Below are 57,671 nucleotides of genomic sequence, written 5' to 3'. Positions count from 1 at the left end.
TCGACCTCACTTTTCACTCCATTCCCCTCCATCCTAAAAATGAATAACAATTCATTATGATGTATTCGTGATGTTTTATGAAAATCCTTTTAAATCTCCTACTTTTTTATGAAAGGACTGTTTTTACTCTTTCATTATGAAAATTGAAGGCGTATAGTTTCCAAAAGATACAGAAAGACAATACGTTTTAAGGACTTAAAGGGGAATTTAATTTATGAAAACAGCTAAACAACAATCATTATTCCAAATTACTTGGCCACTATTCATTGAAATCGCGCTTCATATGAGCCTAGGAATCATCGCCACCCTGATTCTTAGTTACTATTCGGACAGTGCAGCTGCTGCCGTAGGTGTCTCCAATCAGGTACTCAATATTTTCATCATTTTATTTAACATTACGTCTGTTGGAGCTACGATTATCATCGGTCAATACCTGGGAGCTAGAAGAGTCCAGGATGCTCGTCAAACTGCACGATCTGCTTTTTCCATTAATTTATATATCGGCTTAATCATTTCTGTTCTCGTTGCCTTGTTCGGCAAACAATTACTTGGTTTCTTCTCATTAGAAGGAAAAACATTAGCTTACGGTGAAACCTTCTTAGAGATTGTTGGTCTCTTCTTGTTTTTAGAAGCTATCTCCTTAACGTTAGGTGCCATCTTAAGAAGTCATGGTTTTACGAAAAATGCTATGTATGTCACGTTGTTGATGAACTTTGTCAGTGCCTTCGGTAACGTCATCGCCGTCCTCGGACTGTTTGGTATTCCCGTACTCGGTGTTGCCGGTGTCGCTTGGTCAATCGTCATCGCTCGGACAGTCGCAGTCGTCCTTCTGTTTTTCGTCGTTTACCGCAAACTATCATTACGTTTCAAACTAAAAGATTTAATTCAAATTAATCGTCGTGATATCAAAAGTATCATGAATATCGGCATTCCCTCTGCTGGCGAAGGCGTCTCGTACCAATTTTCTCAACTCATCATTACCGGGTTCATTGCGACGATTGGCGAGTCCGCCCTATCTGCACGTGTTTACGTCTCAAACATTACGATGCTTTGTTTCTTATTCACTTTAGCGATTGCACAAGGAACACAATTGCTTGTCGCCCGCCAAGTGGGGGCACAACAATTTGAAGCAGCACACAAACGTGCTGTAAAAACATTAAAAATCGCGGTGTTTGCTAGTTTTGTTTCTGCTGTAGCTCTCGCTTCATTCGGAACATCGATTATGTCTTTATTTACCTCAAGTCCTGAAATCATCGCCATCGGCATTCCATTGCTTTGGGCAAGTGTCATCCTCGAACCGGGCCGTGCCATGAATATCGTACTCATGGGAACTTTGAAATCAGCCGGAGACGTCCGCTTCCCGGTAGCCATCGGTATCCTCTCGATGTGGGGAATCGCCGTTGTCCTCAGTTATACACTTGGACTTCAGTACGGACTTGGACTACTTGGTATTTGGATCGCCTTCTCTGCCGATGAATGGTTCCGCGGAATTTTCGCCATGAAACGTTGGAACAGCCGGAAATGGGCACAATATGCTGTCGTCAAAGGAGATCAACATGAGCAAAACGAACGTCGCAAGACTTCTGAAGCAATCTGATGTTCCATTTGATTTGCTTTCTTACACTGTCGATGAAAAGGATTTATCCGCTCAAAATGTGGCTAGGAAGATTAATTACCCGCTTTCATCTATTTTTAAAACTCTTGTTTTAGAAACAGACCAAAAACAACATGTTTTTGCCGTCATTTCTGGAGAAGAAGAGTTAGATTTGAAGGCGGTGGCGCTGGCGCTTTCCACAAAAAAAGTACAACTGGTGCCTATGAACGATTTAATGAGACTGACGGGGTACATCCGAGGAGGTGTCGCCCCGATTGGTGCTAAAAAAACATTTCCCGTCCTCTTATCGGATCGGGCAGTCGGTCAATCCTATATGATCATTTCCGCTGGTAAACGTGGCTGGCAGATTAAATTAGCTCCTGACGATTTTCTAACATTCACGAATGGGATTCTCTTCACGAACCGCTGATACGTACTGGAAATTTATGATATGATGGATAGTATCGAAGATGTGGCAGGAGGAATCATTTTGTGGAAAGAACGTGTACGTAACTCGATTCCGAATCTCTTTACATTCGGAAATTTATACTGTGGATTTCTTGCCATTGTCATGGCTGCTCGAGGAGACTTTCAAAATGCGACCTTACTGATTGTCATTGCGATGATGCTCGATAGTTTGGACGGTCGAATTGCCCGGATGCTTGGCGTCGCAGGCGACTTCGGAAAGGAATTGGATTCACTTGCTGATGTCGTGACGTTTGGTGTCGCCCCCGCTATGATGGCTTATTACACTTATTTTTATGATTTTGGAGAAATCGGTTTATTGATTGCAGCTTTGTTCCCTTTATTTGGAGCGTTTCGTTTAGCACGCTTCAACCTTTCAGCAACAAACGTAGCTTCTGCCTACTTTTCCGGTGTACCGATTACCGCTGCCGGAGGCATGTTGGCCGTTGTCACGCTGTTCAGTGGACGAATGAATGATTTGATGGTTCCGCTTGTGTTCACTGCACTCGCTTTCCTCATGGTCAGTCGTGTGAAGATTCCAAGCTTTAAAGACATTCCGGTTCCACGACATACCTTCGTCATCACTTTTACGCTACTTTACGTTACTTATGTCATGATTGCGAGAAGCAATGAGTGGTCGACGTTTTGGTTTGTCGCCGTTCCTCTCTATGTCGCGTTCCTGCTATTTTCTTTCATCAAGAAGAAAAAACAAAAAAATCATCAAATCGATTAAAAACAGACCGTATCCCGGTTTGTTTTTTTTTGATTATTGCAATCACACCTCATTTCTGGCTCGTTTCCCTTTTGTACAGGTATACTTACATCAGAATACTTGGATATGGAGGACAGACACTATGAATGTTTTTCAAAAACGTCTCTGGTTATTTTTTACGATTTGGTTTGTCATCGGTTTGATTTTAGTTGGTTTTTCGTTACTTCCTCCTTGGCTTGAATGGGCAAATGCGGTCTTTTTATTCGCCTCTGGTTTGTATGCCGCCCTTTACTTATGGGACGTCCTCCCAAAAGGTCGCTTCATCATTCCAGTCATCTTTTTTGGGTCCATCGGGATCGAGTCCATTGGTGTACACACCGGTTGGCCGTTTGGTACATATGCTTATGAAGCGGACTTTGGTGTTCAACTGCTTGGTGTACCCATCACGATCGGCGCCGCCTGGTTATCTGTCATGGGAGCTAGCCTTGCCTTCTCACGTCGGTTTCCGTTTCGTTATAACACAGTGATCTTAGTCCCGCTGTTTGCAGTCTGGTTGGATTTAGCGATCGACCCCGTTGCTGCAAACGTCAAATCGTATTGGCTTTGGCAAGACGGTGGTTTGTATTACGATATCCCGACCCAAAACTTCTTTGGTTGGTACGGGACGGCCCTGTTCTTCTCACTACTGCTTGCTCGGTTCGAACAAAAAGTCACCCTCGCGGAACTGGAACGAAACAATCAGTATCTATTCTTAATGCTCCATGCATTGTTCGGTTTGACGGCAGGTGTTGCGGGACTTTACGGCGTCACGCTGATTAGTCTCCTCGCCGGTCTCACGTATTGGCTCACACGAGGAGGTATTCTTTTTGCAAAAAGCAAACAAAAACAAATTAGCTGAGTACACTTTTCATCTCTATGTCAAACAACGTTTGATTCGAAAACAATTTCATCGTATCTTATACCGGGCGGATGATTTGCCGACACCGGGACTAATGCTTGCGACTCATGGTTCGTGGTGGGATGGAATGATTTTGTTCCACCTCGATCAGACAACTCTTCATCATGACCCTTACGTCATGATCGACCAACAAGGACTCGCACGGTTTCCTTTTTTCACACGGCTCGGTGGATTTTCAATCGATCGCAGCTCATATAAAGAAATTAAACAAAGCCTTCAATATGCGAAGGATCAACTGGCCAACGGCAGTAGCGTCTGGATGTTTCCACAAGGTGAAGAACGACATCAAGAAGAACGGCCACTCAAGTTGAGCAGTGGAGCGACCCATTTAGCAAAAAGTGCTCCGTCGATTTCCTTGTTTTCATTTTATTATTCGTTTGGGCATGAGCAACAACCGGATGTTTACATTCGAACGCGAAAGATTCAATTGCCTAATGATCGTTCATCCGTCCAAATGCAATACTTAACGGATGCGATGACTTCGCTCTATGACGATGTCCGCTCTGATGCGATTGAAGGACAGACAACCGCGTATCAACTTTTAACTGAACGAAAGGATCCACTGCCCGTCAAAACAGAACAGTGGTTACAGGCCATCCGAAAATGATTATAGGTATTTTTATCTTTTCTGTTTTAGTCTGTCTTTACACGTTCCTCAATCTAGCATTTTTACCAAAGCTAACAGGACCCGTTGCACCTCCAAGTCTTGCGGTCTGCATTCCACTTCGAAACGAAGAACGAAATGTCGAAAAATTAATGACATCACTGAAACAAGCACTCCACCCTAATGTACATGTGTATTTATATGAAGACCGTTCGACCGACCGGACACGCGATTTGTTGCTCGAGCAGATTGGTGCAGATGACCGTTTCACGATGATTGACGGGATTGACTTACCGACTGGTTGGGCCGGAAAAGTCCATGCCTGCCATCAACTCGCTTTGGCGTCAAAAGAAGAGTATCTGTTGTTTTTAGATGCCGACATCACGTTGACAAAAGAGACGATCCCTAAACTGTATGCGACGATGAAACAAGAACGAGCTGTCTTTTTATCCGGTTTTCCTTCGTTTCCTGTTCCAACTTTTTTAGGGAAATGTCTGATTCCGATGCAACATGTGTTAATCGCGCAACATCTTCCTATCCCCTTCCGGAAAGTCAAACATCCTGCGTTTGCCGCTGCAAACGGGATGGTCGTCTTAGTGGAACGTCAGGCCTATGAACAAGTTGGTGGTCATCAATCCATTCAAATGGCGCTCGTCGATGATTTAGAGCTGTGTCGGACCTTCAAACGAAACGGATTCACGACGACCCTCGTTCATGTTGCTCCATACGTCAGCTGTGATATGTATGCGACAAATCCTGATGTCTGGCAAGGTTTTCTGAAAAATGTCTTTCGGGGGATGAATGATTCGTACTTGATCGGCAGCTACTTTCTTCTGTTTTATCTCGCACAGGCCACCATCTTACCACTGGCCATTTTGTTCCCATCGTTCTTTACGATTGGCGCATTGTTCTTTCTCTTGTTAGCCCGTTACCGGATTGACCGGAATGCTCAAATTTCTCATGCCTGGTTTTGGCATCCGGTGGCGACGGTCCTTTATGTAGTACTACTCGCAACGGCAATGATTCGAAGACTCAAGAAAAGGGAAATCAGTTGGAAAGGTCGGACATATTCTTAAGGAGGCGTTACGTATGAAACATATTGCAGTCATTGGTGCGGGGTTAGGTGGCTTAAGTGCCGCGATTTCCCTCGCTTCAAAAGGATTTAAGGTCACTGTCATCGAACGAAACGAACATATTGGTGGAAAGATGATGCCCATTACCGCGGACGGTCATCGTTTTGACTTTGGTCCAAACACCATCACGATGCCTGAAATTTTTCAATCTGTCATCTTAGAGTCGGGTGCAGACCCAGATGATTATTTTACATTTGAAAAATTGGCACGTCATACCGTCAACCATTTTCCAGACGGCCGGACCTTGACGTTTGCGACCGGACGCGAAGCCATGCGAACCGAAGTCGACCGCTTCACGAACGGGCAGCTCGCTAAAAACGATATCACAGGTTATCAAGAAGAAGTCGCACACCTTTTCCAGATTGCTAAACAACAATTTTTCGTTAATATCGATTCTTATTTCAATTTTTCTTTGTTACGCGATATGACGAAAGTACACCCGTTAAAGACCTTACATGGGCTACACAAAAAATATTTTAAGGATCCCCAGCTGATCCAAGCACTTGACCGCTATGCGACTTATATCGGCAGTAGTCCGTTTCAGGCGCCGGCAACCTTCGGCTTGATTGCTCATCTCGAACTCAATGACGGTGTCTACTTCACGCACGGAGGAAACACTGCGATTGCCGAAGGATTTGCCCGTCGTGCACGCGAACTTGGTGTCGTCTTCCGATTAGGAGAAGAAGTGACACAAATCGAAGTCACGAACCAAATGGCAACAGAAATTGAACTGAATCATATCGATTATCTGTCCGTTGATTTCATCGTCTTAAACGGGGATCTCCTGACGCAATACCCTCGCTTGATTTCAGAAACGATCCGACCGGACTTTAAAAATCCGACCCCCTCCCAGATGGAACCGTCGATTTCTGCTTATGTCCGCTGTATCGGACTTTCACGTCGCATCGAAGGACTGGCACATCATAATGTCTTTTTCTCTTCCGACTACGAAGCAGAGTTCGAGGCACTGTTTAATCAACACCGTTACGCGGAGGAACCAACGATTTATATTTCCAACTCTTCGGTCACAGCATCGGAAATGGGGATTGCCGGCGATAATTTGTTTGTGCTCGTCAATGCCCCTGCTACCCATAAAGGATCAGTCATCGATTTTGACACGTATGACAAGATCATTGATCAGCGTCTGAAGCACTTCGGAATCGATATTACGTCTGATGTTCTGTTTGAGCAACGGATTACACCACAAGACATCGAACAGAAATTTTCAGCGTATCACGGCTCATTGTACGGCCTTTCGTCGAACGGAACACGTGGGGCTTTCATGCGTCCAAGCAACCGTTCAAAGAATGTTCACAATTTGTTTTTTGCCGGTGGATCGACACATCCCGGTGGTGGCAGTCCAATGGTGACGCTTTCAGGAAAACTGGCAAGCGAACGAATCGTGTCCGCCGTCGCTTCCACCCTGTGAACGTTATGTGAATTGCATATCAATTACTTGTACGGACAACTTAGATTTGATACGATTACTTCGAGTTCAAGAGGTAGTGATTGACCCCACATCCTCAATCAAGCGCATGGTGACTTCCCCGAGTCAAAAGCGTTTAGGAACTTAACATTTCTGTTGTGTCTTGATAGCTTGTTCAAGACCCACTTGTTCAAAAGATACACCACTGTAAACTACTCGGCATGACTTACGACGTTCCCCCTTAGATCGTCTCATCCTGACTAGTTTACAGGCAGCTCAATCATCAACAGATTCATCCCCGTGAATCGCTGACCTGCCTTGTTGGAAGTATGTATCCGATCATGTACACACAGATCAGGTTTAGACTCCCCGGTCTAAACTCAATAAAAAAAGACCTTGGTCCCCGCCAAGGTCTTTTTTTTATGGAGTTTTTAAGCAGTGACATCAAATCGTTGCGAGCAATTTCATTTTTTGCCAACGACTGACGTAGGCACGTTTCGTAAAAACATCATATTGATTATCACGTGCCGCGTCCAGGATTCCCCGGTAAAGTAAAGCCGCTACTTTTAATGCCCGGCGACTTTCTTTCGGATACTGTTCAAAAGACGGCGTCGCTGCATCATACAATTGTTCGGCTCGAAACGCCAATGCCTCCCAAAGACCGGCAAAGTCTCCGGATGGAGTTCCTGCTAGTAAGGAGTCTGTTGTGACACCATATTCGCTCATCCAATTTTCAGGAAGATAGACGCGACCTCGTTTCGCATCCTCACCGACATCACGTAGAATATTCGTCAGTTGCATCGCAATGCCTAACTGGATTGCTGAATCTCGTAACTCAGGTTGTCCTGGTGCGAGGATCGGGAGCAACATCAAACCGACCGTACTCGCGACATAATAACTATATTTTTCTGTTTCTTCAAGAGAATGATACCTGTTTTTTTCAATATCCCACCGCATACCTTCTGCTAATTCCAAAAATGGTGTTTCATCCATCTCATATCTAGTAAATACATCAGAAAGCGCAATCCACAGTGGTTTGTCAATGTGTTGACCCGATCGGAACTGACGAAATTCCTCCAAGAATTCGGCTAAGCTTTCTTTTGGCGTCGCTGACTCGTCTACCGTATCGTCAAGAAACCGACAAAACGTATAAATCGCATAGACGGCCATCCGATCTTGTTTCGGCAATAGGGAAAAGGCTTTATAAAAGGTTTTTGAACCATTTTGAATCGTCTGTTCACATACTACGTATGCGTTCGTCACTGTATCCATTTTTCCACCTCATCTCTTGTTCCATTCGATTGACAAGTAATGTCGCTCCCATCATGACGATCGGAACGCCTCCACACGGATGGACAGATGCGCCTACTGCATACAACCGTTCAATATCAGCATACGGTTTTGCTTGGGTTTTTAGAGCAGCTGATTGGCGAATCGTCGGAGCGATTCCAAAACTGCCACCTTCATATAATCCAAAATCCTGTGCATCTTGAGGTGTACGGATCTTCATTTCTGCAATTTGACTTTGGAAACCAGGAAGATGCTGTTCGATTTTTGCTAAGATTTGATCGATGAATCCATGTGCTTCATATTTTTTCTGATCAAATCCACGTGGTGAAGGAACTAACGCATACACAACGCTATCATCCGCTTCAGTTAACGAATCATCTACCTTACTTGGATTAAACAGATAAACAGCCGGATGTTCTGGCAACTCATCTTTCTTAAAAATCGATGTCATCATTGGTTTTAAGTCACTTGGCATCAAAAAACGATGCACCGGCAAATCGACTTTTCCGTTTATCTTGAAGTACAACAATAATGTACCACCAGACGGGACATATTTTTTAGGTTGTTTCCCTTCGACTAGATATTCCATCAGCGGAAATTCGCCATTCAATACGACGCTATCATAATGATATTCCCGTCCCTCGACAATAAACCCTTTTGCTTGTCCTTCTCTAATCATTACACGTTCGACGGATTGATTAAACTTGAACTGGACACCTCGTTCGACTAATGCCTCATACATTCGTTCCGCCAAGGAAAAATAACCGCCTTTGACGTACCAGACACCTTCCTCTTGCTCGCGGTAAGGAATCAGTCCATAAATCGATGGAGTCGTGTACGGATTCCCGCCGATATAAAAAGTCGGAAAACTGTAGGCCATTCTAAGATACTTACTCTTAAAGAAACGTTTCAAATGATCATGTGCCGTCTCCATCGCATGCATCTTCACTAATGGTGCTAGCATACTAGGGTGCAACAATTCACGCTTACGGAAATAACTCCGTTCTAAAAATTTCGATACGCTAACGTCATAATCCTTTGATTTTTGACTCATAAATTCTTGAAAACCACGGCCTTCTCCGAATTGACGTTCAATCGCAATCGCCTGATCGACGACATCTGCCTGTTTCGTGACCACTGTCCCATCATCAAAGTGTAGATCATATAGCGGATCAATCCGTTTTAGTTCTACACCTTCCAGACCTGCTTCCTTCAGTTGTTCCTGAAGTTTTCCGGGCATCAAGACGATTGTCGGGCCTTGATCGATTCGGCCACCTGACTCAAAATCAACTGACGCAAGTCGTCCACCCGCACGTGTTTCCTTCTCAAAAATAGTAATCTCAATTTCAGGGTATCGTTTCGTTAACAATAACGCTGCATGTAACGTTCCGACACCGGCTCCTACAAATCCGATTTTCATTTTCCAACACCTACTTCGTTTGTCAATAAGTCTGCTGTAATCCGGGCTGACTCAAAGATAGTCGGAAGCCCGCTTCCAGGATGTGTTCCGCCGCCGACTAAATAAACATGATCCAACTCTTCAAAACGGTTATGTGGTCTAAAATACATCATTTGTGTCAGTTGATGTCCCAGATTAAACGTAGCACCTTGATGGACGCCCATTGCTTCCCAGTCATCCGGTGTAAACATTTCTTCGACTTCGATCGCTGCTTCGACCCCTTTGTACGGAGAGCGCTCTTCTAGCGCATCAAGAACGCGGCGACGTAACTTCGGTCCTTCAATCGCCCAATCAAGTTCTGAATAGTTGTTTGGAACCGGAACTAACACGTAAAGAGCCGATTTCCCTTCCGGAGCCAATGTCGAATCGATCACAGATGGATTTTGGACATAAAATGAAAAATCTTCCGATAATTCTAATGTCTGTGTCATCTCACGAACATTTTTTTCGTAATCATTAGCAAAATAAATCGTATGGTGTGGGGCATCAAATGTTTGATTGACACCTAAGTACAACATGAACGTCGAACACGAGAATTTTTTTCGATCTATCTTCGGACGTGACCATTTTTTCAGTACACCTTCCGGGACAAGATGGTTCATCGCATGTGCAAAGTCTGCACCGACGACGACGTCATCATATAAGACATGTTCGCCCGACTCAAGTATCACGCCCGTCGCTGTTTTTCCGTCTAAAATCAGCTGGCTGATTCCTGTTTCAAGATGGACCGTTCCACCTAATTCTTCGATTGCCCGTTTCATCGCTTCCGGAATCTGATTCATTCCTCCAATCGGATGATGGACTCCGTAGGCATGCTCCATGTAAGATAAAATCGAAAAACCGCCTGGGCATTCCCATGCTGACATCCCTAAATATTTGGCTTGAAACGTAAAGGCATATTTTAATTCTTCACTCGTAAAATAGTCAGAGAGAACATCATATAGGGAACGTCCTAACGAGAGACGTGGCAGTGCCGTGATGACACGTGGCGACAGATAATCCGTTAGTTTATCGTGTTTTGTCTGTAAAATCGGCATCATTTTAGCAAGCTTCAATGCCTGTTCTGCCATGAAACGATCATATCCTTCCCCATTTCCCGGAAAGTGCTGTTCAATCGTCTGTTTCATCCGGTCACGGTCCGTCGTCATCGTAAAATGATCGTTGCCCCCGTTAAAGTACAGCGTATACATCGGATCAAGTGCCTTCAGCTCTAAATAATCACTCAGTTTTAGACCGATACTCGTAAAAAGATTTTCTAGAATATGCGGCATATTCAAAAATGTGGGCCCACGATCAAATTGATAGTCACCTACTTGTACACGAGATGTCCGTCCGCCAACAATCGGTTGTTTTTCGTACACGGTCACGTCTACTCCTCTGCCCGCAAGCAACATCGCACACGCGAGTCCTCCAGGTCCTGCTCCAATAACGGCTACACGCTGCTTCACACGAATCTCTCCTTTTTCTCTCTACTTGTTTTAACTATTATACTAATCACATACTACTCCCCACAAATTTGAACTGTCCTAAAACTGTAAAAACGCCAAGCTTCCCTTAGGAAGTGGCGTTTGCAGTCACGATATACCAAGCTCCTTCTTTCAAAAATGGTGAAATCGATACATTTTCGAAACCAGCAGCATGTAGTTGTTCCGTCAATTCTTGTTTACCGGGTAACGGATAAAGATTGTCATGTAGCGTCATGAACGCGTTAAATGCGGCAGAGAAAGGAGCCCCATACTCGCTGTCCCGCAGTGGAGTGACGAGGATGACCGTTCCCGCGTCTTTGACGAAACGCCGAACGCCTTCAAGAAGACGAAGTCGTTCTTCTTTCGGGAAGTAATACAGAATATTATTCATCATCACACCATCATATGTTTCTTTCACTTCAAAACTTTTGATATCTCCGACCACAAAATCAATTTCACCGGTCGTATCTCGCCGTTTTGCTTCCGCAATGACGGATTCCTCGATATCGATTCCTGCTAGTCGCAACTCTGGTAATGCTTCATGTATTTTACGTAAGTACCCTCCATAGGCACAGCCGATATCAAGCAAAGACGTCACATTTTGACTGCGGATAATGTGTCGTACAGCAGGAAAGGCAACGGTCTCCACCAAAGCAGACGTTTCAGCAACGATATCCCCGTGTTCTTCGCCATTAAATGTCTTTTGTTGACCGTCTTCTAAAAACTGTGGATAGGAAAATAGTGCAGGCAGATGTAATTCCATTAACTCGGATAACATAAAACCGATACTTCGATCATCTGATTTCGATAACTCCGGTAAGACATGGCGTGTCGCCGTGTAACGAAGATCTTTCTTTTTTAAGTGTCCGACGGCTAGACCGACCTCAAACCAACGCGACAAGGCTTCTGTCGTCAGCGGTTGTTTTAATCGGATCTGTGCCTCCGCTTGCGTTGCACCTGACCCTAATACGTCAAATAAACCATATTTGTATCCAATATATCCGTGCCATAACGGTAAGACTGGCTCTGCCCGTTTCATCCATTTTCTTGCCCGGAAAACTTTTGTCCATTCTTTCAACTGTGCCACAAGCGTTCCCCTCTCGACTGCGTAATATATCCCTTTTCCCAAATAACAACAGATTGTAACCCAAAAAAATACACGTTTCGTCGCAAATGGACAAAACGTGTATTTCAATCAATCAAACGATCCGTACCTCTTCATTCAACAGCCCAGTATCGTTTAAAAGAATTGCATACCGTACGGCAACGAATATCCAAGGAAAATCGTCACAAGAACGAGGACAGCAAACCCAAGCAAGAAACCAGAATAGGCTTTTCCTTTTTTCAGACGAACGAGTGTCAACTCACCCAAAACCAAAACAAGGATTCCTGCTGTAATCTTCGCATGGTACAAGCCGTCTGGATTAGCAGACATACCTATGATCGTGATATAGAGGTAAAGACCTGTCGCGAACGTCAACAGCAATAACAAACGAAACGCCATGTGTACACCCTTAGCAGCAGGCTTACCATTCTTATACATCGAAAACGCAACAAAAAATGTGACCAACAATAAAACCCATAATAAGACGTGTGTGTGTACAAATGCAGTAATCGGCATTTTTGTTCCCCCTTTTATCATTCCTTATTTATCGTAGCTGATTTTCAGCATGAGACATAGTGTTATTTTCCTGACATATCAATCATTTCCGAAACAGCTGAATGGGCAGTGACCATTTGTGGTAATTTCACGGTAAAGAGACTACCTTTCCGTTCAACCGAATCCACTAAGATTTCCCCATCATGTCCTTCGACGATTTCTTTACAGATGGCAAGTCCAAGACCGGTTCCTCCGATTTTTCGACTATCCGAATTATCGACCCGATAAAATTTTTCGAACAACTTCGCTAAAGCCGTTTTCGGAATACCGATTCCTTCATCACGTACGGTGAATTGGACATGGTGCTGATCGGCTGTTAACACGACTTCGATCGTCCCACCAAACGGTGAATATTTGACGGCATTGTTCAGTAAATTATTCGTCAGTTGTTTCATCTTCTCTTCATCCGCTTCAATCCATGGACCCGTCTCATTGAATGAACGGAACGTAATCGTATGCTTCGTCGTTGAGGCCGCATAGAATTGGGTCGTTTCCTCTAGCAAGGGACGTAAATCAAGCGGTTTCTTTTGATAAGACTGGGTTCCTGATTCCATCCGTTGTACATCCAAAAAGTCATTGACAAGATTCGCTAATCGTTCCGTCTCCGAATGAATCGTCTTTAAATACTTGTCTTGTTTTGATAAATCGATATCCCGGTTCAACATCAATTCGGTAAAACCATAAATCGACGATAACGGTGTCCGCAATTCATGCGATACTGTCGAGACCAACTCGGATTTGAGTCGATCCATCTCCGTTTCTTTCGTCACGTCACGTAATACAAGCATCGTCCCTTTTCGCATTCCATCAATTTCAATCGTTTCTACATAAAAATGAATGAATACGACTTGCTGGCGAATCGAAAACTGAAGACTATTTTTCGGAACTTCTCCTTGCAAGACCCCTTCCACATAACGCGAGAAGGTTTCCGGTTCATCGACAACTGCACGGATCGTATCCAGACATCCTTGAAGGGTTTCCGTTTTAGCCGTTCCGTGTTGGAGTTCCGGAAACAAATCGTACAATGGACGGTTCACGAACACTTCCTGTTTACCCGGTTCGATATAGATGACTGCTTCTCGAATCGAATCGAGGATTCGCTCCGTTTTGGTTTTTTCCCGATTCATTTCATCAAATAACCGCATCCGTAACAACGAAAGCGACAATTGACGTGAAAATGACATGACGTCACGCATCTGTTCGTTCGTAAACTGATCACGGTAACGGACAAGATAGATGAAGGCAATGATTTCTTCCGACGCCGGATCAAGAATCGGCACAGCCGTCTCATACATATAGTACGGATATGGTAACGGATGGTCACTCGCAACTTGTTTCGACGAATGAACCGCTTTTTTCAGTGATTCTGCTCGTTTTAATAAAGAAAAATCGCCACCTAATAACTGTTCGGATAATTCTTCCGTCATGCCATGCGTCACGATGGAATAGGCGGAACCTTCATCGACGAATACAAGCGCTCCAATTTCAGAATCAGTGATTGCGATCAATTTCTCGATGATTTCCGGATAAGCCGTCAACGCTTCCCGCGCTGCTAAGGTTTCCGTCAAATCATTTCGATATTGGAGATGTTGTTCATTTCGCATCGTCAGTTCCAGCGCCTCCTCAAGTTCTTGCTGCTGGGCCTGCAGTTCTTCCTGTTGCGCCTGCAACTCTTCTTGTTGCGCCTGCAATTCTTCATTTTTTGCTAACAAATGCTGTTTGTTATCTGAAATTGAACTCGCCATCTGGTTAAACGATACTGCCAAAATACCAATCTCATCTGTACGATCCGGTATTTTCACGCGCGATACATCTTCCCCGCTCGCAAGACGTTCGCTATTTTTTACGAGCGCTAGCAGTTCCGCCGTAATACGTCGAATAAACGGATAGATCAAGAAAATCAAGACACCGACCAGAACGACGATATTTGATAACCAGATCAATTGTGTCGTCTGAATTTCTCGTTCGAGTTGTTCACTCGTCGTTTCCGACCAATCTTCCAAAAACTCTCGGTAACCACCAAGCGCCAGCTCACTTTTATTGATTTCAGACAAAACATCGATGTTTCCAGCGCCATCTAGCTTAATTCGTCCGTTTGCTAACAACTCTTTCCCAAGCGGTAGCGACGTCAACGTCGTTCCGCGTAAAAAGGACTCATCTACGGTGCCTGTTTCCTTTGCTTTGACGTAGGATTCAATCAGCGGCAAAATCGATTCAAAATAATAGGCATACAGTTCACGGGAGGAACGTGCATAATCTTTGCCTTGTGTATAAATCGCATTTTCCTCGAACCAACGTGTTTGTTCATCAATCGTCGCTCGTTGATCTACCATCTTCTGATAAATTTCCCGATCACCGATAAGGGCATATCCCCGCATATTGAATTGCAAGTCTTGCCATTCTTCCCAAAGCGCACCGGCACGTGCGCTCCGGTCTCTGATATCTTCTAATTTTTGTCGTGTTTCTTGTAATTTCGTATCGGTATAATTATAAACAATCAGTGAAGAAATCATCAGTGTCGTTAACACGATATAAAAGGAAGCCATCAACTGGCGTCCGATTTTTCGATTAATCCACTGGATGATCACTCAATATTCCTCCTACGACATCAATTAATTCCAACGGACTGAACGGTTTAGAAAAGAAGTAATTGGCTCCGATTTCTTCTGCCCGCTCGCGGTCGGATTGTTGACTTTTTGCTGTTAACATCATGATTTTCAAGTGTTGTTTATCCGGATGACGGCGGACCTTTTCAATGACTTCGATCCCTGTCATTCCAGGCATCATGTAATCCAGTAAAACTAAGTCATAATGCTGACTCATGATTTTCTGATAGGCTTCGTCCCCATCCGTTGCCTCATCGATCGTGTATCCTTCATCTTCCAATGTATCTAATACCAGCATACGTAACACATCTTCGTCTTCTGCTAATAATATACGTGCCATCTATAAACCCTCCTATTAATATCACTGATCTTTTTGCATACCTTCTCATTTTACACAGTTCTTTCATATTTAGAAATGAAAATCGTCTAACGAATTAGCTCCGACCACTCGATAAGTGACAGAAACGATTCGTTAGACGCAGGTCCCTTAATGAATTTCAATCACTTCATGGAGTGCAAAAGCGTAAATCATTTTTTGGGAAATCGTGATCTTTAAAATCGATTCCAATGCTTCTTGGTACAGATTCAACTGCGTTGCATACCGTTCTCGTAACAAGTCATGCTGATCCTGACCATCAGTCGCCTCAAACACTTGATCGGATTTATAATCCAACAGGATATAAGTCTCACCGTCCTGAATCAAACAATCCACGATCCCTTGCATGACAGCCTGGTCACTCGGACCATGCCAGTCCTTGCGGAAGCGCGCCGAATCAATTTTATACGTAAACGGCAGTTCCCGGTAAACATCCCCTGTCGCCAAGCGTTGTTCAAACAGCTGTCCGATCGCTGAAGACAGGAACGTCTTGAGCTCCGGAATCGCTTCTCGCATCGTACCGGCTTCTAAAGCAGAAATCCGTTCTGTTTGTTCCCAGTCAACAATCTGATCTTCGATGGATCGACCAGCTTCATACAACTGCATCGCTAAGTGCAGGACGGTCCCACGTTCAGCGCCTGTCAATGTCGGACCTAAAAATTGGGGTGTCCGGTAATAGGTCGATTGACGGTATGTGGATTCAAATGCAGCCCGTTCTAACTGTTCCGTTCGCTTTAACTCTGTGACGGTTTGTTTGGCGGCCGTATCAGTAGCAACTTGATACGGATATTGATAGGCAAATGCCGCTTCGATTTGTTGCTTGAACGGCTCATTTCCGGCATGATCAATTTTTTCGAGCGCTCGGACATGCTCGAGTTGATCAATCATTTTCGTCAATTCTTGATGCGGTGCAATGTCATCTAACGTCATGATCCGGAGAGACCACTGTTGTTCCTGCTCGTCCAACATGAATTTTCGAAGGACGGCTGGTGCGACCCAGTCGGCATATGTTTTGGCGTTACGTCGATCGATTTCTGGTAAAAGCAACTCATCCAGCGGTTGATCTTGCCACTTCGCAAGTTGGTCTTCCAGTCCTTTGATTGCCCCTACTAAGATCAACTTTTCTTTAGCACGTGTCATCGCGACATATAACACTCGCATCTCTTCTGCCTTCATCTCACGGTCCATCTCGCGACGAATGACTTCTTTCAGCAAGGTTCCGGACCGAAGACGTTTAATTGGATCAATCGCATCCAGGGCAATCCCATACGTTTTGTGTAATTGGATTGCTTGCATCTGATCTTGTTTATTAAATTGTTTTCCGAGCTGGCTGACGATTGTCACGGGAAACTCCAACCCTTTTGACTGGTGAATCGTCATGATTCGGACCACGTCCTCATCTTCTCCTAAAGAACGGGCTTCTGAAAAATCTTCCCCTCGTTCCACTAGACGGTGGATCAAACGTAAAAATCGGTATAACCCCCGATACCCGGATGCTTCATACTGATTGGCCCGTTCATAGAGCGCATTTAAGTTCGCTTGCCGGCTTCGTCCACCGTTCAGACAACCGACATACTCGAAGTACCCTGTCTGATCGAACAAGGAACGAATCAGGCTCGCCAATGATTTGCCGCGTGCTTCCGTACGCCAGTGTTGTAATCGTGTGAGTGCTTCATCCACCCGTAACCCTAGCGGTGTCTCCTCTTGCGCCACCAACACTGCCGCTTCATAAAAAGTAGTCTCTTTCGATTTGGCACGGATGCGTCCTAAATCCCGATCCGTCAATCCAAAAATCGGCGACCGTAATACACCGGCTAGCGGGATGTCTTGTAACGGGTTATCAATCGTTTTTAATAACGCCATCATGATTTGGATTTCAGTTGCTTGGAAATAACCACCTGTCGTATCCGCATATACCGGAAGTTCATATTGTTCAAACACATCGACGAGTGCCTGAACCCGCTTTCCTCTCGAACGCACGAGGACAACGATATCCCGGTATTCGCATTTACGGAATCGCTTTTGTTTGGCATCAAATACAAGATACGGATTTTCATCGTTTACCATCTCAATGATTCGTGTAGCGATGACTTGTGCTTCGAGTTCTTCTTTATTCGTATCCGTCTGATCAACCAGCAACAATTCTGGCTCTACCTGGTTCGACTCGACATAACCAAGATTCCCCAATCGTAAATGAGCCGCTTCGTCGTAATCAATTTCCCCAACTGCTTCATCCATCACCTGACGGAAAATATGATTGGTTCCGTCCAACACTTCTAAACGGCTCCGGAAATTTTTCGTTAAATCAATTCGTGTCCCGACATCGGTTAGTCGGAATCGTTTAAACTTATTGAGAAATAACCCCGGTTCAGCATGACGGAATTTATAAATCGACTGTTTGACGTCACCGACCATAAACAGATTACCTGTCGCCTCATCCGATTTCGAAACGAGTTTTAAAATCCGTTCTTGTACTTCGTTTGTGTCTTGATATTCATCGACCAATACCTCAACGAAACGCTCTTGCAACAAACGGGCAACATCGGTCGCTTCCCCATCTTGTTCCAAAATCGCTAACGCAAAATGCTCGAGATCCGAAAAATCAACGATTCCGCGCTGTTGTTTCGCTTCTAGATAAGCGGTCGAAAAATGACGGACCAACATAACGATCATTTGGACATGCCCCAGCTGTGAACGCAAGTCTTCGAGATAGTCGACCCCGTCCTTTCCGACGAACAGTTCCCGCATTTTTTTCAAATCACTGACGAGTCGTGTCCGTTCTGCTTGAAACAGTTTCATCTCTTCATCTCCACGTACACCTTTCCAGCGTCCGAACTCAACCGCTTGGAAGGCAAGGGCAACGGTCGTCCACCGGTCAGTTTGTGGATTGATTTGTCGAATCGGTGCTATATCCTGCATCAACATCTCGGCCATCTCATCGTATCCCGATTGACGTAACCGGTAGGACAGTTCCAGATACCGGTTGACGACTGGCGCGACACGTTCCCACTCGAGTTCAAGCAATCGTGTTAATAACGAGGATTCATCCGGATCAATCGGTTGATCGTACTGGGCAATCAAATGATCATAAAAAGCTTCTGGATCCGGAAGTGAACGGGAAAAACGATACAGATTCGAAATCAATGTCAACATCGCTTGATCGTCTCGATCTGACGTATAGCTATCAATCAGTTCATAAAATGCGGGATCCGCCGTTGCGTAGAAGCTCTCAAACACTTCTTCTAGTACGTCATCTTGTAGCAATAACAACTCCGCTTCTTCAGCAATCCGAAAAGCAGGATCAAGACCAATCCGGTAATAGTTTTCTCGTAAGATGGACAAACAGAATGAATGAATCGTCGTAATTTGAGCCCGGTTCATCATTTGTCGTTGTTTTTTCAGGTAACTATCGTCCGGAGCTCGTTTGATCTTTGCTTCGATCGCTTCGATGACACGGGTCTTCATCTCTTTTGCTGCTGCATTTGTAAATGTTGCAACAAGCATCCGGTCTGCCGTCAATGGATCGTCTTGATTGATGACACGTTGTGTCAATCGTTCCACTAATACAGCTGTTTTTCCTGAACCGGCAGCGGCAGAGACTAAAATATGTCCTCCCCTCGCTTCAATCGCCTGTTGCTGTTCATCCGTCCATTGCACACTCATTCTGTCTCCTCCTTCAACCGTTCCAAGACTTCTTTTTCCGACAAAGCGTCCAGTTGGCGGTAGTCGTTTCCAAGCGACTCATCAAACTGACAGACGGAGCGATATTCACAAAACGTACAAGGTGTCCGTTCTTGATAATCAAACGGATCAATCGCAATATCTCCCTCATACATTGATTGGCTACTCGTTTTCAATTCATCCCAGGCATGATCCATCAAGGCATTCAACTCTTCTTCCTTGACGACACCTTTCGTATGGGATTTATGAAGACCCGTTTTCGTAAATGTCACTTTGACAAGCGGCGATTTTTTTCGTTCATCGTATGCAATCTGATCCATCGCACGCAACACCTCATCATTTTCGACGATGACACCTTGCATCTGATACGATTCGAGGAGTAATCGACTCCGCTCGGTTTCATCAGCAGACAAATCACCGCGTAACATCGGATTTTTCACATGGAAATACAAGGCACCAGCTGGTTTGGCCTGTCGATCAAATAAAACTTCTGACTGTTCAACGACGGTTTTTAGATACAAAAGCATCTGAATCGCCAATCCATAATAAATTTCAGCAAAGTCTAACTCTTTGGCACTCGACTTGTAATCAACGATCCGGACGTACAGCTGATCGCCGATCGTCGCTTGGTCCACTCGGTCAATTCGACCCGTAAATTCAATTTCTGTTCCATCCGGTAATGTGAACCGAAGTGGTGGAAACATCGCATTCCCAAAACTAATCTCAAATAAATCCGGTTCGAAATCCGACCGTTCCGCTTGTTTGACAAGCATTTTTGCCGTTTGTTCGACGACATCGGTTAACTTCTTCTTGATGTATCCGAATCGGTTCGAACTCATTAAAATCGCATTTTGAATTTCTGGTGTCACTTTTTCGACGGCCTCTTTTGCGAGAGTACTACACGACTCATCATCGAGCTCACGCCAGTGTTTCCCTGACGCCTTGATGTTCATCGATAGATCATTGAGTGCCCCGTGAAACAGGTTCCCGATGTCCGGCGCTTCGAATTTATACAATTTCCGCTCCTTTAACCGTAAGCCATAGCGGGCAAAGTGTTTATAGGAGCACGCATTGTATGTTTCAAACCGTGAAACACTTGCTTTGATCGTGTCCCCATACAAGGTTCGCGCTAAATCGTCCGGCAAGGGTTTTGCCTGATTCTGATAAAATAACGCACTCGAGAACAAGGCCATCCGTTCTCGCCCTCGTCCGTTCTCAAGCAACAGATTGTAGACATCAAACCACGATTGTTGAATCGGATAACGACGTTGCAATCGTCTTAACTCAATTGCCGTCGCAGCTGCTGCCCGGTCTGGACTCGTCACAAACTGTAGCTGATCATCCGGTGCATGGTCGCCAGCCTCTGCAAAATACGTTTTGACTGGACGGTCCTGCAGGAGTTGACGTTTGATTTGTTTGACGATTGAGGCCGGTTGAAGTGCCTTTCCATCCTCGTCAACAAGTGCATAGCTGATATGCAAGGACTCGCTTGGTGCCGTTACACCTTGATACAGGTAATACAATTCGTCATCAAACACGTCAAGTGATGCCTTTCCGACCGGGATCCCTTGATCATGTAAAAAGTCATGGTCCCCTTCCGATAACAGTTTCGATTGATCTTCCACCAATGGAATCAACCCATCGTTTGCACCAAGTAAAAAGACGACCTTGACCTGTTGTAAACGACCTCGGACATAATCCGTTGCAATTACTTGATCGAGTGACGGAGGAACAAGCGAGAAACGAAGACTTTCAAGTCCTGTCTCAACCATTTGAACAAATAGTTCAGTAGACAAAATCGTCTCAGGAGCTGCTGCTTCTAGTTGTTCAAAAAGGTGTAATACCGCTTCATACACTTGATCATGTTCCCGCGCCTGACTCAATTCATTGGCCTCGAGCGCTTGCTGTTTCCAAATCATCAAACGATCCGTCAGCTGATGTTCTTCTAAAAAACGGTATAAGGCCCGCGTATATTCGCTCATCGTCTTCGAAGCCTTAAAGCGTTTTTCAAGTGGTTCAATCGCTTCAACTAAAAATTGACGCCACTCGTTCAACTCGTGTTCTTCTTTTAATTCATCATCCGTCAAACTGACTTCATCAGCTAAACGACGTTTTAGTTGCCATGGTTTTTTCCACATCGACCCTTTGATTCCTCGTTCTAGCACAAAGGTTTCTAATCGATCGAGAGCTAATCGTGCGTCCTCTGCCGGGAGCGGAATCAGTTCTGTTTTTAGCAATCGAAAAACAGACTCCTCCCGATAACCTGTCATGACGATTTCGAGGACCGCATGGACTAATTCGACGATCGGATGATGAACCATCGATTCCCGCTGATCCAAGAAGTACGGGATATCATACAATTGGAAAGCCCGTTCTAAATGATCCGCATACGGTTCGAGATGACGCACGAGAAAGGCAATCTCATTAAAGCGGTATCCATTTTGCCTTACGAATTGGATGGCTTTTCTGACGGCCGCTTCCGCCTCGACCTGACGATTTACCGCGGCAACAATCGTCAATCCGTCCACTTCTTCATCGGCAGCCGGATACCCCGGCGAAAGTAATGCTTGTTCAAGCATCCGTAATCCCGTGCTCTTGAATTTAACAGACTGCTCGTAATGAATTTCTTGATGCTCAATCTGGCGTTCGTTCATCTGTTCAATCAATTGCATATAACACCGTTGTGACACACCAAACTCGGACTGTTTGGCATAGGCGTCCTCGACATCAAGTGTAAAGCTGAGATGCATCTCTTGTGTCAGTTCCATCAAACGGAGTAACACCAGTTGCTCCTGTAAGGAAAATTCATAAAAACCATCGACGAATACGCATGCCTCACTTAGATTCGCTTCCGGTAACAGATCAATGAGTGTCGTAAAATAATCATCTGCATGGAGTGCTTTATCCGCAATCCGTTCTGTGAACCGTTCATAAATCAACGCCAAATCGTTTAGCTTAGGGGAACGTTCAGGTGAAGCACTGCTGATTTGACGCAACATGTCGGGATCTACTAAGGAACGTTTAAACGATGCGATCAATTCATCCAGTCCTTTATAAAAACCGGGCATGTTTTTAGTCCGTTTGAAGATTTTCAAGTCTTCTTCCGCTTCTTCTACGACTTGTCGTAATAACAGTTGTGTCCCCGTTTCGTCTAAGAAAGGAATCGCTTGGTTTCCGTGATCACGGATGATGTGAAAGGCAAATCGCCGTAAGCTCATGACTTCCATTCGGACGAGACCGGACAGACGCGGATCGGTCGCAATCCGCCGCTCCATTTCAAATGACATTTGATCAGGGACGATAAAGTAAATCGGAGGTCCTAATGGCTGCTTCACGAGTCGTTCGACGACGTCCTCAATCAACTTGGTAGTCTTACCTGTACCGGCACGACCTAAGTGCATATAATTCATAGTTTCCAGCCGGCGTAGACCCTTGACTTCCGTCTTGGGAGAAGCCGGCCTTCACCTCCTTTGTATAGTGTCGGCGAATGCTTACGTTGCTGTTTGTGTTCGGATGCTGCGAGTACTTCCTTTATTAGTTAATGCGACATGAGCTGTCGCTTCACGTTAATTTTTTCTTATATGTATGATTATCGCATAAATACGAACAAACGTCCGGTTTGAAATGAAGGTTTTCTTGATGAAACGATTAGATTCCCTTACTTTTGGTCGGTAGTTGCAAAAAGCGGGTAAAGATTGAGATAATAATGTATTTCAAAGGAATAGTTAATGGAAAGAGGGACATTCATGCTCTACGAGAAACTCGGAAAACAACCAGCAATCGAACAACTTGTTACACGGTTTTATGAACGTGTTTATGTCGATGATCTTCTCCGTCCCTTGTTCCCTGTTGATCGACAACGTGTCGAGCACGCGCAAATCGTTTTTTTGACTCAGCTCACGGGTGGTCCAAAGCAGTATGAGTTGTACGATGAGCGGATGAATCTTGCGATGATTCATCGTCTTTTACCAATCAGACGCGTGCATGCTGAACGATGGATCGAACTGATGACTGCTGCCATCGAGGAGACCATTCAAAATCAAGAAGCCGCTGCTCTTTTAATCGAACGTCTCCGGATTGGTGCAATGAATGTTCTTCGGATTTGCGATGCTCATCAAAATGGATAAGGGATTTTTCTTTCTCATCGGTACATTTCAATGTAAAATGAAAAGTGGAGGCGATAACTATGACTGAAGAACAAGATAAAAAGAGTGAATTGGTAAAGAGTGCCCTCGAACAAGCTGAGGCTGCCAAAACGACAGATGAACCTGTTGAAGAAGAAAAATCCGATGAACAGAAACGACTCGAACACATACGCGCACTCGTTACGCTTGAACGTGGTTCTGATTATTACCGTGTTGTCTTCTATGATGATCATAAACATTTGATTTTCAAAGAACTTGATTATGATCGCGTAGAGTTTGTCGGCCGTTTCTACAATGACAGTTTTGATCCGACCAACCAAAAAGAATTAGAAGAGATTTCTGAAAAAGCACTCGCGACGTCGATTCGTAAACGATTCTTGTAAAAAACGTATTCGTCTTATGACTGTTTACTCATGCAAAAGCCGTGTTCCCCCAATCAGTTGATGGGGAGCACGGCTTTTTTCATGTACCTATTACAAGCTCATTCATTCTGTTTGGACGTGTTTCGTTTTTTCCGACGCAGGACGTATGCCAATACGCCACCCGCAACCGCTAGTCCTGTTGCCGCCAGTACAGGTAAAAGCACTTTTTTCGACGTCAGTTTTTGTTTGACTTGTTGCAGACGGGATTCCGTTACTTCTTTTTGGGCAACGGATGTGCGACGATTGATCGTCATATGTTTTGCTGCGTCTGTTACGACAATCCGTTTCGTCACCCAACGTCGATTTCCTGCGTCATCGACGATTAGTTGACGGGCTCGTTTGACACCCTTAACGCGTTTACCTGGTGTATTTTCCGGACGGACGATTCGCGAACTGATGAAACGTCGTCCTCCATTCACACCAAATCCAGGTTGTAATTTTCTTCTGTTTAACCATTCGTATGATTCATTCATTGTGTAGCGGTCATCTGACCGCTTCACCTCCCTTTAGTCTCTCTCTCGTTCATTCGTTCTTATTCGCTTTGTTAAGTAATGATTCCTGTTAGATTGTTCCACTTATCGTGCTTTATTAAACGTCATTGGTCGTTCTTCTTGAAATCTTCGTTGCATTTCGTAAGCCAGTTCTAACGTTTTAATCCGTTGTCGTTCGATACTGTAGGCAGAAGCATCCGTATCAATCCGTTGACCTGTCTGAAACTCAACTTGGACGGTTTTACCGATTTTCTGGACCGTTTTCATCTGTTTAAAGTTGATCCAGATGCACTCTGCTTTTTCCTTAGCTGTCGTCGGGAAAAAGATTGTCTGTGCTTTCCAGTCAATCAAAACCGGCGTTTTTCGATTCGGTCCCAGAATATGGCGTGCCGCCTCGATTCGTCCACGCATCGATGAACCAAAATACAAACATGATTCTTCAATCAACTTGATCGGATGACCCTCTAATACAACTTCTGATTGTTCTTGAATAAGTAAAGTTTGTGGTTCACCATACGGACCGTACTTTGGAATAAGTGCTAATGTTTCTTCCGTAATTTTATGTCGCATTTTGATTTCTCCCTTCTTGTATTAAGTTGGTTATATCAAATTCAGCACGATTCGGTTTGGGTGTCAGGATTATTTCCCAAAATAAAAAACGAGATATGACTATCTCGTTTTTAAAGATCTTATTTTTTTTCAGCTGACTGTTTCTGAAAATGACGCGGAAAATTAAATTTCACACAAACTTTATCTTTTTCATTTCCCGACGGCTTATTCTCAATCGTCACTGTACCTTCATGCCGCTCAACAATCCGCTTGACGATATACAAACCGAGACCAAATTTCCCCTCTTTCCCACGAGAAAATTGATGGAATAGTGGTGACGACGTCTCTAACGGCGGACCGTCATTTTCGATTTCAATCGTCGCTGCCTCTGCTGTTCCGGATAAGCGAATCTCAATCGTCGTCTCTGCATAACGAATCGCATTGTCCAACACGTTTTCCAGTGCGACCCGCAACTGTTCACCTTCCCCTAAGACGATGCCGGCTTCACCGGAAATTTTCCAGGTCAACACTTTTGTTCCGACAAACCGTTTTTGAAGCAGATGAACCATCCGATCTAAATCCACATGATCCCATTTTGAACGATCCAGTTCAAAATAATCGAGTTTCGTTACATACAACAAGGCAGCCACTTTCTTCTCTAACCGTTCGGCTTCCTCTTCGATGACAGAGACGGATCCCGTCAAATCTCCATCTGGATAAATCCCATCCGAAATCGATTGGGCATAACTACGAATGACCATGATGGGTGTTTTTAAATCGTGCGAGATGTTTTGGAGTAAGGACTTTTGTGCTTTGTCTTGTTTCTCTAAATCCATTCGCATGGCATCCACCGAGCGAGCCAGCCGTCCGATTTCGTCCCCACGGTCGAGTGGCAAAGGGGTATCCCACTTTTGGGCTGCAATTTTCCCGACCGCCCCTTCGATTTCAATCAACGGAAGGGTCAATCGGCGAGCTAACCAAAAAGCGATGAACAATGTCAGGACACTGACAATCGCAACAACCCAGCCAATCTTTGAAAATAATTGTGTGATCAGTTCTTGGCGATAGGCATCCCAGACGTACGAGACCCGGTAATAGGTCTCCCCCTTTATTTCCATCTTCAGAATGCTGTAGTAGACATCTTCCTTATCAAGACGTGTCGTATATTTTTCCATCTCATCCTCTTGATTGATGGCATCCCGATACATTTGATTCACCAACTGTTGAGGTGCACCACCATAATACAACTTCCCATTTTTCGATAACAACAAGACATTGACGGATCGTGACTCCTGTTTACGTCGATCAAATTCAATCGGATTTTCTTGCAGCATCTCGATGACGGAAGCATCTTCCGAGAAAAAGACTTCACTGTTTTCAAGCGTCGCATAGACTTGTTCATCGATAAAGTTTCCAATCGATGACCGGATGACGACCAAAATGACGATTGAAAGAGTGGCAATGACGAGTAAGAACATTGCCCAAATCTGAAAACCCAAACTCCGGTTTTTCATGCAGCCACCAGACGATACCCAATTCCATAAATCGTTTCGAGTTCAAGTTTCGACAATTTTTTTCGGACACGCCGCACAAGATCATCGACGACACGATCTGATCCGAAATAATCATCGCCCCATACACTGACCAGGATTTGCTCCCGGGACATCGGCGTCCCAATCTGCGTCGCAAATAAAATCAATAAATCATATTCTTTTGAGGTCAAATCAATTTCCTGACCATTTTCTTCAATAATCCGTTTTTCTGGATAAATCGTGTAATCTCCGTAACGGATGACTCCCGTTTTAGGTGTCGCATAGGTCCGTGCTAGAATTTTCTTCACCCGAATGACCAGTTCGCGGGGTAAAAATGGTTTGGCGATATAATCGTCAGACCCCATTTCCAGTCCAATGATTTTATCGATGTCTTCGTCACGAGCCGAGATGAAGATGACGGGTGTCGTCTCATCATGGGCTTTAATCCGCTTAATTAACTGAAAACCATCTACGTCCGGTAACATGATGTCAAGGATCCATAAATCAGGTTTTTCGATGATGGCGGATGCCGCAGCTTCTCCGGATGTAAACGATTTAACTTGCCAACCCTCTTGTTCCAAATACTTGACTAAAACACGGTTCAGGTTTACTTCATCGTCCACTAAATAAATCGTATGCATCATCATCACTCCTGCTTAAGTTGTTTTTTTTAGTGTAACAAAGGATTTCCGCAAAATTATGGGAGAATCCAAAATTGTACAAAAAAAAACGCTCTCTTTTTAGAAAAGAGAGGCGCACGTCACAAAAAAATTATTTTACGAGGCGCAACGATGGATACGTCGCACGTTCTACATGTGTTTTAACATTCGCCGATACATGACGACGTTCCGTTTTCACTACGTGTGCTAGGAACGTTGCGCCGCCACCAAGTAAGACTGTTACGCCAGTCATTAAAATAATTTCCACTGTTTTCGCCACCCTTTTCTATCGCAATTGATAATCAATATCATCTTCAATACGACTATATCATGCTTGATAGAAAATGAGAAGCATTCTCACAAATTTAATCGGTTAAAAATTTCTGTTGTTCCATTTCATGTCGCTTTCGAATGATTTCACGCCATTTAAACTCACCTTGCTCCAGACCATTAATTAAAATTTCAGCTGTCCCGACATTCGTCGCAAGCGGCAAATCATACACGTCACATAAGCGGATCAAGGCTGAGACATCTGGTTCATGGGGTTGGGCGGTCAACGGATCCCGTAAAAAGATGACGATATCAATCTCGCCCCGTGCGACCATCGCACCGATTTCTTGATCTCCTCCAAGTGGTCCCGACTTACAGCGGTGAATGGATAATGCCGTCGCTTCCATGATTCGTTGACCCGTCGTCCCTGTCGCATACAATGTATTTTTGGCAAAGTAAGTTTCATACGCCCGTGTAAACATCATCATTTCGTCCTTTTTTTCATCATGTGCAATCAAAGCAATGTTCATATTTTTTTCCCCTTTCTTTACCTATATGCACACAAAAAGAACTTCAGAAACCTGAAGTTCTCAGATTGTAGACAAATTCTAATTTTAACGTTGAAGTGAGGGTTTCTCTTATGTAGTCGTATAAAGTGGTATTAAAAACAAGGATTCCCATCGGAATCCCATGACCAGTTCGCTAATTTTTTGAGGTTGAGGGCACTAAAAGTAAGCATCGCTTGTAGCGTTTTTTTTTCAGGCCACGATATCGGGCCCAACGCATTCCCTGATTTTCTTTTGCGTCTGCAAAGACACGTTCGATGGTCTCCTGTCGTTTTCGATACAATGCCCGATTCACAGAAGTGTGCCGCAAATGCTCCACCTCGTCCATTGCTTCCTGCCAGATATGACGTAGTATCATTTTTTATTCTCTTGGCTTTTCGTGCACTGTGAAAGAAAAAGCGTTTGTTCGCTCGAAATCGCTTCCTAGGGAAAAACAAGCAGGAGCGACCCCAGCAGCGAAGCGATGCGGCGCGATGCTTGTCCCAGGAAAATGATTCGAAGCGAACAAAAAAGCGGCTCTTCTCGATAAAGAGAAAAACCACTACTTTGTCTCCAGTCTGAGAACTTCAGAAACCTGAAGTTCTTCCTTCTACTTTTTGACTCATGAATTCGTCGGTTGTCTTTTTAACACTGTCCGTAAAATTTTACCGGTCGTATTTCGTGGTAATTGATCAATGAATTCAATCCGTGTCGGACATTTGTATTTTGCGAGTGAGACCGCACAAAAATCTAGAACTTCTGTTTCCGTCAACGGTTCGCGTACGACGACAAATGCTTTGACCGCTTCACCCATTTCTTCGTCCGGTACACCAATGACTGCTGCTTCCACGACAGACGGATGTTGGTACAGGACTTCCTCGACTTCCCGAGGATAGACGTTGTACCCTCCGACGATGATCATATCTTTTTTTCGATCAACGATATAAAAGTATCCGTCCTCATCTTGTCTTGCCAGGTCGCCTGTATAGAGCCAGCCTTCTTTTAACGTCGCCTGCGTCTCTTCCGGCATTTTGTAGTAACCTGTCATGACGTTCGGACCACGAACGATTAATTCGCCGACTTGTCCAACAGGAACGTCCTGTCCCAATTCGTCAACGATTTTATTTTCGACATCGATGATCGAGGGACCAATCGATCCTGGTTTTTGAACACCGTTCAACGGATTAAAACACGTGACGGGAGAAGCTTCTGACAGACCATATCCTTCAAGAATGTGGCAGTTGAATGTCTGATCAAATGCTTGGAGCAACGGGACCGGTAAGCTTGCCCCACCAGAAACGAACAGGCGAATCGAATCGAAGTGATGGGCGTACTCCGGATGAGCCTTGACGGTCTGCAATAAGAAGTTATACATCGTTGGTACTCCTGCAAAAATCGTCACCTGTTCTTTTTTAGCGAGTTCAAATGTCTCCTGCGGTGAGAAGCGAGGAGCGATGATGACGGTTGCTCCATGGGCGAGTGAGGCATTGACGACCACCGTCAAACAGAAGACATGGAACATCGGTAAGACCGCAAGCGTCCGGTCTCGTTCCGAAACATGTAAGTATTCTCCAATCGAACGGGCATTCGACGTTAAATTCCGATGGGACAACATCGCCCCTTTCGGTTTCCCGGTCGTACCGCTCGTATATAAAATGACAGCCGTCTCATCCAGTTCATACGTCACCTCTTGAATCGGATGTTCAATTTCGAGCCACGCCTCCAGTGTCGTGAAACGAACTTTTCCAATTTGTTCATCCGGACCGATTTGACCATTAAACGGAACGGATACAACAACAGCGAGGTGCGGTAAATGAATCAAACGTTCTTTCGCTGCCTCGACAAGTGGTGCGATTCCTAAAATTCCTTTGACATCCCCGTTCATCAAAATATACCCCAGTTCATCCGGTGTATAGGTCGGATTGATCGGAATCGCAATCGCTCCTTGTTTCATCACTGCATAATATCCCACTAAAAAAGCCGGGCTATTCCCAAGTATCAACGCAACATGATCCCCCTTACGGATTCCGTGCGCCTCAAGTGCTCCTGCCGCCCGGTGAAATTTCTCGACAAATTCCCGGTAACTAACCGCGGTATCTTCAAACACATAGGCAATACTGTCCGGACGTTGCCGGGCCGTCTCTTCCACCGAATGAATCAATCCCATCATAACTAGCTTCCCCCTTCGAATGAATAACCGTTCATTTTTAACGCAAAAAAAATCCATACATGACGTGTCCGCCTGTATGGATAGTGTAGCATTTTATGGAAACGTTTTCACGCTCTTTCTTTTAACCGTTGACAATGACGCCGCCATTTAGATGCAAGACTTGACCCGTCATATAACTTGAATCGTTACATGCTAGGAACACGTACGCTGACGCCATTTCTGCTGGCTGTCCGGGACGGTCCATCGGTGTATTCTTACCAAATGTCTTCACCGACTCATCCGGGAACGTATCCGTGATCAATGGTGTCCAGATCGGACCTGGTGCGACTGCATTGACACGGATTCCTTGTTTCGCAAGGTTCATCGAAAGACTGCGCGTGAAGCTGACGATGGCTCCTTTCGTCGACGAATAATCAATCAGCAATGAATTTCCTTCATAGGCTGTCGACGACGTCGTGTTGATGATGGCTGAGCCCAGCGACAAGTGAGGTAGTGCGGCCCGTGCCAAGCGCATCATCCCAAAGATATTCGTCTTGAATGTTTTTTCCATCGATTCGTCCGTGATGTCGAGCAATGATTCTTCCGGTTTTTGCATACTGGCATTGTTGACGACGATATCTAAACGACCAAATCGCGCAATCGTTTTTTTGACGAGTTCTTCACAGTAAGCACCGTCACCGATGTCTCCTTGCGAAAGTAATACTTCGCCGCCGAGTTCTTCAAGCCGGGCTTTTGTTTCTTCTGCTCCTTCTTGATCGCCGTAAAACGCAATGACGATTTTAGCACCTTCTAATGTATAGGCAATCGAGATGGCACGTCCGATTCCTGAATTACCACCTGTCACGATCGCGACTTTGCCTTTTAATTTTCCAGCAGCACGATAATCGTCCCGCTCATAATACGGTAACGGCTGTTGGTCTTCCGTTTTCGGTAAACCTTCGGAAACTTTTTCAAAATTGATGAAGTCGTTTAATGTACCCTCTAAAAAGTTATCTTTATTGTAGCCCATGAAAAAAGCTCCCCCTATGCAAGTTGATAGAAAGAGTTTTCCCAAAAAAGCTTATGCTAAAACGTCAAGCACTTCATCGAGTTCAACAGCACCAAAATATTTCTTTAATTCGTACTGACTCAAGACGTCCCGTAAAGAGGAACGGTCATACCGTTTCCCTTCCAACGCTCGAGCGATTTCCGATGCATCCTCGACACCAAAAAAGTCACCATAAATCTTCGCTTCTTCAATGATTCCCTTTTTGACGTTCAGACGGAAGTCAATCGTTCCGATTGGGAAACGCTTTTTATGAACGACGTCAAACTTCGGTGATTTCCCGAAATTCCAATCCCAGTTCCCGTAACGTTCTGCTGAAATCGCATGCACTTTCGCCCAGTCTTCCTCCGTCAAAACATAACGTTCCATTTCTTTGCCTTTATAGATGGACTCCAACAAATGTTCGACAAACTCATCCATCGTCAACGGTTCAGTCAGAAATTCTGAAATGTTCGCCACACGGCTGCGGACAGATTTTATTCCTTTTGAACGCATTTTTTCTTCACTGACGACAAGAGCATTGACGACCTCTTCAATGTTTGAGTCAAGCATCAGCGTACCATGGCTGAACATCCGGCCCTTTGTCGTAAACTGGGCGTTTCCACTGATTTTCCGGGTTCCGACATGGATGTCATTGCGACCCGATAATTCTGCCTCAACACCCAATTTGTGCAATGCTTTTACGACCGGCTCCGTGAACTTTTTATAGTTGTTGAACGAATCTCCGTCATCTTTTGTCAGGAAACTGAAGTTCAGGTTTCCGAGATCGTGGTAGACGGCACCGCCGCCTGATAAACGACGGACAACATGAATCCCGTTTTCCTCAACATACTTTAAGTTAACTTCTTCACTCGTGTTTTGATTCTTCCCGACAATGATCGATGGACCATTGATGTAAAACAGGAAATAATCCTCTTCGCTGACGTTCAGGTTGTTTAAAATGAAATCCTCGACAGCAAGATTAATCCGTGCATCGTGAATTTCTGGATGGAAAATGAATTTCATAAGTTTCATGTACTCCTTTAACAATCAAATTTAGTTGCAGCCGTCTACACCACAGGCATCACCTTCGGCAACGATTTCTACTTTTTGTTCCTGTTGGACTCGTTCCAACACTTGACTGAATGCCTCTACCGGTTGCGCACCTGAAATCGCATACTTCCGGTCGAATACAAAGAACGGTACACCGGTGACACCTAGTTCACGAGCCATGTCTTCTTCTTGACGTACTTCATCGGAAGACTCATCAGATGTAAGGAAGGTTTCCACGGTTGCTGTATCCAGTCCAGCTTCGGTCGCAATCCGCGTCAAAATCGAATCATCATTTAAATTTTCACCGTTCATGAAATAGGCTTGGAACAATCCTTCTGATACCTCATCCATTTTATCATGTTTTTTAGCGAGTTGAGTCAGGCGGTGAGCTTTAAATGTATTTGCCGGAATGACACGATCCATTTCGTATGCCAGACCGTCTGTCTTCGCGGAATCGACGACTCCTTGTGACATCGATCGCGCTTGTTCAACGGATGTTCCGTACTTCGCCGCTAAAATGTCATACAACCCCATCGTCGGTGTTTCAGGTGCTGCCGGATCAAGCTCAAAACTTTTGAATTCTACCTCGACGTTCGTTGCACCATTTGCCTCAATTGCCTTTTCCAAACGTTTTTTACCGATATAACAAAACGGACAGGCGTAATCTGACCAGACTTCTACTTTCATCTTGTTCCAGCTCCTTTATTGGTATGTTGTGTACATTCAGCATAATCGCCTGAGCAGCCGCTTGCAATGAATCTGATTTCACAGGACAGAAAAAAATCCTTTGCCCGAAAGCGAAGGAGTTTTTGTCCAAAGATTATTTTATTCTGTGACGAGCGCGTGCGCAGCATCCTCAATTTCGATGTCGAGTTCTTTTGTATATTCTGCTGTTTGAGCTGACGTCCAGTTCAAATGACGGGCCATCTCTTTGATGGCTGCTTCTTTATGCTGACGTGCCCAAGCGATATCAAAGAAGACTGCGCCTGTCCGACGGATGAAGAAGTCGATTGGACGTGCGACCATCTCGTGATCGATTCCGTAATGAAGCTGCGCATAGACATCACGCGGCAGTTCCGTTTCTGCTGCATCGTATTCCGTTGCATAGGCAAGAACATCCGGTAAGTTCGAGCCGTATCGTTTAGCGAGGAACAAAACTTCTTCCGAAGTCAAACCGTTAGCCGGTGCTTGTGCTTTGAGGAACTTCGCAAATCCAGTCGCTCCTCCGACATGTCCACCTGAAATCGGCATGTTTTTTGTCGAACAACGGGCATAAGCCACATTGTCTTCTTTTTTCAAGAGTTTTGCGACGAGATCAACGACGTGCTCACCCATTTTGCGGTAACCTGTCAGTTTCCCGCCGGCAATCGTGATCAAGCCTGATTCGGACTGCCATACTTCGTCTTTTCGTGAAATTTCTGATGGGTCCTTACCTTGTTCATAAATCAACGGACGAACACCGGCCCAGCTTGATTCAACATCTTCTGCTGTCACTTTGACTTCAGGGAACATGTAGTGAATCGCGTCCAGTACGTACTCTTGATCTTCCACCGTAAATTTCGGATGTGACGTATCTTTGTCGAAGAATGTATCTGTTGTCCCGACATAGGCTTTTCCGTCACGCGGGATGGCAAAGATCATCCGACCGTCCGGTGTATCGAAATAGACGGCTTGTTTTAACGGGAATTTTGACTGATCGATGACGACGTGAACCCCTTTTGTCAAACGCAGTTGTTTGCCGACTTTCGAACCGTCTTTTTCACGCAATTCATCGACCCAAGGACCGGTTGCATTCACGACTTTCTTCGCACGAATTTCGTGGACGTCTCCTGTTGCGAGATCCGTCACACGCATTCCGACGACTTTTCTGTTTTCATACAGAATTTCTTCCGCTTTCGTGTAGTTGACGACACGTGCTCCGTGAGCAACCGCTTCTTTCATGACTTCAATCGTCAGACGGGCATCATCTGTCCGGTATTCGACGTAGTAACCGCCGCCTTTAAGACCGTCTTGTTTGACGAGTGGTTCTTTTGCAAGCGTCTCTTTTGACGATAACATCGAACGCCACTCTGAACGCTTGACCCCTGCCAAGAAATCGTAGACACGTAAACCGATTGACGTACTGAACGGTCCGAATGTCCCGCCTTTATGCATCGGTAACAGCATCCATTCTGGTGTCGTGACGTGTGGTCCGTTCTCATAAACGATGGCACGTTCTTTCCCGACCTCGGCGACCATTTGGATTTCAAATTGTTTCAAGTAACGTAAACCACCATGCACCAATTTCGTTGAACGGCTTGACGTTCCGGCTGCGAAGTCTTGCATTTCAACGAGTCCAATCTTCATGCCACGTGACGCGGCATCAAGTGCGATTCCAGCTCCTGTGATCCCTCCACCTACGACAAGTAGATCCAGTTCTTCACGCGTTAATCGATTGTAGACCTCTGCACGGTTTTTGCTTGAAAATGATTGGTTTGCCATGAATAGTTCCTCCTGTTTAGGTTCGAAAAAAAAGAGACCACAACAAACAGACTGACGGTGTCAACTGTTGCTGTGGTCTCTCCATATTCTCCGACCGGTTTATTAACTTGTGCTTACTATAACATATCTCACATTACTTGAACAACATTGCGGCCTGGACAGCTTTTTTCCATCCGCCGTAGAGTGCTTCACTCTCTTGTTCGGCCATGTCCATCTCAAACCGGCGGTCCATCTGCCACTGCGCGGCAATCTGTTCTTGATTTTCGAAGAAGCCGACAGCAAGGCCTGCAAGGTAAGCCGCACCGAGAGCCGTCGTCTCGTTGATTTCCGGACGTTCGACCGGCGCTTGAATGATATCACTTTGGAATTGCATGAGGAAATCATTTTTGACGGCACCCCCGTCAACACGTAAGGTCGACATTTCGATCCCGGAATCCTGTTCCATCGCTGTCAAGACGTCACGTGTCTGATAGGCAAGCGATTCAAGTGTCGCTCGAATGAAGTGTTCTTTTTCGGTTCCGCGTGTCAGACCAAAGACAGCTCCACGGACATCTGAATCCCAGTACGGTGTGCCGAGACCGACGAATGCCGGTACGACATACACACCATCCGAAGATGTCACACGTGTCGCGTAGGCTTCTGTTTCTTTCGCATCGTTGATGAGACGAAGACCGTCCCGTAACCACTGAATCGCTGAACCGGCAACAAAAATACTGCCTTCAAGGGCATATTGGACTTTCCCGTCAATTCCCCAAGCGATTGTCGTTAATAATCCGTGGTCAGACGTCACGGCTTTGTCACCTGTATTGAGCAACATGAAACAACCTGTTCCATACGTGTTTTTGGCCATACCTTTTTTAAAACAGGCTTGTCCGAATAAAGCAGCTTGCTGATCTCCGGCAGCCCCCGCAATCGGAACCGATTCACCGAAGAAATGATAGCCAGCTGTATGGGCATACACTTCAGACGACGGACGGACTTCCGGAAGCATGGCCTTTGGAACGTCGAGGATGTTCAGTAATTCTTCGTCCCATTTGAGTTCATGGATGTTATACATCAATGTCCGGCTCGCATTGGAATAGTCCGTGACGTGAGCCTTTCCACCAGACAACTTCCAGATCAACCACGTATCGATTGTTCCAAACAACAGTTCACCCTGTTCCGCCCGCTCGCGTGAACCTTCGACATGATCAAGAATCCACTTGACTTTTGTTCCGGAGAAATAAGCGTCAATCAATAAACCTGTTTTTTCACGGAACAATTCGGCATGTCCAGCCTGTCGCAACTCCTCACAAATTCCAGCGGTTTGTCTCGATTGCCAGACAACGGCATTATGAATTGGTTTTCCGGTCTCTTTCTCCCAGACAACCGCTGTTTCGCGTTGATTCGTGATTCCAATCCCTGCGATTTGTGTCGCCTTGACATTTGCTTCTGTTAAACACGTCGCAACGACAGCCAGGACACTTCCCCAAATCTCGTTGGCGTTGTGTTCAACCCAACCTGGCTTCGGAAAATACTGTGTAAACTCACGTTGTGCGGAATGAACGATTTCCCCTGACCGATTAAATAAAATCGCCCGTGTACTCGTTGTTCCTTGATCTAATGACAAAATGTAGTTCTCCATCTCTTCCCCATCCTTTATATCTAGTAAGTTAAGCTTAAGCTGACTTCGACTTCACTGACGTTGATTTATTCGGACGAACACCGAATCTATAGCATAAGCCTAATATGACAATCGTCACAAGTCCAACGACCACAAATGCCGGTGTATCTTTGCCCGAGAAGACAGACCGATAAAACAATCCGCCTAGGCTTCCGCCAAGAATCGGACCGATGACCGGAATCCACGAATAGCCCCAGTTCGAAGACCCTTTTCCTGCAATCGGCAGAAGGAAGTGAGCGATTCGCGGACCTAAATCACGTGCTGGGTTCATCGCGTATCCCGTCGTTCCCCCAAATGACATCCCGAGACTGACGATCAAGAAACCGACGATCAATGGATTCAAACCATCCGAAAACGTATTGGCACCGATCGATAAAATACCAACGACCAGTAAAAAAGTCGCAATCAATTCACTCATCACGTTCGAAAACGTATGCGGAATGGCAGGTGATGTTGCAAAAACACCCAGTTTTGCTGCCGGATCTTTTGTTTCCGCCCAGTGCGGTAAGTAATGTACAAACACGATACTGGCGCCTACAATCCCACCTAATAATTGCGCAATCATATACCCTGGAACGTCCGCCCAGGCGAATGATCCGTCAAACGCAAGACCTAACGTCACGGCTGGATTAAGATGAGCCCCACTAAATTGTCCGACTGCATAGACGGATAAAGCGACCGCAAATCCCCAAGCGAAGGTGATGACGATCCACCCTGCATCTTTTGCATAGGATTTCGATAACGTGACCCCTGCTCCGACACCGTTTCCGAGTGCAATGAGCAGCGCCGTTCCTAAAAATTCTGCTAGTACTGGTGACATGTGTTCTTCCCCCTTTGTATGTGAAAAAAGCAACAAAAAAAGAGATTCGCGCCTCGGCTTTTTGAATGTTCTCAAAAAGCATGAAAGCGTGAATCTCCGATTTCTCCGTCACTTCGTATCAACTTGTTTTCACTATAACAATCGATGAAAACGCTGTCAAACGATTTATGTGATTTTTATCATAGCGTTTTCATTTGGTTGGTTCAAAGTATTTCCACAACTCTTTATTTGATGTCGTGATACTCGATGCTCCAGCTGCGATTGCTTGTTCCACTTCCTCAACCGTATCGATCAATCCCCCAGCGAAGACTAATTTCCCCGTTTTTCGTTTGACCTCTTCAATATACTTCGGCATCAATCCAGGCAATACTTCGATATAGTCGGGTTGTGTCCGTTCCATCAAATGATAACTTTTTTCGAGTGAACTCGAATCGAGTAAAAACATCCGTTGCATCGTCTTCACCTTTTTCTGACGCGCTTTGACGATGACACTCGCTTTCGTCGAGATGACGCCGTACGGTTTCAGTTCTTGACAGACATATTCTGTCGCAAACTCATCATTTTTTAATCCTTGAACTAAATCCATATGCAAAAACATTTTTTTATCGTAACGATGCGCTAATTCGTAGACGGCCTTTAAGCGCGAGACATGCATCTCGAGTAACACGCCGTATTCATACGGACTTTTCAACATTTTTTCAAAGTCTTCTAACCTTCTGACGGACGGCAAAATCTTTTGACCGAAGTATGTCATGTCGTATCCCCATTTCTGTGATTTCTTCCTAGTATGTCGCCTTTTTAAGACTTTTCGCAATCTTCTTTTCATGAAAACGAGTGAAAAGAACGATTAAAATAGGGTATACCTTAACGATACTGCTTTGAAATGGAGGTGAGAAGCGCAGTCTTTTTTACCTGTGCCTCCCATGAGTCAACAAAAAAGAATCCTCATTTACTTATTTTCCATCTTGATCAACGCACTCGGAAATAGTTTTATGGTGACTGCCGCCATCGGTAGCGCCCCTTGGACATCTGCAAGCGAAGCCTTAGCTCGCATCTCGCCTTTGACCGTCGGACTGGCGATTGTCGTCTTACACCTTTTTGCACTTGGAAGTGCCTTGATTCTTGGTAGTCGATTTAGTTGGTGGACGATTTTACTTAGTTTTTCCTTAGTCATCCTGTTTGGAACAGCGATTGACTTTTTCTTATCCATCCATCAATTGCTTTATATACCAACGACACTTTGGATGCGTATCCTCTATATGGTGATCGGGATGCCGTTGATTTCACTTGGTCTGGCTCTGTATTTGCAAATCGGTTTTGTCTTGATGCCACCCGACTATTTGATGAAGTCACTCATTAGCCGGTTTAAAAGTACATCAATCGGTGCGACCGTCAGTCTCGCAATTCCTTTTTTGATTGCGAGCATCCTGTCACTCGTTGAACACGAACTGATTGGAATTGGTGTCGGAACGTTTGTCTTCTTATTACTGAATGGTCCATTGATCGAGTTTTTCCAAAACGCCTTTCCCATCACTCGTCGTATCCAATGACAAACAGATCCTCTCCTTGCTGATGTTCCAGCAAGGAGAGGATCTGTTTTTGAATGAATCGGCTTACAGATACGATTTTTTTTGGAAAATCAAGATTGAGCCGCCAAACAAAACTAAGATATGCGCGATGACGAAAATGATCGAAAATGTTAACGTCGTTCCCATCGGTTCAGCCATGCCATATCCTACAGCATCCTTAAAGTACATCGACCAATCCAAGTGCATGAAGACGATCCACTTGGCGATTTCCGGTTTAAGCGCCAGTAACACGCCTCCAACAATCGTCGTAAAGAACTGGGCCAAGACCGTAAAGCCGATGATCATTCCGACGGAGCGGAAGACAAGTGAGAAGAACAACGTCATGAAAATCGTGAAGATCGGGTTGACGAGCGCCAAGACCGTATCTCGCAATTGAAGTGTTTCACCGCCTTCAGAAAAGGCAAACGAGGCCGCATACGTAATCAAGGCGATAAAGAGAAATTGCCCGAGCATGATTAAGATCGAAAACAGTAATTTCGAGAAGTAGATTGTCATCCGCGAGTACGGACTCATCAACAGATGTTTCATCGTATCATAACGGACCTCGTTCCCGACTGTCTCTGCCGTGAAGACAATCGTGATGATTCCAAGCAATCCAAACAAGATTGTTGAAACCAACGTATAATACTCACTTCGGGTAAAATCAAAGTCATTGGTTTTGGCGATGATGACCAGTCCAGCAGCGATGACGACATATAGTGCTAAAACGATTTTTGATTTTTTCATCGTCCACCATTTCATCCATTCATTTTGTATGAGCGAAAGCATGTGAATCCCCCTCTTTTTTCGTCACTTGTAAGAATTGTTCTTCGAGCGTCAGACGCTTGATCGTCAGTTCATGTAGATCCGCAATCGGAACGATCAATCGGGCGATTGCCGGTGTCTCACTTTCCGGTGCTGTGATGACGATTTTGTCCTTCCAGCGTTCTGCCGGATAATTCGCGACCCGCAATACTTCGATCACATCCAGAATAGTTGCTTCCGGTACACGGATTAAAATTTTTGCTCCCGTCTCATTTTGGACGGATTCGACGGATTTGATGACCCCTTGATCAATGATCGCGTACCGGTCGCTGATTTGTTCCATCTCACCTAACATATGACTCGAAATCAGAATGGCGATATCCTGTTCCCTCGCCATTTTCCGTAAGTATTCGCGTAGTTCTGCGATTCCCGCTGGATCGAGACCATTCGTCGGCTCATCCAGGATCAAGACACGTGGATTATGTAACAGGGCACGTGCGATTCCTAGACGCTGTTTCATCCCCAGTGAATATTCGCCGACCTTTTTAGAAAGTTTCCCTTCTAGACCAACAAGTTGTGCTAACGCCTCATAATCAACCGTCGCAAGGCCGGGAATCAGGTTTTTCGCCTGGACAAGGTTTTGTTTTCCGGTCATGTATGGGTAAAATGCCGGATTTTCGACGATTGCACCGATTTGTGTCAACGCTTTCGAACGTTCCTGAACGACATCAAAACCATTGACGGTGACCGTCCCCTCGTCCTGTTCGAGCAGCCCGGTAATGATACGGATCGTCGTTGTTTTTCCGGCACCGTTCGGTCCTAGAAATCCAAATACTTCTCCCGGTGATACTTCAAAACTGACGTCTTTTAAAATTTGTTCTTTTCCTAACCGTTTTGACACATGTTCAATTTTTAGCATCTTTTTTCCTCCTCTTGCTTGCACTTCTTGTTCTAGTGTACGTCATTAAAGAGAAAAAAGTTCCTATCCTTACAATTATGTAATCCACTGCCAATTCCATTTTATTTTATCGACGATTTTTGCCTGCCCTATGACGATGATCCATAAAGTTTGAATTAAATCAAAACAGATAAATCGCTTATGTTAAAATATTAGGAAAGATCTTCCTCACCTATCTCGTTCTTGAAATGGAGTTTATTGCATGCACAACTGGTCTATTCGTTTTGATGCCTTACTTGCCTTATTGATTGCCGTTCTATTTTTTATCATGACACTTTGTTTGACGTTTTTAATCAGTCACCGCGCGACCGACCGATTAAAAGAAGAAGTAGGTACTACCTTGTCTGCAACCGCTTATCAGTTATCCGATAAACTCGATCATTACATGTGGTCACGGACGGCTGAAGTCAATGTCTTGCGGACATTACCCACGATTCAGCAACCTAAGAACACCGAGGAAACACGTGATACGCTACAGCAACTGCAACAACAAATTCCTGACTTTTCTTGGATTGGTGTCGTCGCACCCGATGGTCAAGTCCTTGCTTCAACCGGAACAATTTTAGAAGGTCAATCGATCAAAGAGCGTCCGGTCTTTCAACAAGCACAAAAAAAACCGTTTATCGGTGACGTCCATGATGCCGTCTTGCTTGCCAAATTACTCCCGAATCCTAGTGGTGAGCCCTTACAATTCGTTGATATCAGCACACCGTTGTTTACGAACGGTAAGCTGACTGGTGTTCTCGCAGCGCATCTGAGTTTTGAATGGGCGAAGGAAATTGAGCAGAGCTTCCGAAGTTCGACGGCTCAGATCAAGGATGTTGAAGTCTTTATTGTCAGTAAACAAAATCGAACCGTCTTACTCGGTCCGGAGCAGTGGCGTGGTAAAACGCTCCCCGCTTCCTTCTTGTCAGGAAATCAGACTGGTTACCAAGTGTCGTCTTGGAAAGATGGGCAAGAATATTTGACAGGCCTAGCTAGAAGTAAAGGCTATAAAAATTATGATGGTCTTGGCTGGACTGTCCTTGTTCGTCAACCGAGTCAAGTCGCTTTTTCAGATGCGAGTACACTGAAAACGTATATTCTGATTGCCGGTTTAATTGCCTCGCTCCTCACAGCCCTCATCGGTTGGTTCGTCGCGCGACTGCTGACTCGCCCTTTACAACAAATTACCCAGGCAGCAGAAGCGATGCAACATGACCCGTTAAAATCGATTCCATCCCACAAAGGAATTCGTGAAGTGGAGGTTCTTTCGATTGCATTACGTCAATTGACGACCACGTTAAGATATACGGAACAAGAACGGACAACGTATGAATCACTCGCTTTACATGACGCCTTAACCGGTTTACCCAATCGAAACGGATTATCGGATTACTTAGATCTGTTGTCGCTCAAAGACTATAACCAAGTCTACTTGTATCTTGATTTAGATGGTTTTAAAGCCATCAATGATCAGTATGGTCATGTGATGGGAGACCTTGTCCTGATTGAAGTCGCCGATCGTCTCCAAAAATCATTACGGTACGAGGGCATGGCGGCACGCCTTGGTGGTGATGAATTTTTGATCATTCTTAATGAAATACTTTCACTTGAGGAAATTGATCGCTACGGAAAAGATATCATCCATACACTTTCCTATCCTTTTGTCTTAAACCAACATGCGCTCCAAATCGGAGCAAGTATGGGTGTCGCCATCCGTTCGTCTGAAGAGTCGATTGAACATGTCATTCAACGTGCCGATACGGCACTATACGATTCTAAAAAACACGGTAAAGGTCGCCTCACCTTCCATCAGTGATAGGGATGGACACGATTGACAAGCTAGACCGTTCTCCGTAATGTGAACAAATAGAAGAAACTACACAACTACTTACAACAAGGAGCTGACAGCATGAATCAGTGGACACGCGAAGCACGCTATCGCCCGCTCTCCGATCTCGCACCGGAAGTGTATCAACTCATGAAAGAAGAAGTCCGGACATCCCCTTGGCGCTTCTCTTTTCATATTCAACCACCAACCGGGTTGTTAAATGACCCGAATGGTTTTGTCTATCATGATGGTACGTACCACCTATTTTATCAATGGTTCCCACTCGGACCGGTTCATGGATTAAAATACTGGTACCATCTGACGTCAAAGGATTTGGTCCACTGGTTCGATGAAGGCGCGGCACTGATCCCAAATGATGATCCCGATTCGCATGGTGCCTACTCCGGTAGTGGCTTCGTCAAGGATGATAAAGTCCATATCATGTACACAGGCAATAAACGCGATCAGGATTGGGTCCGGCATACGAGCCAAATCGTTGGACACCTTCGTTCAGATGGTCGGGTCGAAAAACATCTTCCGCCAGCGATTGCAACGGTACCAGACGGTTATACTGAACATTTCCGGGATCCAAAAGTGTTCCAACATCAAGGGACATGGTACTGCATCATCGGTGCCCAGCGAAATGATTTGACCGGTTCTACGGTCGTCTATCACTCTGAAGATGCTGAATCCTGGACGTTACTCGGAGAACTGGAAACGCGTTATCCGGACTTCGGCTATATGTGGGAGTGTCCCGATTATTTTGAGCTGGATGGGCACGGATTGTTGCTTTTTAGTCCACAAGGTATCGAACCGACAGGCGACCACTACCAAAATATTTTCCAATCCGGTTACTTCATCGGTCAGACGGTTGACTTCCCGAACCTTTCTTATCAACATGAAGACTTTTTAGAACTTGATTTTGGTTTTGATTTTTATGCACCACAGACGACGTTAGCAGCAGACGGTCGCCGGATTCTCGTCGGTTGGATGGGTTTACCCGATATCACGTATCCAAGTGATCGTTATAAATGGGCGCACGCTTTGACACTGCCACGAGAATTAACACTCGAACAGGGGCATTTACGCCAAAAACCGGTCCGCGAACTAACCTCTCTACGAAAAGACACCCTGTATGAACAACCTCTTGTAGTCGAACAACAGGCAAGTCCTGTCCAAGCGGAAGTCTTTGAACTGGTCCTGTCTCATCTTGCTATTTCTTCCGGACAGTTCGAATTAAAGGTCCGTGCGAGTGAGCAAGAAGAAACGATTCTGCGTTATGATACACAGACGAGACGATTTACATTGGATCGTACACGGTCTGGCGCAGAGGTTCCCGCTGTCGAATACGGAACGACGCGTTCCATCACGTTAACGGAACCACTGCACACGCTGCGGCTGTTCGTCGACCGTTCGTCGATTGAAGTCTTCTTGAACGACGGAGAAGCGGTGGCTTCTGCCCGTATCTTCCCGAAATCAACCAGTCAAGGAATTGTCTTAAGCGGTGAAGCAACTGTCCACCTTGCGATTTATTCACTCTGACTATCGATGTTTAAACAAGCAAAAAGCACATTCCTCGCAGTTAAACTGAGGAGTGTGCTTTTTTTATCCGAAGGAGATTTGTTTTTGAAGATCAAACGCCAAGATATGCTGTTCTCCGATCGGTCCCATCACAGACTGTAGCGTATCGACGTATCCTGTCTTGAAGTACAGAGATTTTGCTGCAATATTTTTTTTATTGACGGCTAACGTGATAGCTGTCACTTCCGGAAAATGTTTATTCACGAAGGCTGGCAACTGCATCATCGCTTCTTTCGCATATCCTTGTTGTTGATGCCGGGCATCAATCGAAAAGGCACGCAACAGCACACTTTGTTCATCTGTCCGATGTGTTTTGGGAGGATGTAAATGCAGGATGAAAAAACCAACGACTTCTGTATCCTTTTTAATGACAACCGGAAATTTATCGGGATTTTCTAACGCTTCTGACACCACCTGTGTCGGAAATGTCGTAAATTGGATTTGTTCTTCCGGAAGAATAAACGCATCACATTGTTCATAGTGTTCATTGGTGTACATAACTAACTTCACTTGAGACATATTTTTTCCGCCTTCCATTAATCGAAGAGATACGCTTCTCTCCTTACATCTATTTCCATTTTACATGTTCTAGATGTCTTTAGCCAATGTTTGAGGGATGTTGACTGAAAGGTTTTCTCTTTACTTCTATTCCACTTCTTTTGTAGACTTAATCAATTGTCGAACTGAAAATGCTAAACTAAGAAGAGAAATTTGAGTTTACAGATGTAAGAGGTGAACAAAACGATGTCGACAGACTTTTTCGAACGTATGGAGCTTGAAACCGGAACCAAGCTAAACCATGTGCAACGCCAAGCAATTGAACATGATCAAGGTCCCCTTCTATTACTCGCTTCCCCGGGATCCGGGAAAACAACAACGTTGAATTTTAAAATTGCTTATTTGATTCTTGAAAAAAAAGTAAATCCACGATCCATCTTAGGTTTAACGTTCAGTAAAGCCGCTGCTCACGAAATGGCAGAACGTTTTCACGATTGGTTCCATCATTTAATCGGAACGACCGCTTCTTTTTCGACGATTCACAGCTTTGCCTTTCAGGTCGTTCGTGACTACGCGGCAACGAATCGCCTTCACTATACGATCATTGAAGGGGCCATTGAGAAATCATCATCTTCCCGTTCTGAACAACCGTTGCATAAACGGATGATCCTCCGTCGAATTTTTCAAGACATCAATCGGAGCGTCATCACGGAAGATCAGATGGATGAATTGTTACGGATGATTTCATTTGTCAAAAACCGTTTATTGTCACAAAAAGATCTCGAAACGTTAAAAACGACCATCAAACATTTTCCGGAAATCTATCTTGCTTATGAACAGTTCAAACTACGTGATCCGCTTCACCCTTTAATGGATTTTGATGATATGTTGACGTATGCCAATACGATTTTAGCAGAAAATGCTTCATTGTTAGCGACGTATCAACGAAGATTTGAGTACATTTTGACAGATGAAAGCCAGGACACCTCACTCGTCCAACACCAACTTGTTGAAAAATTAGCATTACCGAACAACAATTTGTGTGTCGTCGCTGATGATGATCAAACCCTCTACAGCTGGCGCGGAGCAGATGTCTCTAAAATCATCCATTTTAAGGATACGTACCCGGATGCTACCGTCTTGTACATGGAACAGAATTACCGTTCTTCGCAAGAAATCGTCGAGACGGCCAATCGTTTCATTCAACGAAATAAAGTCCGTCATCCTAAAAAAATGTTTACAAACAACCCTTCTTCTCGCCCGATTGTCGTAGAAACATTACCTGCCTATGAAGACCAGACCCGTTATGTCATTCGTCATTTACGGGAAGAAACTAATTTTCAAGAAGTCGCGATTTTGTATCGAAACAATTCTTCTTCCATCAATGTCATGAACGCACTTGATTTAGCAGGGATTCCTTTTTATATCAAAGACGTCGATCATAAATTCTTTAGCCATTGGGTTTTAAAGGATATCTTACATTTCATTGAACTGGCGAATGATCCTTCAGACGTTGATGTATTGGCACAAATCCATACGAAGTTTGCCGGTTACATCTCGAAAGTCCAACTCCAACGTTTATATGAGTTGCGCAATGGTGAAAATGTATTTGATTTATTGATCCAACATGTCGAGATGAAATTTTATCAAAAGAAACAATTAAAGACCATCAAATCGGTTTTTGCCGCCATTCGGACGGCTCGACCTGCATCGGCATTAACGTTGATCCGAAACGAACTCGGTTATGAAAAAAACCTAAAAAAAATGAGTGATAGTCTTGGCTTCAGCATCGATTTTCTGCTCGAGATGCTTAATACGATTGAAAATGTCGCGAGTGACCTTCCGACGGCACTCGCTTTTAAGGAACGTATCCTGCATCTTGAACAATTGATGCGGCAAGCAAAATCAAATAAACATCAGAATGCCGTCACATTGTCGACTTTTCATAGTGCAAAGGGTCTTGAATTTGATCGGGTCTTCATGATTGATTTGATCAACGGGGTACTTCCGTCCTCTGATAATATCAAGTCTTACAAAGACGGGCAGTTAGAAGAGATGGAAGAGGCGGTCCGCTTATTCTATGTCGGGATGACACGGGCACGTCACGAACTTCATTTGTTGTCCTACCGGTATAAATCAAAGCCGGTCGAAGAGTCCCTGTTCATCGGAAATATCCGGCACATTCTTCATCCAAATGACACAGCCAAAAAAACGCATGCGCGGAGCCAACGGGTAACTGAAAAAGCGTCCATCCCACTTTTACCTGTTCAGCAAAACATGCGGATCCGTCATACCGCGTTTGGTGACGGTACGATTATTCATGTGATGGATGATGTGCTCGACATTCAATTCGATAAAGGCATCGACAAACAACTTTCCCTGCAAGTTTGTTCTGAAAATCACTTGTTAACGATTCTCTAAGTTAAAAAAATCGCTCTACTTCTTAACTATCAGGCGTAGTCCTGCAGCTAAGAATGAGCGATTTTCCTTTTTTTACGGATTCTTTTTAGTCGTCAATCGTTGCGACGCACTAATGCATCCCGGATTTCGGTCAATAACTTTTCTTCCGTTGTCGAAACGACGATTTCTTCCGGAACTTCCTCTTTCCGGCGGAAGCTGTTGATGCCCTTGACGAACAAAAATAAAGCAAAGGCAATCAAAATGAACTCGATGCTTGCCTGAAGGAACTGTCCGTAAAGCAACTTGGCTTTCCCGACCGTCACTGATAACTCTTTCACGTCAATCCCACCAATCACTATTCCGATCAGCGGCATGAAGATGCTGTCGACTAAAGATTTGATGATGCCGCTAAAAGCGGCTCCCAAGATCACGCCGACGGCTAAATCAATCACATTTCCGCGAAACGCAAACTCCTTAAACGCCTTGAACACGGTTGGTGACCTCCTCTGACGTTACGTCCACGCTTTGTCCGCCAATTGGCCAATCGCGTAACCAACACCGTTCTCATCATTTGTTTTTGTGACTTGATGGGCGATTGCTTTCGCTTCTTCGTGACCATTCCCCATCGCAATCGCCATTCCAGCAACCTTGAACATCGGTACGTCATTTAGATTGTCGCCGATCACTGCTACCTCGTCGATGGATACGCCGAGATGTTTCGCCAGTGTTTTGACAGCCGTGCCTTTATCGGCACCAAGTGCCATGACTTCGATGTTATCATGACCGGATGAGGTTACGTAAATGCCGTCCACTTTTTCTTCAATCTCTTTCCAAATCTTTTTCATCAAGTCTTGATCAAATGAAAACGATATGAATTTAAAGACTTGCCCTGCTTGATTCCGAATGAACGACCGGAATCCATCAATCATCTTGACATCTTCATTGACATAATACCGGTTATGGAAAAACTCGAGGACATCTTTCGCACGATCACTTTCTTCACTCATCTCCTTGAGCGAATCATAGGCTGCATCAATTGTTGATCCTTGAGCAGTGACAAGACCTTGATCACAAAACATCTCGAAGAAGACTTCATATTGGCTGATGATGCCATAAATCTGTTGCGCTTGTTCAGCCGTCAACGTCGTTGCACTTAATTCTTCTCCGTCAACCGTCAAGACACGTGCACCGTTTGATGCGATGATTGGACAAACGATTCCTGCCTGATCCGTCAATTCTTTAGCGTTTAAGTAATTTCGTCCTGTCGCAATCGCAAATTCAACGCCCTTCTCTTTTGCCGCTTGAATCGCGGCAATCGTTTCCGGTTCTATTTTCTGTTTGCTGGATAATACCGTACCATCCATGTCTGAGATCAATAATTTGATTGCTTTTGCCAAAACGTTCACTCTCCTTTGTCTTTTTCAGTTACACTATACCATTTCTCTTGTCTTTTTCCTGTTTTCACCCTTCTTCTCACACTACAAAATCGGGGACAGCAGTCGCGAGATACTCTCTTTGAATTTAATCATGCGTGACCGTTCTGCGTATTTCTCAGCAGTCAATCGTTCACAGACAAGACAATCCTCTTCGAACAAACGGGCTAGTGCGCTTGCGACCTCTGCGTCGTAAACGATGGTGTTCATCTCGAAGTTCAATCTAAAGCTTCTTGCATCGATGTTTGTCGTTCCGACTGATGCGAGTTCTTGATCGACGACAATCGTTTTCGCATGCAAAAATCCGGGTTCGTACGTATAAACCATCGCCCCATAATCAATCAATTCTCCGACGGCCGCAGTCGTCGCCCAGTAGACAAACGGATGATCCGGTTTATTTGGAATCATGATCCGGATTTCGACACCCGACAGTAATGCCATCTTACATGCATCCATGTAACTTGTATCCGGAATGAAGTACGGAGACTGAATATAAACCGATTGTTTAGCGGAAGAAATCATCTTGATCAGCATATTTTTTAAATGTTCGGTCTTCGAATCTGGACCAGACGTCACGATTTGCATCGGTACATTGGTTCCGATGGTATGTGTCCCGTAATGAAAAAATTCCTTTCCCGTATAAATGTCACTCGCTTGATTCCAATCTAAAATGAAACGATCCAGTTGATCGTGAACGACTTCTCCTTCTAATCGAAAGTGCGTATCCCGCCAGTAGCCAAACTTTTCATCGATTCCGAGATATTCCGTCCCGACATTAAAACCTCCGATATAACCGATTTTTCCGTCAATGATACAGGACTTCCGGTGGTTTCGATTGTTGAGCCTAAAATTGATCAAGCCGATTGTAGGTGGAAAAAAGGCAAACACTTCTCCACCATGTTCCATTAACTCCTTGAAGTCTGGTCGTTTCAAATCCCGCGAACCAACGGCATCGTAAAGCAAGCGAATTTTCACTCCTTGCTTGGCCTGCTTCGTTAAGGCCGAAATCAAGGCAAGTCCTAGCGAATCCTTTTGAATGATGTAGTACTGAATGTTAATTTCATATTTTGCGTTCAAAATATCAGTCATCATCCGATTAAATTTTTGTTCTCCATCCGATAAAATAATGACCTCATTTTTGAAACTGAGTAACGCATCGTTTGAATTCAAATTCATCCGGATCAACTGATTGTATCGTAAAACAGCAGAATGACGCGTTTGTGTCTGCGGATGATTCAATTCGTCTAGTTGTAATGCCACCCGCCGTGCTTGTTCTTTTTTTTCGTCCTCCTTGACGTGATAAAAATCTGTTTTTTTCAAGAGACGTCCAAAAAAGAGATAGATTAGAAATCCGACGAGTGGAACAAAATACAAAATCAATACCCAGGCCCATGTCGCTCCGATATCGCGTCGTTCTAAAAAGATGACGGTCAATACGGCAACTAGATTCATGATGATTAATCCGTAGGCCAGGATGACAAGAAATGTGCTGACGACGTCAAACAATTTAATCCCTCCTCCTACTCATTTTTTGACCGCTTCCTACTTCTAACGTATTCCTTCTTTTAACCTTCTCCTAAACAAAAAGTTACTTTTGGATTGGACAACATGATTTAACATGTAAAGGTGTGTCATTCAGGCCCTTCGTTATTCGTCAAATCAAACAAAAAAACCTTGAATGAGACACTCAGCAATCTAGAGTGTCTCATTCAAGGCGTAACCCAAAACGCGTAATCAAAAATCGTTTGTCTTATCGACGCTAACATCAGTTAGCAGATTCTTCTCTATGCGATTGATCGAGCTCAATCGATTCAATCATCATTTTTGCACTCGTGACGCAGTCAGGTAAGCCGACACCATCGTAAGCAAGACCTGCGAGATAGATACCTGGATACTTTGCCGACACTTCATCCCGAACACGTTGGGTCCGTTCCGCATGTCCGACGGTATAAGCAGGCAAACCATCTATTAATCGGCTGATGATGACTTGTTTCGGTTCTAATTTCCGACCGCAAATTTTTTCTAAATCCTGCAAAACAGCTTGCTGCAAAATTTCATCCGATTCACGAACAAGATGGTCATTCCCCGGTCGTCCGACAAAAGCACGTAAGACCGTATGATTCGGTGCCGAATGATTCCATTTTTGATCAATCGCCGTACATGCTGTTATCGAATACGGTGCTCGACGATTAACGACAAACCCTGTTCCTTCAATCGGCAGTGATTCTTGCTGATCAAAAATCAGTGTGATCGTCGCTGTCGAATGGGTCGTCAACTGTTCGAGTTCCGGTACATGCGCTTCCGGTAATAACTGAACGACTTGAGGATGCGGAATCGTCAAGAGGACATAATCCGCATATTCCGGACCATGATCCGTCTTCAAGCGGTAACGTCCGTCTTCCCGTGTAATCTCAAGCAACGGTGTCTCCAGACGGATTTCGGATTGTTCTAACGTTTCTTCCAACCGCTCAATCAATGACTCAAGACCGGTCGCTAATGATAAAAATTGTCCGGTCGCTTTGATTGTCGTTTGTGGCGTATTAGGAGTTTGATCGAGCGGACGCATCAAACGCATTCCTTCAAATAAGGAACCGGCTTTTTGTTCATTTGCGACAAATTGAGGATATGTCGCAAACGTACTCATTTTATCGATGTTTCCGGCATAGATACCCGATAACAGCGGTTCAATCAATTTTTCGACCAAAGCATCCCCCAACCGCGGTCGTAAATACTCACCAAGCGGGATATCGTGTTCCGGAATCGTCAACTGTTCCGAAGGATGTAACAATAAGTTCGCGACTTCTTGTTTTTCCTGTTCCGTTAGCAAAGTTGTTTCTCGGAACAGCTCCAAATCCGTCGGAATGCCCATGACCGAACCTTTTGGAATCGGATGGAGACCACCCGGATCCAGGATGAAGGCTTGTGATGTATTGTTGCGAACTAATTGATCACCAAGTCCGATTGCTTCAATCAAATCCGTCAAGATGTGTTTTCTTGCGACATATGAATCTGGTCCACGTTCAATCGTGAATCCCTCTTCCCGGTACGTCGCGACCTTACCACCAAGACGTTCTCCTGCCTCAAGCAACGTGATGTTCAAATCTGGAAAAGTACGTTCTGCGTAATAGGCAGCGGCAAGACCCGTGATACCACCGCCGACAATGACGAGACGTTTACTTGACATAACTACCGACCTGCTTCGAAACAGCCTCAGTGACTGCTTTCATGAAGGCTGGATCCGCATTCGGCATGATTGGACGTGCATAATGAATTCCAAGTTCATCACAAACGACTTTACATTCGTAGTCATTATCGAATAAGACTTCCAAGTGATCTGCGACGAAGCCAACTGGCACATAGACAAACGCTTCATAGCCTTCTGCTTCATAGACGTCACGTGTTAAATCCTGAACGTCCGGTCCGAGCCATGGTTCTGGCGTTTGACCAGCCGACTGCCAGCCGGTAATCATATGTTTCACACCTGCACGTTTTGCAATTAATTCTGCTGTTTCTTTTAATTGTTCCGGGTATGGATCACCGTTCGCAATGATCTTTTCCGGTAAACTGTGTGCTGATACGACTAATACGGCCTTCTCTTCGGGAATCGGCAACGCATCAAACGTTTTACGAATTTCTGTTCCCCACCAGTCAATAAATGCTTCTTCTTTATACCAAGATTCAACAGAAGCCAAATGAATTCCATGTTTATCTGCTACTTCTTTCGCCCGACCGTTATATGAACGAATGCTGAACGTCGAGTAGTGCGGTGCAAGTACAACAGTGACCGCTTCTGTAATCCCGTCTTTCGCCATTTGCTCGACCGCATCTTCTACGAACGGTTCGATGTGCTTCAGACCCAGATACAGTTTAAAATCGATTTCGTCTGCATATTTTTCTGACAATTGGCGGTGCAATTCCTCTGCCTGATCAATCGTGACTTGGGCAAGCGGTGAAACACCACCAATCGCTTCATACCGTTCTGTCAGTTCAGCCAATGCTTCTGGAGACGGTTTCCGTCCGCGACGAATGTGCGTGTAATATCGTTCGATGTCTTCCGGTTTATACGGCGTACCATACGCCATGACAAGTAATCCTAATGTTTTCATTTCGCTACCCCCATTTTTTCTTTCGAGTAATCATGGATAAATGCAGTGAGACGTTTCAAGACTTCCGGATCGACTTCTGGGAAGATACCATGACCAAGATTAAAGATGAATCCGGGACGTTTCATTCCCATATCAAGAATTTCCGTTGCTTTGGCTTCGAGAATTTCCCATGGTGCAAGCAAGTAGGATGGATCAAGGTTTCCTTGTAATGTCTTCGTCAGTCCGCGTGCACGGGCTTCGTCAATCGACAGACGCCAATCGAGTCCAACGACGTCAAGCGGCAAATCATGCCATTCTTCCGCCAAGTGACTTGCTCCGACACCAAACATGATCATCGGAACACCTGTCTCTTTTAACTCGTTGAAAATCCGTTCCATCGTCGGTTTGATATAAAGGATGTAGTCTTTACGACTTGTCGTACCGACCCATGAATCGAAGATTTGGAACGCCTGGATGCCGGCATCGACTTGCGCTTTGATATAATCGATGACCATATCTCCGAGTTTCTCCATTAAAGCATGCCATACATCAGGATGACCATACATCAATGCTTTCGTTTTGTGGTAGCCTTTTGACGGTCCACCTTCGATCATGTAACTGGCTAGCGTGAACGGTGCACCCGAGAAGCCGATTAATGGAACTTCGAGACGTTCGCGCAACAGTTTAATCGTCTCAAAGATATACGGAATGTCTTCTTTGTTGAATGGTTGTAAGGCTTGCACATCGTCCATCGTCCGAATCGGATTGGCGATGACAGGACCAATCCCACTTTTAATTTCGACATCAACGCCCATCGATGGTAAAGGTGTCATGATGTCTTTATAGAGAATCGCTGCATCAACCCCTAGTTGTTTGACCGGTAGCTCCGTGACGTACGCGCATAACTCTGGATCATGTGTAATCTCAAACAACGTCCGTGTTTTCTTGATTTCACGATACTCCGCTTGATACCGACCTGCTTGACGCATATACCAGACCGGTACATGGCTTACCTCTTCGCCACGAATGGCCCGCAAAAATGTATCATTAAAGTTTTTCATCATAACTACCCCTTTATACTCGTTCTAACGCCCCAAAATAACGCACGATAAGTTTGTGAACACAGAAACATTATATCTGAAATTCAGAACGGTGTGCCAATAAATCGTTTACAAAATTACAGTTCTGTTACCCGTTCATCAAATGTTCACCGTTTCTTGTAAAGACCGAACGCTGCATTCAATTGTCCCCGGATCAAATCCGAGCGTTGTTGTTCGGTCACTTTCCGATCCTTTTCACGAATCTCATGCGTCCGCCAACCCTCTTCGATTTTCTCCGCGACTTCTACTAATCGTTCGATATCGGTAAATGAATATTTTCTTGTTTTCCCGTTCGTCCGTTCCGGAAAAATCAATTTCCGTTCTTCATAGTAACGAATTTGACGTTCCGATAAACCGGTCAATTCACAGACAATACCAATCGTCATCACCTTTTTCTCTCGGTAATTCATCTTCGTCACTCCTTTCCTCCAAAATACCATGTCAGATTTTCTGACACAAGACGTTTCTTGGAAAGGATTTCCGTCTAAAGTAAACACATACTTTAAATTGATAAAGGAGGAACGACGATGAATCTGGAAGAAATGTTAGTCTCAGTGGATACGTTTTATGTCTTATTCGCTACTTTACTTGTTTTTACGATGCAAATCGGGTTTTTATTACTTGAAACAGGGATGTTACGCGCTAAAAATGCTGGACACGTCGCTGTCAAACAGTTGATCAGTTTCTCCGTCGCTGCCCTCGCCTTTTGGGCGATTGGCTTTGGATTGACGTTCGGAGATGGACCCGGCTTGATTGGAACGGAAGGATTTTTCCTTCAAGGTGGTTTCTCAAGTCTTGATTGGTCAAACGTGACAATCGATGTGAAGTTTCTTTTCCAGCTTTCCTTTGTTGCCGTGTCATTAGCGATTGCTTGGGGTGGTTTTGCAGAACGTGCGAAACTCTCGGTTTACCTGTTGTTCGGTACATTTTTCGTCGCCATCATCTATCCAATCATCGCTCGTTCGGTTTGGGCCGGTGGTTTCCTTGGTTCACTCGGTATGCAAGATTTCGCTGGATCAACGGTCGTCCACTTGCAAGGTGGGATTGCGGCACTTGTCGCGGCCTTAATTTTGAAAAAGCGGATTGGCGCAGAAACAACACCACTGCTTGGTCATAACGTCATCTATTCTGTCGTTGGTGCCTTTATCCTCTGGTTATGTTGGTTCGGATTTAACGCTGGATCAACCCTGACGATTGCCGATGGATTCTTCAGCTATGTCGCCTTGACAACACTTCTTGCGACAGCAGCCGGTGCACTCGGGGCGCTCGCGATTTCCTTCTGGCATCGACGGGTCGCAGATATCCCTTCGATCATCAACGGTGTCCTCGCAGCGCTTGTCGCCATCACGGCTGCTTGTGCCTTCGTTGAACCGTGGGCAGCCGTCGTCATTGGTTTCCTCGCTGGTGTCATCACGTATGGAACAAGCATCTTACTTGCCCGTCGTGTCGATGATCCGTTATGTGCCTTTTCTGTTCATGGTGTAGCCGGCATCTGGGGAACACTTGCAACCGGATTCTTCGCTTCACCACGACTCGTTGAAATTACAGGAATCGGTCAAGCGGGACTGTTCTATGGTGGCGGCTTTACGCAACTTGGCGTACAGGCACTTGGTGTCGTATTCGCCGTCGTCATCGTCAGCGTCTTGAGCTACGCCTTCCTCAAATTACTCGATGTCACGATTGGTCTACGAATCACTCGGGAAGATGAGTTACGTGGACTCGACGTTGCTGAACACGGACAGGTGTCTTACGACCTCCCCGCTCCTGTCAGCAAAGAGTTGAAAAAGGCTTACGAACAAGAAGAAACAACGGAAAAAGTCAACTAACTAGTTGTTTCGTCAAACAAACAAGACCCGATTCCCCGTCTGCTCGGACAGGGGGTCGGGTCTTGTTGTTCGCCTAAAAAAGCGGTTGAAGCCATCTACTTATTTTTTTCGTGCATAGTACTCGCTAATGCCAAGCGCCACGATCGCCCCTACAAAAACAGTAACTTCACTGCTGAGAATAAACCCTGCCAGTGCGAGGACCATCACTTGTAAGAATGACGTGACACGGATGACTTTTCGTTTTGAAGATACTGCATCTCCAAATGGTAACAGGCGTGTCAACAGATGAGAATCAATCGCCCGGGTAAACGGTGCAAGTTGAAAGCTCGTCAATCCACTGAACGCTGGAATCGCTAACGTTACGAGCCACCCGTTGTCTTTCGCAAGCCACATGAACACCGCACCAATCAATGTCAATCTTACAATCAAACCAATTCCGTCTGTACTTCGGATAAATTGTTTCATATAGAGGTAATCAAACGTTCGTTTCTGATCAAATCCGATTTTCTCAACGAGATGACTTAACAGACGTCGACGCTTATAGGTTGTTGACAAGCGTGGTACATCCACGAACCAGTTCGCAATCCGATAAAACCGGTCACGTGATTCCTGCTCGAGCGTAATCCATTCCATCAAAGGTAACTGTTCTTGTTTTTTGAGGTGAAGCGTGAGCAGCAACAAACTCGTTACGACGATACTGAACGAACCCATGTCAAGCATGACGAGGACTCCTGCACCTGTCGCATACAAAAGAACGATTCGATGACCGATTCCTTCTAGTTTCGATAAGTTCGCAGCAGCTCCGATCATCCCTAAAGAGACGAATAACAAAATCAATTCGCCAGCTGTCGTCTGCTCTGTCCGTACATATAGAACAGAGACCGCTAAAAATGGAAGAATCACCCGGAAAATTCCGTATACGGCATTGTATACCCGGACACGTTTCATATATCCATCTAAACGCGGCAGACTGGGTAATAAAAACACTTGATCGGCCTCAACTAAAAACGTTCGTGTTGATCGGTAACATGCCAATAAAATGAATAATCCTCCCATGATGAGGTGCCCGGGGAAATCAGGATCGATTTGATCCAAAAATCGCCCATAGACGACCAGTCCATATAAAACCACGAAGTAGACCGTAAACAACAATCCACCGTTCGCCATGTATCGCGTGTACTTTGTCATTTCTGCCATCGCGGCTTGATAACGTGTTTTCCATAGTGCGGAACTGGTCATCGTTCCGCCTCCTCGATGGCCGCTACATAAATGTCATCGAGTGAACCTTGCTGGAGTTCGTACCGGTTCCGTAATTCTTCCGTCGTCCCTTCTGCTGCAATATGGCCTTCATGTAACAAGATGAATCGATTACAATGTCGTTCCGCCGTTTCTAGTATATGAGTTGACATCAAAATCCCTTTTCCGTCTGCTTTTAATTCACTAAAAATCGCCAACAGTTCACGAATCGCTAACGGATCAAGTCCTACGAACGGTTCATCAACGATCAAAAGTTCACTTCCTGTAATCAATGCGCAGAGAATCATTGCCTTTTGTTTCATCCCTTTAGAAAAAACGCTTGGAAACCATTCCAATTGTTTCGTCATGCGTAAGCGCGTCGCATAATGGATGATTCGTTCTTCCGCTGTAGTTTTATCAACAGCATATCCTTGTGCCATCAACCGTAGATGTTCCCGCAACGTCAATTGTTCGTATAACATCGGTTGTTCCGGAATATAGGCTACTTGTTTTCGATACGTTTGTTCGTCTGCTTCCAAACTGACACCATTAATTAAAATTTCTCCCGATTTCACAGGTAACAAACCGAGTATATGTTTAATCGTCGTCGATTTACCGGCACCATTTAAACCAATCAAGCCTACCAATTCTCCCTGTTTTACTGCTATATCAATATGGTGCAACACTTTTTTGGATCCGTACCCACCTGACAAATCATTTATTTTTAATAACACGATCGTTCACTCCCTTCATTAACTATCCTAGACAAATCATTCTCACTTTTCTACTCCTGATCATTTTTTTTATTAAGAAAAGGTTTGAATACATCTTTTTACGGTAATTACTCTAAGTGTAATCGTTACATCAATATATGAAAACGACTTACAAAAATTGAAAGTAGTATTTTAAATACAAATTTCTTTGAGAGGTAACTGGTATAATCGTCTAGCCATTTTACTTTTAATAATTTACCTCGCTTACTAAAAGGAGTATTTAAGGACTTTCATCTTTCAATGTGTTTACAACTACCTGAAAACAGGTAAATCTTAAGTAAGAAAAGGAGTGTTTTAAATGGGATTCTTATGGGCTTTAATCGTTGGCGGGCTAATCGGTTGGGTAGCTAGTCTTATCATTGGGAAAGATGTACCAGGTGG

Annotated in this window: 50 protein-coding genes and 2 pseudogenes (1 of these 52 running past the window's edge); 15 read left to right on the top strand and 37 right to left on the bottom strand. The window is 44.7% G+C overall.

The window, feature by feature from the left end:
* Positions 1 to 17, bottom strand: partial view of an enoyl-CoA hydratase/isomerase family protein gene (locus tag BLD48_RS00250; protein WP_236629890.1) — the 5' portion only. The gene continues 757 nt to the left of window position 1, outside the view; only the first 17 of its 774 coding nucleotides appear in the window; the start codon lies at positions 15 to 17; the stop codon falls past the left edge of the window.
* Positions 18 to 214: 197 nt separating this feature from the next.
* Between BLD48_RS00250 and BLD48_RS00245 the strand changes: the two genes are divergently transcribed.
* The 7 genes from BLD48_RS00245 to BLD48_RS00215 all read left to right on the top strand — a co-directional run bounded on the left by BLD48_RS00245 (position 215) and on the right by BLD48_RS00215 (position 6,895).
* Positions 215 to 1,597: an MATE family efflux transporter gene (locus BLD48_RS00245; RefSeq protein WP_026830987.1), complete on the top strand. Its 1,383-nt coding sequence runs from the start codon at positions 215 to 217 to the stop codon at positions 1,595 to 1,597.
* Positions 1,557 to 2,024, top strand: coding sequence for a Cys-tRNA(Pro) deacylase (gene ybaK, locus BLD48_RS00240; protein WP_071498451.1), 468 nt, complete (start codon positions 1,557 to 1,559; stop codon positions 2,022 to 2,024). The genes BLD48_RS00245 and ybaK overlap by 41 nt, the downstream gene beginning before the upstream one ends.
* A 21-nt stretch (positions 2,025 to 2,045) precedes the next feature.
* Complete coding sequence (gene pssA / locus BLD48_RS00235) at positions 2,046 to 2,792, top strand: CDP-diacylglycerol--serine O-phosphatidyltransferase (RefSeq protein WP_201723121.1); 747 nt, start codon at positions 2,046 to 2,048, stop codon at positions 2,790 to 2,792.
* A 121-nt stretch (positions 2,793 to 2,913) separates the two neighbouring features.
* Positions 2,914 to 3,669 (top strand): carotenoid biosynthesis protein, encoded by a 756-nt coding sequence (locus BLD48_RS00230; protein WP_071498450.1) that lies wholly within the window; start codon positions 2,914 to 2,916, stop codon positions 3,667 to 3,669.
* The gene (locus tag BLD48_RS00225) at positions 3,638 to 4,336 is read left to right on the top strand and encodes a lysophospholipid acyltransferase family protein (RefSeq protein ID WP_034774526.1); all 699 of its coding nucleotides are present in this window, start codon (positions 3,638 to 3,640) and stop codon (positions 4,334 to 4,336) included. Before BLD48_RS00230 ends, BLD48_RS00225 begins: the two co-directional genes overlap by 32 nt.
* Positions 4,333 to 5,409, top strand: a complete 1,077-nt coding sequence (locus BLD48_RS00220) for a glycosyltransferase family 2 protein (RefSeq protein WP_014969728.1) — start codon at positions 4,333 to 4,335, stop codon at positions 5,407 to 5,409. Before BLD48_RS00225 ends, BLD48_RS00220 begins: the two co-directional genes overlap by 4 nt.
* 13 nt (positions 5,410 to 5,422) lie before the next feature.
* Positions 5,423 to 6,895 carry a phytoene desaturase family protein gene (locus BLD48_RS00215; protein ID WP_071498449.1) on the top strand — a complete coding sequence of 491 codons (1,473 nt, stop codon included), beginning with the start codon at positions 5,423 to 5,425 and terminating at the stop codon, positions 6,893 to 6,895.
* Positions 6,896 to 7,336: 441 nt separating this feature from the next.
* On the opposite strand, the gene BLD48_RS00210 is transcribed toward BLD48_RS00215, so the two are convergent.
* From BLD48_RS00210 to addB, 9 genes are all read right to left on the bottom strand, one after another.
* The gene (locus tag BLD48_RS00210; RefSeq protein ID WP_071498616.1) at positions 7,337 to 8,164 is read right to left on the bottom strand and encodes a phytoene/squalene synthase family protein; all 828 of its coding nucleotides are present in this window, start codon (positions 8,162 to 8,164) and stop codon (positions 7,337 to 7,339) included.
* A complete protein-coding gene (locus tag BLD48_RS00205) occupies positions 8,130 to 9,602 on the bottom strand; it encodes a phytoene desaturase family protein (RefSeq protein WP_071498448.1) in 1,473 nt (490 codons plus the stop codon). Before BLD48_RS00205 ends, BLD48_RS00210 begins: the two co-directional genes overlap by 35 nt.
* On the bottom strand, positions 9,599 to 11,089 hold the full coding sequence (locus BLD48_RS00200; protein WP_071498447.1) for a phytoene desaturase family protein: 1,491 nt from the start codon (positions 11,087 to 11,089) through the stop codon (positions 9,599 to 9,601). The genes BLD48_RS00205 and BLD48_RS00200 overlap by 4 nt, the downstream gene beginning before the upstream one ends.
* 106 nt (positions 11,090 to 11,195) lie before the next feature.
* Positions 11,196 to 12,194, bottom strand: a complete 999-nt coding sequence (locus BLD48_RS00195) for a class I SAM-dependent methyltransferase (protein WP_014969723.1) — start codon at positions 12,192 to 12,194, stop codon at positions 11,196 to 11,198.
* Between the two features lie 153 nt (positions 12,195 to 12,347).
* Positions 12,348 to 12,728 (bottom strand): DUF1516 family protein, encoded by a 381-nt coding sequence (locus BLD48_RS00190; RefSeq protein WP_071498446.1) that lies wholly within the window; start codon positions 12,726 to 12,728, stop codon positions 12,348 to 12,350.
* Between the two features lie 62 nt (positions 12,729 to 12,790).
* The gene (locus tag BLD48_RS00185; RefSeq protein ID WP_083412204.1) at positions 12,791 to 15,355 is read right to left on the bottom strand and encodes a HAMP domain-containing sensor histidine kinase; all 2,565 of its coding nucleotides are present in this window, start codon (positions 15,353 to 15,355) and stop codon (positions 12,791 to 12,793) included.
* Positions 15,336 to 15,713, bottom strand: coding sequence for a response regulator transcription factor (locus tag BLD48_RS00180; protein WP_014969720.1), 378 nt, complete (start codon positions 15,711 to 15,713; stop codon positions 15,336 to 15,338). Before BLD48_RS00180 ends, BLD48_RS00185 begins: the two co-directional genes overlap by 20 nt.
* Positions 15,714 to 15,860: 147 nt before the next feature.
* Positions 15,861 to 19,412 (bottom strand): helicase-exonuclease AddAB subunit AddA, encoded by a 3,552-nt coding sequence (gene addA, locus BLD48_RS00175; RefSeq protein WP_071498445.1) that lies wholly within the window; start codon positions 19,410 to 19,412, stop codon positions 15,861 to 15,863.
* Positions 19,409 to 22,840: a helicase-exonuclease AddAB subunit AddB gene (gene addB / locus BLD48_RS00170; protein ID WP_071498444.1), complete on the bottom strand. Its 3,432-nt coding sequence runs from the start codon at positions 22,838 to 22,840 to the stop codon at positions 19,409 to 19,411. The genes addA and addB overlap by 4 nt, the downstream gene beginning before the upstream one ends.
* Before the next feature lie 336 nt (positions 22,841 to 23,176).
* Here addB and BLD48_RS00165 point away from each other — a divergent pair, with 336 nt between their 5' ends.
* Together BLD48_RS00165 and BLD48_RS00160 are read left to right on the top strand one after the other, a co-directional pair.
* The gene (locus tag BLD48_RS00165) at positions 23,177 to 23,557 is read left to right on the top strand and encodes a truncated hemoglobin (protein ID WP_071498443.1); all 381 of its coding nucleotides are present in this window, start codon (positions 23,177 to 23,179) and stop codon (positions 23,555 to 23,557) included.
* A 59-nt stretch (positions 23,558 to 23,616) separates the two neighbouring features.
* Positions 23,617 to 23,958, top strand: coding sequence for a hypothetical protein (locus BLD48_RS00160; protein WP_071498442.1), 342 nt, complete (start codon positions 23,617 to 23,619; stop codon positions 23,956 to 23,958).
* A gap of 98 nt (positions 23,959 to 24,056) precedes the next feature.
* On the opposite strand, the gene BLD48_RS00155 is transcribed toward BLD48_RS00160, so the two are convergent.
* The 15 genes and pseudogenes from BLD48_RS00155 to BLD48_RS00090 all read right to left on the bottom strand — a co-directional run bounded on the left by BLD48_RS00155 (position 24,057) and on the right by BLD48_RS00090 (position 38,008).
* The gene (locus BLD48_RS00155; protein ID WP_071498441.1) at positions 24,057 to 24,470 is read right to left on the bottom strand and encodes a hypothetical protein; all 414 of its coding nucleotides are present in this window, start codon (positions 24,468 to 24,470) and stop codon (positions 24,057 to 24,059) included.
* 102 nt (positions 24,471 to 24,572) lie between these two features.
* Positions 24,573 to 25,058, bottom strand: a complete 486-nt coding sequence (locus BLD48_RS00150) for a competence protein ComK (RefSeq protein WP_014969714.1) — start codon at positions 25,056 to 25,058, stop codon at positions 24,573 to 24,575.
* A gap of 119 nt (positions 25,059 to 25,177) precedes the next feature.
* A complete protein-coding gene (locus BLD48_RS00145; protein ID WP_071498440.1) occupies positions 25,178 to 26,551 on the bottom strand; it encodes a sensor histidine kinase in 1,374 nt (457 codons plus the stop codon).
* Positions 26,548 to 27,213, bottom strand: coding sequence for a response regulator transcription factor (locus BLD48_RS00140; RefSeq protein ID WP_071498439.1), 666 nt, complete (start codon positions 27,211 to 27,213; stop codon positions 26,548 to 26,550). The genes BLD48_RS00145 and BLD48_RS00140 overlap by 4 nt, the downstream gene beginning before the upstream one ends.
* Positions 27,214 to 27,340: 127 nt before the next feature.
* Positions 27,341 to 27,496 (bottom strand): hypothetical protein, encoded by a 156-nt coding sequence (locus BLD48_RS16235; RefSeq protein ID WP_014969711.1) that lies wholly within the window; start codon positions 27,494 to 27,496, stop codon positions 27,341 to 27,343.
* A gap of 97 nt (positions 27,497 to 27,593) precedes the next feature.
* The gene (locus BLD48_RS00135) at positions 27,594 to 28,028 is read right to left on the bottom strand and encodes a methylglyoxal synthase (RefSeq protein ID WP_071498438.1); all 435 of its coding nucleotides are present in this window, start codon (positions 28,026 to 28,028) and stop codon (positions 27,594 to 27,596) included.
* 131 nt (positions 28,029 to 28,159) lie between these two features.
* Positions 28,160 to 28,472: pseudogene (locus BLD48_RS00130) on the bottom strand (transposase); the annotation flags it as partial.
* Between the two features lie 193 nt (positions 28,473 to 28,665).
* Entirely contained in the window at positions 28,666 to 30,210 is a 1,545-nt protein-coding gene (locus BLD48_RS00125) for a fatty acid--CoA ligase family protein (protein ID WP_071498614.1), read from the bottom strand.
* 124 nt (positions 30,211 to 30,334) lie between these two features.
* Positions 30,335 to 31,222, bottom strand: coding sequence for an SDR family oxidoreductase (locus BLD48_RS00120; RefSeq protein WP_071498436.1), 888 nt, complete (start codon positions 31,220 to 31,222; stop codon positions 30,335 to 30,337).
* 51 nt (positions 31,223 to 31,273) lie between these two features.
* Positions 31,274 to 32,263: a lipoate--protein ligase gene (gene lplA / locus BLD48_RS00115; protein ID WP_071498435.1), complete on the bottom strand. Its 990-nt coding sequence runs from the start codon at positions 32,261 to 32,263 to the stop codon at positions 31,274 to 31,276.
* A 30-nt stretch (positions 32,264 to 32,293) separates the two neighbouring features.
* Positions 32,294 to 32,977 carry a DsbA family oxidoreductase gene (locus BLD48_RS00110; protein WP_071498434.1) on the bottom strand — a complete coding sequence of 228 codons (684 nt, stop codon included), beginning with the start codon at positions 32,975 to 32,977 and terminating at the stop codon, positions 32,294 to 32,296.
* 138 nt (positions 32,978 to 33,115) lie between these two features.
* Positions 33,116 to 34,771, bottom strand: coding sequence for a glycerol-3-phosphate dehydrogenase/oxidase (locus BLD48_RS00105; protein ID WP_071498433.1), 1,656 nt, complete (start codon positions 34,769 to 34,771; stop codon positions 33,116 to 33,118).
* Positions 34,772 to 34,904: 133 nt separating this feature from the next.
* Positions 34,905 to 36,395, bottom strand: a complete 1,491-nt coding sequence (gene glpK / locus BLD48_RS00100) for a glycerol kinase GlpK (protein WP_071498432.1) — start codon at positions 36,393 to 36,395, stop codon at positions 34,905 to 34,907.
* Between the two features lie 34 nt (positions 36,396 to 36,429).
* Complete coding sequence (locus BLD48_RS00095) at positions 36,430 to 37,254, bottom strand: MIP/aquaporin family protein (protein ID WP_071498431.1); 825 nt, start codon at positions 37,252 to 37,254, stop codon at positions 36,430 to 36,432.
* Between the two features lie 190 nt (positions 37,255 to 37,444).
* A complete protein-coding gene (locus tag BLD48_RS00090) occupies positions 37,445 to 38,008 on the bottom strand; it encodes a glycerol-3-phosphate responsive antiterminator (RefSeq protein WP_071498430.1) in 564 nt (187 codons plus the stop codon).
* Between the two features lie 169 nt (positions 38,009 to 38,177).
* On the opposite strand from BLD48_RS00090, the gene BLD48_RS00085 reads away from it, so the two are divergent.
* Positions 38,178 to 38,804 (top strand): YczE/YyaS/YitT family protein, encoded by a 627-nt coding sequence (locus BLD48_RS00085; protein WP_071498429.1) that lies wholly within the window; start codon positions 38,178 to 38,180, stop codon positions 38,802 to 38,804.
* 63 nt (positions 38,805 to 38,867) lie between these two features.
* Here BLD48_RS00085 and BLD48_RS00080 read toward each other — a convergent pair whose 3' ends face one another.
* Together BLD48_RS00080 and BLD48_RS00075 are read right to left on the bottom strand one after the other, a co-directional pair.
* Positions 38,868 to 39,611, bottom strand: a complete 744-nt coding sequence (locus BLD48_RS00080) for an ABC transporter permease (protein ID WP_071498428.1) — start codon at positions 39,609 to 39,611, stop codon at positions 38,868 to 38,870.
* Positions 39,589 to 40,506, bottom strand: a complete 918-nt coding sequence (locus BLD48_RS00075; protein WP_071498427.1) for an ABC transporter ATP-binding protein — start codon at positions 40,504 to 40,506, stop codon at positions 39,589 to 39,591. The genes BLD48_RS00080 and BLD48_RS00075 overlap by 23 nt, the downstream gene beginning before the upstream one ends.
* A 241-nt stretch (positions 40,507 to 40,747) precedes the next feature.
* Between BLD48_RS00075 and BLD48_RS00070 the strand changes: the two genes are divergently transcribed.
* Complete coding sequence (locus tag BLD48_RS00070) at positions 40,748 to 42,346, top strand: sensor domain-containing diguanylate cyclase (RefSeq protein ID WP_071498426.1); 1,599 nt, start codon at positions 40,748 to 40,750, stop codon at positions 42,344 to 42,346.
* Between the two features lie 93 nt (positions 42,347 to 42,439).
* Positions 42,440 to 43,900 (top strand): glycoside hydrolase family 32 protein, encoded by a 1,461-nt coding sequence (locus BLD48_RS00065; RefSeq protein WP_071498425.1) that lies wholly within the window; start codon positions 42,440 to 42,442, stop codon positions 43,898 to 43,900.
* Positions 43,901 to 43,963: 63 nt separating this feature from the next.
* Here the strand turns inward: BLD48_RS00065 and BLD48_RS00060 are convergent, their stop codons facing one another.
* A complete protein-coding gene (locus tag BLD48_RS00060) occupies positions 43,964 to 44,458 on the bottom strand; it encodes a GNAT family N-acetyltransferase (protein WP_071498613.1) in 495 nt (164 codons plus the stop codon).
* 225 nt (positions 44,459 to 44,683) lie between these two features.
* Here BLD48_RS00060 and BLD48_RS00055 point away from each other — a divergent pair, with 225 nt between their 5' ends.
* The gene (locus BLD48_RS00055; RefSeq protein WP_071498424.1) at positions 44,684 to 46,858 is read left to right on the top strand and encodes an ATP-dependent helicase; all 2,175 of its coding nucleotides are present in this window, start codon (positions 44,684 to 44,686) and stop codon (positions 46,856 to 46,858) included.
* A gap of 92 nt (positions 46,859 to 46,950) precedes the next feature.
* Here the strand turns inward: BLD48_RS00055 and mscL are convergent, their stop codons facing one another.
* The 7 genes from mscL to BLD48_RS00020 all read right to left on the bottom strand — a co-directional run bounded on the left by mscL (position 46,951) and on the right by BLD48_RS00020 (position 53,865).
* The gene (mscL, locus tag BLD48_RS00050; protein WP_071498423.1) at positions 46,951 to 47,328 is read right to left on the bottom strand and encodes a large-conductance mechanosensitive channel protein MscL; all 378 of its coding nucleotides are present in this window, start codon (positions 47,326 to 47,328) and stop codon (positions 46,951 to 46,953) included.
* Between the two features lie 21 nt (positions 47,329 to 47,349).
* Positions 47,350 to 48,243, bottom strand: a complete 894-nt coding sequence (locus BLD48_RS00045) for a Cof-type HAD-IIB family hydrolase (protein ID WP_236629888.1) — start codon at positions 48,241 to 48,243, stop codon at positions 47,350 to 47,352.
* 72 nt (positions 48,244 to 48,315) lie between these two features.
* On the bottom strand, positions 48,316 to 49,776 hold the full coding sequence (gene cls, locus BLD48_RS00040; RefSeq protein WP_083412203.1) for a cardiolipin synthase: 1,461 nt from the start codon (positions 49,774 to 49,776) through the stop codon (positions 48,316 to 48,318).
* 259 nt (positions 49,777 to 50,035) lie between these two features.
* The gene (gene hemG, locus BLD48_RS00035) at positions 50,036 to 51,454 is read right to left on the bottom strand and encodes a protoporphyrinogen oxidase (protein WP_071498421.1); all 1,419 of its coding nucleotides are present in this window, start codon (positions 51,452 to 51,454) and stop codon (positions 50,036 to 50,038) included.
* The gene (gene hemH / locus BLD48_RS00030; RefSeq protein WP_071498420.1) at positions 51,444 to 52,376 is read right to left on the bottom strand and encodes a ferrochelatase; all 933 of its coding nucleotides are present in this window, start codon (positions 52,374 to 52,376) and stop codon (positions 51,444 to 51,446) included. The genes hemG and hemH overlap by 11 nt, the downstream gene beginning before the upstream one ends.
* Complete coding sequence (hemE, locus tag BLD48_RS00025; protein ID WP_071498419.1) at positions 52,373 to 53,419, bottom strand: uroporphyrinogen decarboxylase; 1,047 nt, start codon at positions 53,417 to 53,419, stop codon at positions 52,373 to 52,375. Before hemE ends, hemH begins: the two co-directional genes overlap by 4 nt.
* A 143-nt stretch (positions 53,420 to 53,562) precedes the next feature.
* Complete coding sequence (locus BLD48_RS00020; RefSeq protein ID WP_014969689.1) at positions 53,563 to 53,865, bottom strand: MerR family transcriptional regulator; 303 nt, start codon at positions 53,863 to 53,865, stop codon at positions 53,563 to 53,565.
* A 117-nt stretch (positions 53,866 to 53,982) separates the two neighbouring features.
* Between BLD48_RS00020 and BLD48_RS00015 the strand changes: the two genes are divergently transcribed.
* Positions 53,983 to 55,281, top strand: coding sequence for an ammonium transporter (locus tag BLD48_RS00015; RefSeq protein ID WP_071498418.1), 1,299 nt, complete (start codon positions 53,983 to 53,985; stop codon positions 55,279 to 55,281).
* 99 nt (positions 55,282 to 55,380) lie between these two features.
* Here BLD48_RS00015 and BLD48_RS00010 read toward each other — a convergent pair whose 3' ends face one another.
* Both BLD48_RS00010 and BLD48_RS00005 read right to left on the bottom strand, forming a co-directional pair.
* Positions 55,381 to 56,520: an ABC transporter permease gene (locus BLD48_RS00010; protein ID WP_071498417.1), complete on the bottom strand. Its 1,140-nt coding sequence runs from the start codon at positions 56,518 to 56,520 to the stop codon at positions 55,381 to 55,383.
* Positions 56,517 to 57,251, bottom strand: coding sequence for an ABC transporter ATP-binding protein (locus BLD48_RS00005; RefSeq protein ID WP_083412202.1), 735 nt, complete (start codon positions 57,249 to 57,251; stop codon positions 56,517 to 56,519). Before BLD48_RS00005 ends, BLD48_RS00010 begins: the two co-directional genes overlap by 4 nt.
* Before the next feature lie 337 nt (positions 57,252 to 57,588).
* Here BLD48_RS00005 and BLD48_RS16635 point away from each other — a divergent pair.
* Positions 57,589 to 57,671 (top strand): annotated as a pseudogene (locus BLD48_RS16635) (GlsB/YeaQ/YmgE family stress response membrane protein); the annotation flags it as partial.

The organism is Exiguobacterium sp. KRL4, assembly GCF_001870785.1.
GTDB lineage: Bacteria > Bacillota > Bacilli > Exiguobacteriales > Exiguobacteriaceae > Exiguobacterium_A.
The sequence above is the reverse complement of the archived record's forward strand: the minus strand, read 5'-3'. Positions and strand labels throughout refer to the sequence as shown.

Excerpts from the sequence above, each read along its gene's own strand:
- BLD48_RS00245 (WP_026830987.1), top strand. The coding sequence starts at position 215 with ATGAAAACAGCTAAACAACAATCATTATTCCAAATTACTTGGCCACTA.
- ybaK (WP_071498451.1), top strand. The coding sequence starts at position 1,557 with ATGAGCAAAACGAACGTCGCAAGACTTCTGAAGCAATCTGATGTTCCA.
- pssA (WP_201723121.1), top strand. The coding sequence starts at position 2,046 with ATGATGGATAGTATCGAAGATGTGGCAGGAGGAATCATTTTGTGGAAA.
- BLD48_RS00230 (WP_071498450.1), top strand. The coding sequence starts at position 2,914 with ATGAATGTTTTTCAAAAACGTCTCTGGTTATTTTTTACGATTTGGTTT.
- BLD48_RS00220 (WP_014969728.1), top strand. The coding sequence starts at position 4,333 with ATGATTATAGGTATTTTTATCTTTTCTGTTTTAGTCTGTCTTTACACG.
- BLD48_RS00215 (WP_071498449.1), top strand. The coding sequence starts at position 5,423 with ATGAAACATATTGCAGTCATTGGTGCGGGGTTAGGTGGCTTAAGTGCC.
- BLD48_RS00210 (WP_071498616.1), bottom strand. The coding sequence starts at position 8,164 with ATGGATACAGTGACGAACGCATACGTAGTATGTGAACAGACGATTCAA.
- BLD48_RS00205 (WP_071498448.1), bottom strand. The coding sequence starts at position 9,602 with ATGAAAATCGGATTTGTAGGAGCCGGTGTCGGAACGTTACATGCAGCG.
- BLD48_RS00190 (WP_071498446.1), bottom strand. The coding sequence starts at position 12,728 with ATGCCGATTACTGCATTTGTACACACACACGTCTTATTATGGGTTTTA.
- BLD48_RS00180 (WP_014969720.1), bottom strand. The coding sequence starts at position 15,713 with ATGGCACGTATATTATTAGCAGAAGACGAAGATGTGTTACGTATGCTG.
- addA (WP_071498445.1), bottom strand. The coding sequence starts at position 19,412 with ATGAGTGTGCAATGGACGGATGAACAGCAACAGGCGATTGAAGCGAGG.
- addB (WP_071498444.1), bottom strand. The coding sequence starts at position 22,840 with ATGAATTATATGCACTTAGGTCGTGCCGGTACAGGTAAGACTACCAAG.
- BLD48_RS00165 (WP_071498443.1), top strand. The coding sequence starts at position 23,177 with ATGCTCTACGAGAAACTCGGAAAACAACCAGCAATCGAACAACTTGTT.
- BLD48_RS00160 (WP_071498442.1), top strand. The coding sequence starts at position 23,617 with ATGACTGAAGAACAAGATAAAAAGAGTGAATTGGTAAAGAGTGCCCTC.
- BLD48_RS00155 (WP_071498441.1), bottom strand. The coding sequence starts at position 24,470 with ATGAATGAATCATACGAATGGTTAAACAGAAGAAAATTACAACCTGGA.
- BLD48_RS00150 (WP_014969714.1), bottom strand. The coding sequence starts at position 25,058 with ATGCGACATAAAATTACGGAAGAAACATTAGCACTTATTCCAAAGTAC.
- BLD48_RS00145 (WP_071498440.1), bottom strand. The coding sequence starts at position 26,551 with ATGAAAAACCGGAGTTTGGGTTTTCAGATTTGGGCAATGTTCTTACTC.
- BLD48_RS00140 (WP_071498439.1), bottom strand. The coding sequence starts at position 27,213 with ATGATGCATACGATTTATTTAGTGGACGATGAAGTAAACCTGAACCGT.
- BLD48_RS00135 (WP_071498438.1), bottom strand. The coding sequence starts at position 28,028 with ATGAACATTGCTTTGATTGCACATGATGAAAAAAAGGACGAAATGATG.
- BLD48_RS00125 (WP_071498614.1), bottom strand. The coding sequence starts at position 30,210 with ATGGGATTGATTCATTCGGTGGAAGAGACGGCCCGGCAACGTCCGGAC.
- BLD48_RS00120 (WP_071498436.1), bottom strand. The coding sequence starts at position 31,222 with ATGGGCTACAATAAAGATAACTTTTTAGAGGGTACATTAAACGACTTC.
- lplA (WP_071498435.1), bottom strand. The coding sequence starts at position 32,263 with ATGAAATTCATTTTCCATCCAGAAATTCACGATGCACGGATTAATCTT.
- BLD48_RS00110 (WP_071498434.1), bottom strand. The coding sequence starts at position 32,977 with ATGAAAGTAGAAGTCTGGTCAGATTACGCCTGTCCGTTTTGTTATATC.
- BLD48_RS00105 (WP_071498433.1), bottom strand. The coding sequence starts at position 34,771 with ATGGCAAACCAATCATTTTCAAGCAAAAACCGTGCAGAGGTCTACAAT.
- glpK (WP_071498432.1), bottom strand. The coding sequence starts at position 36,395 with ATGGAGAACTACATTTTGTCATTAGATCAAGGAACAACGAGTACACGG.
- BLD48_RS00095 (WP_071498431.1), bottom strand. The coding sequence starts at position 37,254 with ATGTCACCAGTACTAGCAGAATTTTTAGGAACGGCGCTGCTCATTGCA.
- BLD48_RS00090 (WP_071498430.1), bottom strand. The coding sequence starts at position 38,008 with ATGACATACTTCGGTCAAAAGATTTTGCCGTCCGTCAGAAGGTTAGAA.
- BLD48_RS00085 (WP_071498429.1), top strand. The coding sequence starts at position 38,178 with ATGAGTCAACAAAAAAGAATCCTCATTTACTTATTTTCCATCTTGATC.
- BLD48_RS00080 (WP_071498428.1), bottom strand. The coding sequence starts at position 39,611 with ATGCTTTCGCTCATACAAAATGAATGGATGAAATGGTGGACGATGAAA.
- BLD48_RS00075 (WP_071498427.1), bottom strand. The coding sequence starts at position 40,506 with ATGCTAAAAATTGAACATGTGTCAAAACGGTTAGGAAAAGAACAAATT.
- BLD48_RS00070 (WP_071498426.1), top strand. The coding sequence starts at position 40,748 with ATGCACAACTGGTCTATTCGTTTTGATGCCTTACTTGCCTTATTGATT.
- BLD48_RS00065 (WP_071498425.1), top strand. The coding sequence starts at position 42,440 with ATGAATCAGTGGACACGCGAAGCACGCTATCGCCCGCTCTCCGATCTC.
- BLD48_RS00060 (WP_071498613.1), bottom strand. The coding sequence starts at position 44,458 with ATGTCTCAAGTGAAGTTAGTTATGTACACCAATGAACACTATGAACAA.
- BLD48_RS00055 (WP_071498424.1), top strand. The coding sequence starts at position 44,684 with ATGTCGACAGACTTTTTCGAACGTATGGAGCTTGAAACCGGAACCAAG.
- hemG (WP_071498421.1), bottom strand. The coding sequence starts at position 51,454 with ATGTCAAGTAAACGTCTCGTCATTGTCGGCGGTGGTATCACGGGTCTT.
- hemH (WP_071498420.1), bottom strand. The coding sequence starts at position 52,376 with ATGAAAACATTAGGATTACTTGTCATGGCGTATGGTACGCCGTATAAA.
- hemE (WP_071498419.1), bottom strand. The coding sequence starts at position 53,419 with ATGATGAAAAACTTTAATGATACATTTTTGCGGGCCATTCGTGGCGAA.
- BLD48_RS00020 (WP_014969689.1), bottom strand. The coding sequence starts at position 53,865 with ATGAATTACCGAGAGAAAAAGGTGATGACGATTGGTATTGTCTGTGAA.
- BLD48_RS00015 (WP_071498418.1), top strand. The coding sequence starts at position 53,983 with ATGAATCTGGAAGAAATGTTAGTCTCAGTGGATACGTTTTATGTCTTA.
- BLD48_RS00010 (WP_071498417.1), bottom strand. The coding sequence starts at position 56,520 with ATGACCAGTTCCGCACTATGGAAAACACGTTATCAAGCCGCGATGGCA.